Below are 56805 nucleotides of genomic sequence, written 5' to 3'. Positions count from 1 at the left end.
CTCCGCCCATTTGCCCCCTAAATTGCCCATGTTGCTGCCGCCATATTTGCGCGAATCGCTATTGAGCACTTCGCGATAGAAGCCCAACTTAGGAACCCCCACACGGTAATGGGAATGGGGTTGCGGCGTGAAATTACAAACCACCACCACAAAATCCTTGTAATCCTTATCCCAGCGCACAAATGAAACCACACTGTGGTTATTGTCGCTGCAATCAATCCACTCAAACCCTTCCTGACGGCAATCTTGGGTATAAAGGCAAGGCTCGTTGCGATAAAGCTGATTCAAATCAGCCACAAACTGCTTTAGCTTCTGATGGGGTTCGTATTGCAGCAAGTGCCACTCCAAATCACCCCAAACATTCCACTCACTCCACTGGCCAAACTCCATGCTCATGAAGAGTGTTTTCTTGCCCGGGTGCGCGAACATGTAAGCGTAAAGACAGCGCAAGTTAGCAAATTTTTGCCACTCATCACCGGGCACTTTTCCGAGCATATTGCTCTTGCCATGGACAATTTCATCGTGGGACAGAGCCAGCATGAAATTCTCGCTAAAGGCGTACCAAATGCTGAAAGTGACGTTGTTTTGGTGGAATTGGCGGAACCAGGGATCCATCGAGAAATAGTCGAGGATGTCGTGCATCCAGCCCATGTTCCACTTCAAATTGAAGCCTAACCCCCCCACATAGGTTGGCCAAGACACCATCGGCCAAGCGGTGGATTCTTCCGCGATCGAGAGTACGCCGGGATAGTAGCTGAACAACAGATGGTTGGTTTGCCGCAGAAAATCCGCCGCTTCAATGTTTTCTCGGCCCCCGTATTGGTTGGGCAACCATTCCCCATCCTTGCGGCAATAATCCAGATACAACATTGAGGCCACCGCATCAACGCGGATTCCGTCAATATGATATTTGTCAAACCAGAAAAGGGCATTGGCAACTAAGAAATTCCGCACTTCATTGCGGCCATAGTTGAAAATTAAAGTGCCCCATTCCTTGTGTTCGCCCTTGCGGGGATCGGCATGTTCATAAAGGCAAGTGCCGTCAAACCCTGCCAAACCATGGCCATCTTTCGGGAAGTGACCGGGCACCCAATCTACAATTACGCCAATGCCGTTTTTGTGGCATTGATCGACAAAATACATGAAGTCTTGGGGAGTGCCATAGCGCGAGGTAACGGCATAATAGCCAATCACTTGGTAGCCCCAAGATCCATCAAAGGGGTGCTCTGCGACGGGCAATAATTCCACATGGGTGAAGCCCATCTCTTTGACGTAGGGAATCAGGCGATCGGCCAGTTCTTTATAGGTCAAAAATCGCGTCCCGGGCTTCAGTTCCGCCACGGAAACCGGCTCGGCCGGCGTGCCGTCGTGGTGGGTTCCGGGAAAGGCAAAGTTCTCGTGCAGCCAGGAGCCGAGATGGACTTCGTAAACCGAAACCGGCTGTTCTAGGGGGACGGTGTGGCGGCGCTTGTCCATCCAATCGTTGTCGCTCCACTGGTAGTGATCCAGGTTGGCCACGATCGAGGCGGTTTTGGGGCGCACTTCCTGCTGGAATCCGTAGGGATCGCTCTTTTCGTAGATGTGTCCTTCCCAATTTTTGATCTCAAATTTGTAGGGATCCCCTTCTTTTACGCCGGGAATGAACAGATCCCAAATGCCGCCGTCCATTTTCCGCATTTGGTGCTTGCGGCCATCCCAGTAGTTGAAATTGCCCAAAACGGAAACGTTGCGTGCGTTGGGGGCCCAAACGGCGAAGTAAACGCCGCTGACTCCTTCAATTTCCGTGAGGTGGGCCCCCAATTTTTCGTAAACGCGGTGGTGATTGCCTTCGCAGAATAGGTGAATGTCAAAATCGGTGACCAGGGGCGATCGAAAAGCGTAGGGGTCATAGAGCACCCGCTCATGCTCCCCTTCTTGGATCCGCAGTTGGTAGTTGGCGATTTCGTGACGGGTGATGGTGCACTCAAAAAAGTGCGGGTGATGCACAGAAACCATCGGCACTTCAAGACGTTCTTCGGGAAAGATCGCCCAAGCGGCGCTGGCGCTGGGCAAATAGGCCCGAATTGCCCAGGTTGTTTCACCATCTTGCTGAAGCACCAGGTGGGGGCCAAGGACTTCAAAGGGATTGTGATGATGGTTGTGAACAATCCGATCGACTTGATCTTGGGCAATGGTAGGAATCATAGGGCGATCTTTTAAAACAACAGTCGAAAACAACAGTCGAAAAACAGCGGTGACGAACAAAAGGGCGCAGATGAAAACAGCAAACGGCCATTTAGCCTGGGGGGCCACCGAGAGCCATTTGGGGGCCGAAACTTGGGCGATCGCGCGCCCAGTGCCAGCGGCCACCATTCACCTTCAGGAGCGTCTGCGGAATGGCTGAGACCTGCACAGTAACTGGGTTAGGGTTACCAAAAGCGTTTAACAAGGGGCTATTAGCAGGGGGCTTTCAATGGTTGGTTTCCGAGGGGAATTCCTAGTTTTGTTCAGGGTTAATGCGCGAGGTTAAGGCTCAGGAGTAAGGTTCCAGGAAGCTGGTCAAAAACGCTTGATCTACAGAAATGTTGGATCAAAAGGGGCATTCATCGATCACGATGAATTTTTGTCAACCATTAGCAACAGAAGTTTGCATAGGGTTGCACAGACCATAGCAAATGGCTGCTGTTGTCTCAAGGGCGATCGGGGGCCTGGTAGTCGCCAGATTTGCCGCCGGTTTTGCTGATCAGCCGCACGGCCTCAATTTGCATTGACTTTTCTAGCGCCTTTGCCATGTCGTAAAGGGTCAAGGCGGCTACCGATGCGGCCGTGAGTGCTTCCATCTCTACGCCTGTTTCGGCTTTGGTTTTCACGCGGGCTTGGATGATGTAGCCCGGAAGGGCGCGATCAGGCGTGAGGGTGACTTGCACCTTGCTCAGGGGCAGGGGATGACAAAGGGGAATGAGGTTAGCCGTTTGCTTTGCGGCCATGATTCCGGCAATGCGGGCCGTCCCCAGCACGTCTCCTTTAGGGGCATTGCCAGACTCGATCGCCGCGAGGGTGGTGGGCAGCATTCGGACAAGCGCTTCGGCCAGGGCTTCCCGCGTGGTGGCCGTCTTGGCGGAAATGTCCACCATTCTGGCTTCACCGCTGCCGTCTAGGTGGGTGAGCGAGGGGGTGGCAACGGCTTGATTGCCCTCCACGACGGCCAAATCAACGGCAGTGGCTGGGTTTGGCCCTCGCTCCAAAAAATCTTGGTCGAGACTTGTCATGCTCCGGATAACCTGTGCTATGATTGTTCGGCGCTAAACGGTTAACCGCCGTTGAGCTAGGGCGTGTAGCTCAGTGGATAGAGCACGTGACTACGGATCACGGTGTCGGGGGTTCGAATCCCTCCTCGCCCGTTTCAAGAAAACAATACGCTAAAAAGCTCTGATTCTAAGAACTTTTGCAGTTTCGAGTTTCGGGGTCTTTGCGATCCTGCCTAAACCGGTTGGGCCGGCCAGTCTGAGCTTCTGACGAAGCAGGCCGAGCCTCAGCGAGCCGAGCATCTGAGTTTTGGTTGGGCTATTCCTTGACCCGATCCAGGAACCAAGCCAGCGCACAGCGGCATCCCAAGCCTAATGGATCAGAGATTATTCAAAATCCCTGATCGCAAAGGACTGGATTGGATCACATTCCCGAGCCAAGGTTAGGCGATCGGGATGCTGGAGCTATGCAAAGCGCTGAAGTTAGCCTAGTTGCGTTCGATCCACTTTTGGGCCCGCAACCGGAGGGCCACGGCATTCACCAACAGGTCTAAGCTCGCCTTCCGCTCATCGATCAAGAAGGGTTCGAGGGTGCTGTGGGGGCCGCCTTTTTCTGTGTAGGAAAATCCTTTGGTGGCGTTGATGTCGTCTTTGGGGAAATAAACCCGAAATTCCCGATCGCCCCAACTACCAATCACCTGAGAGCATTGGTTGTCTTCCAGCCCTTTGATGGGAACGGTGGCATTCACAAACTGCAACGCCAAACCGGCCACACCGCGATCGCCCAGGGCCTTTTGCAGGGCCGGCAGATATTCGGTTTCAATAAATTCGCCAAAGGGCTTGTCTTCCGGTTTGGGGGCTTTTTCTTTGGCTGGGGCAGTTTTTGGGGCCGCAGCGGGGGCCGTCGCTTGTACTTCCGCTTTCACTTCCGGATTGTCAGCCATGATGGTTCAGCAAATATGGTGCAGAAAATAGCGGGGCGATCGGGTTGCCTAGGTTCAACCACCACCGCCGGGACGTGACCCACAACGGGCGATCGGCAATGTGGGAGTTCTCGCGGGTCTCGAAACCTAAGCAACTGAAATCTAAACAAGTATTGTACGGAGCGGCGGGAAGTTCCGGCTAGCTTTGGACTTTTGGGCTGATTATTAAACTGATTGGCCACTGCCTAACAGCCCAGTTGATCGGGCGCGGTCGATCAATTGTGGAACGAGCGATCGGCCAATGCCAATGAATTAAGCAGTGCCAATGAATCAAGGCCCAGCGATCGCCTGCCATTACTAAAAGTGTCTTTTGACAAGGATCAAGCATCAACAGTCGTGGGGCAACCAGCATCAACAGTCGTGGGACAAGGGGCTTAAGCCCCTTGTCTGCCTTGCTTGTCTGCCTTGATCGATGCGGTTCGCAAGGTAGCAATTTTGGTTCTTCAGATATCCCCTCAGCCCAAACCAGTTCTTGATCTGTTTTCGCCGTCCCTGATCTGTTTTCGTCGTCCTTGAATAGGTTTGCTATCGTTGGATCACCCTTTGCTCATTCCTGAATCATGGCCTCGCCCCTGGTTAAGCGGTTTTCCCTAGCCCTCAAACGCTATTTGTGGATCCTGCCCGTGGGCCCAATTTTGGGGGCCGGCGTTGGTGCGGGACTGTCGCTGCTGCCCGTGCCGCCCCCGCGCTACAGCATTTTGGGAGTTTTGTCATACCAACGGGCGGGGGTGTCGTTTTCGGAAACGGGAGCGGCAATTGTGGAGCAAGGGCAAACCCTATCGCCAGATATCCTGACCGCGCCGGACATCATCGCGCCCGTGGCTAAGGAATTTCGGATGGATCCGGAGCTGTTGCTCAAAAGCCTGCGGGTGCGGGATCCCAACGCTGGTGATGAAAAAGACAAGAAAAAAGAAAGCGGCCCGCCAACCTTGGAAGTGCGCTTCACGGATGAGAAAGGGGAGCGGGGCGAAAAGATTACAAATTCCCTCATGAAGTTGATGGTGGAAAAAAGCCGTCAACTGAATGCTGCACGGGTGAAGGGAATTATTGACGCGATTCGGGCCCGGCTGCCGCAGGTGATTGGAGAACTGCGGGCGGCGGAGCGCAATTTGGAACGATACGATCGGGTGGAAGGGGCGGCAATTTTGGCGGCCCAAAACGGGGCCCTGATTGAGTCGATCGCCACGATCGGGAATCAGCAGCGCCAACTGCAACTGCAACTGGAAGGGGCGACCGCCCAGGTGCGCTCCCTGGAACAGCGGTTGGGTCTGTCGGTGGATGATGCCTATGTGTCTTCGGCCCTCAGTTCCGATCCAATGCTGGCCCAATTGCGGGTGCAGCTTCAGCAGGTGGAGGCGGAACGGCTGCTCCAAAGCCAACGCCTACGCCCGGAGCATCCCCAAATGCAATTGTTGATTCAGCGGCAACAGTCCCTAGAAACCCTGTTGAATCGCCGGGCCCAAGAAGTGATTGGCGGCGGCGTGGCGGGGGCAAAACCGCTGGCGGCCACCAATCGGATTCGATCGAGCAGTAGCCTGGATCCGGCGCGGCAACAGTTAGCCAACAGTTTGGTTTCCCTGAAAACCCAGCAGGAAACCCTTCAACGCCAACTCACCCTGTCCTTGAAGGCGGAACGGGAACTGCGTCAGGAATATGCAGCCGTGCCCAACAAGCAGCTAGAGCGCGATCGCCTGGCTCAGCAGGTGGCCCTGAAAAAAGCGCTCTACGATCGAATGCAGGCCAAATTAGTCGATTCGGAAGCCGCCGAAGCGGAAACCGTCAGCAGCCTGACGATCGCCCAACCGGCTGCCATCCGCTCCGAGGAAATTGCTCAAAAGCTTTCCATGCGGTTGACCCTGCCGGCCGGGTTTGCGGGCGGTTTGGTCTTGAGCGGGGCGTTGCTGTTGGTGTTGGGAATGCTCGATCGCCGTTATCAAGCCGACAGCGAAATTCGCAGCGCCCTGGCCGAGCGGGATATCAAACTGCTGGGCATTTTGCCGGAATTGTCCGCCCGTGCGCCGGGCCTGCTGCCGGTGTTGGTGGAACCCTCGCCCCCAGGAGAAGCCTATGAGCAGTTCCGCAGCAACTTACGCCGCCTGGATAGCAGCCTGAAGGTGCTGTTAATGAGCAGTGTGGACGCGGGCGAAGGAAAATCGGTGGTGGCCTATAACTTGGCGATCGCAGCGGCGCGATCGGGCAAACGCACCCTGTTGATTGAACTGGATTTGCGCGCTCCCTCCGCCGCCAAGGCCCTGCGCGTGGCTTCGGATCCGGATGCGGTTCGTGAACCGTTCCACTACTACAGCAGTTTGAACAACTGTGCGCGGATGGTTCCCGAAGTGGAAAACCTCTACATTGCCCCCAGTCCTGGCCCCCAGAATGATTGCGCGGCGATTTTGGAATCTAGCGAAATTCGACAACTCCTGCTGGATGCCCGCAGTCGTTTTGATTACGTGATTGTGGAAGCCACGACCCTCAACAATGCCAACGATGCCCTCCTGCTGGAGTCCCAAACGGACGGGTTGATCTTGGTGGCTCGCCCTGGCCACACCGACAAGACCGCCTTTACCCAACGGCTGGATGAGTTGACCGATGAGGAAACCAGCACCATTCGCTTAATTGGTGTTGCCATTGACAGTGCCGATTCGCCCTTTGAGCTGCTGGAAGAAGAACTCCTGCTGGAAGAGGATGCTGAGGCGATCGATCCGATGGCGGCGGTGGATGAATGGTCGATCGTGCGGCCGTCTGCCAATTCCGTGGCCGCGCGATCGAAACAGCGCTAGGCACAACCGGGCGATCGTCCTGATGCACCGCCCTAAAGCGCTGCCCAAACCAAAGCACCCAAGAGATCCCCGTGCTGGGTTGGTCTCTTGGGTGCTTATTTGAGCCTGTTTGAATCAACTACGCTTGAAGCGATCGTTCGATTCTAAAAACGTTCAATTCTGGAAAAAAACCTGAAAAACCTGAGCTAAACCTAGTAAGCGAGGGTTTCCAAGGTCTCACGCAGATAGCGACGCACCAGCAAATCCGTGACCGTGGGTTGATTGGGCGTGCTGGGTTGTTGTTCCAGCCAGCGTTCAAAACCGGAGCTAGAGGCGATCGCTTGCACCAAGCTTTCCCAAACGGCGGCGCGATCGGGTAAGGAAGCAGTCGAAGACGCGAGTGAAGGGGCCATGAAAACCTCCTAACGAGTGAAGCAATGCAGCAAATCCACTGCCATTGAGCAATTTTGAGAGAGCTAAACCCACCCGAAGGGCGGCGCTAAGGCTCAATTTGAGAGGGCAATTGCAATCACGCCAGGTTGAAGGTGGGCGATCGCGATATCAGAGACTAGCGAAGTTGATATCTTCCCCTGCCTGAGGTCATTGTGACCGTGCTTGGTCACAAAATCTGTCAACCATGAACCTTGCCACCGACCAATGATTGACCAGGGATTGACCAGTGATCCGCCAGGTCATTGCCCCCTGACTCTTTTACTTGTAACGCAAGATTGCAAGGGAGACAGTGCTGGCCATCACTCCCCATCCTCCAATCAGGTCGCTGACGACGGCCCAATGAGCCGGCCATCGGTTGTTTCAGCCCATTTCCCAGCATTTTTGAACTGATTGATTGAAAAAGTGGATGATTGCCCCTGCCGATTGGCAGTTGTGGTTTTCAATCCGCCAATGGAGCCTCGCGGAAGAGACGGTTTGGCGCGGAAAATTTGCGACGATTTATCCCTACCCCACGCTGAGGCGCTGGAGCATGACCGATCGCGCCCGATCGGCCAGAGAATCGTCCAGGCGGTTCAATGCATAGGATTCTCCCGTGCGCCGGGCGATCGCCGTTTGGATCATCCAATCAGCCAAAAAGGGATTTTTCGGCAACAGGGGCCCGTGGGAATAGGTGGCGATCGCATTGCAGTGAAACGCGCCTTCGGTTTGGTCTTCGCCGTTATTACCCAGGCCACGCACCACCCGGGCCAGCGGCTCCACCGATCCCAGCTTGGTGCGGCCCCCGTGGTTTTCAAAACCGATCAGGTAAGGCACATCCCCCAACATCAGCCGCAACTCCCGCGCCAGTCGTTCGGCGGTCACCTCCAGCACCAGATTGCCGATGCAGCGGGGCGCGTCGGGGCCCGGATGCACGGTCACCAAATCCAATACGCCTAACCCTTGGATGCGCTGACCTAAACCGGGTTCGTAGTAATGGCCCAGCAACTGCGGTGCGCCACAGGTGAACACGCCGGGCACGCCGGCCTCGATCGCCCCTTTCAGGGCTGCGGCCTTGGCCCCTTGCAAATCTCGCATCACAATTTCTTGCTGGCGATCCTGTGCTCCGCCGCCCACAATCAAGTCCACTTGGGCGAACTGGCTGGGGTCTGTGTCCCGATCGAGCGGTTGAACTCGCACCGGAATGCCGCGCCATTCACAGCGCCGCTGCAAACAGGTCACATTTCCCCGATCGCCATAGGTGCTCATTAGCTTGGGATAGAGCCAGCCAATCACCAGGGGTTCAGAGAGGGTGGGCAAGGCGGAAAGACTCACGGGCAGAAAACCTGGGCAAGGTTGCGGAAGAATCGGAGCCAGTCTATCGCGATTGGCGAGAGGCTGGGTTCGATCGATCCGGTTCAACGCCCGATCGCACCCAACATTCCAGCGTCGATCGCACCCGATCAAGGGGTTCCGTCCAACTGCCGGGCTGCGACTGCCGAAACAGGCGCATGGTGGGATACCAGGGCGTATCGGGGCGATCACGTAACCAACGCCAATCGGCCGCATAGGGCAGCAGCGTCCAAACCGGTTTCCCCATGGCCCCGGCCAGGTGGCAAATGGCCGTATCCACCGTCACGAGCAAATCGATTTGCGCCAAAAAGGCGGCGGTGTCAGCAAAATCCTTGATTTGGGGAGCGAGGTCAACAATGCCCTGGGCAGCCAGGCGATCGGCTTCGACCTCGGAGCGATCGACCTGGAAACTGTAGAGCTGGACACCGGGCCATTGCAGGGCGATCGCCAACGGATCCAGGGCCATACACTTGCGTGCCGCATCTTTCATGTGCGGGCCGCTTTGCCAGACGATCCCCACCGCCAAGGCTTGGGAGGTTTGGCGCGGGAGCGGGCGCTGATTCACCATTGGGGCGATCGGCCGCAGGTAAGGAATTGGGGCGGGAATTTGCTCAACGGTGGTTCTCGCCAACCGAGGCAAGCTCAACAAAGACACATGGGCACGGTAAGGAATGTGGCAATCATCGCCCGCAAAGACCTGATCAACCCCCGCCACCGTTTCCATGAGCCGCACCAGCGACTGGGGACACCAAAGCACTACCCGATCGCACCGTTGCTGGGCCCAAGCCAGATAGCGGCTAAATTGCAGCGTATCCCCCAAGCCCTGCTCCGTCAGCACCAGCAACGTGCCCCTCATGGGCTGCCCATTCCATTCGGGGCCCGCCGCTTGCACCCAAGGATTTTGATCCGAATACCGCCGCCATTCGTAGGCCCGCCAACCCTCATCCCATCGCCCCAGGGAGAGTAAGCAAAGGGCATGGTTGAGGCGCAGGTGCGGATCTTCCGGCAGATGAATCAAGGCCTGCTCCGTGATGGCCAAGGCTTCCTCAAAACGGTTGTAGCGGGCGAGAAGTTGCCCCAGTTGGGCGGCAGCATTACCCAATTCGGGATCATAGGCGAGGGCTTGCCGAAAGCATTGTTCTGCCCGTACAGGATCAGTGTCATCCCAGGCCAGTCCTTGCCAAAAGGCGATCGCGGCCTGTTGTTTGGGAGCCAGTTGCTGAATGGTTTTCGGGAGTGGGTGTTGGCGTAACCAGGCGAGCCAAGGTTCTAGGCCTGCTTGCTCTGTCCAAACTTCTCCAAGGGTGGGATAGGTTTCAGGGAGTTCAGGATCCTGGGCGAGGGCTGTTTTTAACGATCGCAGGGCCATTTCCCGATCGCCCCGATCGATCGCCAGCAATCCGGCGTAGTAATGGGCGATTCCCAATTGTGGATCCAGGCGCAAAGCCAAGGCCAGGGCCCGTTCTGCCGATTGGGTGGCTTGGGTGGCTCGATAGGTGGCGCAAAGGTTCACATACAGACCCGCCCAATGGGGATCCTGCTGAATGCCTTGCTGGTAGTGATGACGGGCGATTGACCATTGCTCAGCTCCTTGGGCCGCCAAGCCGGCCTGAAGCTGGGCGATCGCCTCGGGAGAATAGGCCAAAAGATGGCTGTGCGAGGATTGCATGGTTGCCAAGATTGAAAGCTTCCCAGATTCGGAGTCTCCCAGATTCAGAGTCTCCAAGCTTTAGAACTGCCCGGACATCAGGGCCGATCGCACCTGCTGCAAGGGTTCCGACCAGTCACCAGGCTCGGTCTGCCGAAAGAGCCGCATGGTGGGATACCAGGGGGTATCGGGGCGATCGAGCAGCCAGCGCCAATCGGCCGCAAAACAGAGCAACGTCCAAACCGGCTTGCCCATGGCTCCGGCCAGATGACAGATGGCCGTGTCCACCGTGATCAGCAGGTCGAGTTGGGCCAAATAGGCCGCCGTGTCGGCAAAGTCTTTGATCTGCGGAGCCAGGTCAATGATTCCAAATTGAGCCAGGTGGGCCACATCCGCATCGGAGCGATCGACCTGCAAGCTGTAGAGTTGCACACCGGGCAAATTGAGGGCCGCCGCTAACTCCGGGAGACTGCTGGACTTTTGGCGATGGATGGCTTCTAGGCGATCGCCCGATCGAAACCCGCTGGCCCAAACAATCCCGACCCGGCGTTGATCCGGTTTCAGCAGTGGGAGCGGCGCGATCCCCTCGGTGGCATTGGGAAACAGGTAAGGAATTGGAGCCGGGACGCGATCGACCGTGGTTTGGGTCAAGCGGGGCAGACTGGACAGGGGTAAATGGGTATTGAAGTGGAGGGTTTCGCAAACACCATCGGTGACATATCCCGCTCCTGGAGCTGATCGCATCACCCGTACCAGCGCTTTCGGGCAAAGCAGAATCACCGTTTGGCAGCGATCGGCAACCCACTGGAGGTAGCGGGCCCATTGCAGCGAGTCCCCAAAACCTTGGTCAGCCCAAATCAAAATCGTGCGATCGGGAATGGGGGTTCCGTCCCACTCCTGACCGGGCAAGTCCTGTTTGGTCATTTGTCCCGATCGCCACTGCCACTCATTTTCCACAAACCCCTCCGCCCAGCGCCCCAGGGTGAGCCAACAGAGGGCCCGGTTGTGGCGCAACGTGCCATGATCCGGCCAGCGAGCACAGGCCGGCTCCAAAACCGCCAGGGCCTCCGTCAGGCGGCGCTGTTCCGCTAGGATCAGGCTGAGTTGAATGTGGGGCGGTTGGTAGGTCACCTCGTCGGCGATCGCCCGTCGTAACCAAGTTTCCGCCGTTGCCAAATCCCCATCGAAATAATGTTTGAGGCCTTGCCAATAGCCGATCGCCGCGCGATCGAAGGAGGGTAAATTGCGCCAAGTATCAGGTAGGGGGCGCGATCGCACCCAATCCATCAACTCGGGAAACTGATCCCGATTGTTTAACCGATGGGCAGCGGCTACGTAGAGGGCTGCGGACTCAGGAATGTGATCCAAAAGATGGTGGCAGGCTTGAATGGCCTGGGTTTGATCGGCCCAATCCAACAAGGCTAACCAATTGCGCACCCCGATGGCGCTGTGCGGATCCAGTCGCAGCGCCTGGGCACAGGCCTGGCGGGCGGCGGCCATCTTGCCCAATCCCTTCAGGGCTGCCGCTAGGTTGATATAAACGCCGGGAATTGCTGGATCCAACCGCAGGGCCGCCCGATAGCCGGTCAGGGCGATCGACCAGTCCGCTGCTGCCAGGGCTTGGTTTGCTTGTTGGGCCAGGGCGATCGCCTGATCTTGGAAGCTGCCTGTCACCGCTGTGGTCTCCTGATCTTTGATGCTCTTTGATGCAATCTGTGGCGAAGCAAAATTATTTAAGGAATTAGGGTCTGTCGTCATTTCCTGGAGTCAAGCGAAAACAGTTGATTTTCCCTGCCCCAATCGTCTTAACAAGGGGCTGAAGCCCCTTGCCCCTCACGATCTCGCCACGGTGGAATCAGGATTTTGGGTGAAATGACGACAGGCCCCTAAGCCCCTAAAGTGTTTAAAGCGCAGGACGTAAAGACTTAAAGAATGCCGCGACCCGTGAGAATTTCTCGAACTTCCAGCATGGCGGAATAGGTGGGCAGGACGTAGAGGGTTTCGCCGTCGGGCAGTCGATCGAGGGCGTTTTGGATGGCGGCCTTGAGGGTGGTTTCCACCGAAAGGGTGGCGGGCCCGGCGGGGCGATCGGAGTCGCTGTAGGCCAACCGCAGGGCCATGTCATAGGCCCGATCGCCACTAACCACCAGCGTTGCCCCCGTGGCCACCAGCCCTTCCGTGTCTGCATCCCAAATCCAAGACACATCGGTTCCATCCGGCGTGCGATCGTTCAACACCAGTAACACCGTGGGTGGAAAGGGGCGATCGCGCGTCAGCTCCACCACCGTTCGCAGGGTTTCGTTGGTGCCCACCGGGTTTTTGGAGAGCAAAATCTGCACTGATTTTCCCTGCACTGTCAGGGATTCCGCCCGGCCAAAAGCCGCTTGAAAATTGCGAATGGCCGCTTGAATGGGTGCTTCCCCAATACCCAGGGCTTGGGCGGTGGTGGCGGCGGCCATCGCGTTGTATTGGTTATAGATGCCCACCAATAGTTGTGGCCAGTCGCGGCTATTCAGCAACGGGCGCGATCGAGCAAAACCGCAACTGGGACAGTGATAATCGCCCAAATGGGATAGATAAACGCCTTCGTAGGTCAAAGAGTGACCACAGTTGGGGCAATAGATGGAATCAACGGCGTGGGGAATTTCCGATAAGAATCGTTCCGGTTCACTGAGGCCAAAGTAGCGAACGCGGGCCAGATCTTCCCACTGGGCTTCCAGTTGTTGCCCAAAGTGGCAAAGGGTGGGGTCATCGGCGCTCAACACGGCGATCGTGTGGGAGAGCGGGGCGATCGCCCGTTCCCAGCGGCGAGCAATCGTGTCCACCTCGCCGTAGCGATCGAGCTGGTCACGAAACAAATTCATGGCCAACAAGATCCGCGGCCGAATTTGTGGCAGTACCTTGGGCAGGACATTTTCATCCACTTCCAAGATCGCAAAGTCCCGATCGAGCCGACCCAGCCAATTGGCATCCGCCAGCAAAGCCGCCGTCAGTCCATTTTCCAGGTTGGCCCCTGTGGCGTTGTGGGTCACCCGATAGCCCTGGTTTTCTAAAATGCTGCGCAGCAGCAGAGCCGTGGTGGTTTTGCCGTTCGTTCCGGCCACCAAAATCGCGCCCTGTTTCACTTGAGCTGCCAACAGAGCCAAGGCATTGGGCTGAATCTTGCGGGCAATGCTGCCGGGCAAAACACTCCCGGCCCCGCGCCGCAGCAACCGCACGGCCAGGGCGATCGCCCGAGCGGCCATCACTGCCGCTGCTAGTCGCAAATTGTCGATTGCGCCCGCCATGAACCCCTGTCCGCAAAACCCCCGCTATCCTACCACCCGGCGGCTGGGCCCCTGCGCGGGAAACTGCGCACCTGAGAGGATGCCTGAACAGCCCAATTAAAGCCAAATGTATTGATACGCCGCTTACCCCACTAATTCGATTCAGAAGCTTCCGAGTCCCGAGACTCAGCTTCCCCAGTCCAAATTTGTTCGGCAGGCGGCGTTAACCACCAGGCCAAGCCACCTAAGCCGGTTTCCGCCAGCACACTCACCAATCGATAGCTAGCCACGCTGGCCAACAGAGCCGCTGGATTGACGATCGACCCCAACAGGGCGATCGCCGCCGCCTCAAAAACCCCAACCCCGCCGGGCGCACCGGGCACGACCAACCCCAGCAACCAGGCCAAGCCAAACCCACTGGCCAACCGAGGCAAATCCAGAGGATTAATGGCACTAAAGGCCGCCAGAGCTGCCAAAAAACCTGCGCCCCGCCACAGCAAAAAGCCCGTTTCCCCCAACAACGGCCCGATCGGGTATTGGCTCAGTTGGGCCGGTTGGTGGTGGGGGTTGCTGTCGTTGGTTTGCAGCTTGCGGCGACCCAACCGTTGCAGCAGGGGATTCAAAATGCGGGGATGCACCGCCGCCAACACCCCGATCGCCAGGGCCAACTGCACTCCCCACCAAGCCCGATCGCTCGCCAAGACCCCCAACAACAGAGCCGCCACCGCCATCAGCAACGGCTCCAGCAACACACTGGCCGCCGCCACCGGCCAAGCCACGCCCACCCGGCCCGCCGCTCGAATTCGGCCGTAAAAATGCCAAACATTCCCCGGCAAATACTTGGCCACATTGGTCACCAGATAGGTGCGCAACACCCAGCCGCGTGGGGCCGATCGCCCAAAAGCCTTCAACAGCCAGCCCCACACCACCGCTGACCACAGATGCGCCGCCGCCGTCAGCCCCAACGACAGGGCCAGCCAGCCCCACCCTTGGGCCGTTAACCGCAAGGTGGCAACTTCCGCCGCCCGATCGAGCAGCGTTTTCAGCAAAAAAGCAAGGACTAGCCCCAAGACCAGCCAGCGGCCAAATTTCTTCAAAGGGGTTCAACCAAAACTGAGATCGTCATCAACAAGATAGCCACCAAATAGTCAACCATCAGACAAGCATTGGAGATAACAATCTGATCTCAATCCTTGAAGCATTCGATCGCGATATTCAACGAGACAATCCCTGAGGCATGGTGGGCTAGGCCATGGGGATTACGCGCTGCGGGCCAGGAGTGCCGCCAACAACGGAAGACCCATCCAACCCACTAGCTCAATCCGAATTAGCCAAGAGAGCCACTGAAATTGTGTTGGGCCCAGTTGGGGAACCTTGCCCTCCCGCAAGCTGCCAATCCAAGACACAAAGGAAATGGTTGGGTAAATGGACAAGGCCCCGACCAAGAGAAATAGGCCAACTTTGGTATAGAAAATGGGGTTGCCAAGGTAATAGTCAGCACCTTTGCCAAAATAAATGACCCGCAACGCTCCGGTAAATAAAACCAAAGAGGCGGAGATGCCATAGATCACATCAGCAATCAAAATTCGCCAAGCTTCCGCGATCGAGAGTTCTTTTTTGAGAGTCAACAGTTCCACCGCCACGGCCCCAAAGGCCAACATAAAGCTGAGGTAATGGAAATAGGCAGTAATTGCGCTGGGCCACATGGTGATTGGGGGAGTTTTTAGTGAAGGGAAAGTGAAGGGCAAATACAATGTAATGGACTTAAACCGCTTTAAACCGCCCCCTTCAAAATGTGGCTTCAAAACCGCCATTGATAGTAATTGATAATTTTGCTGGCGTTCGCCGGAAGCTGAATTGCCTGATGACGAAAAGGGGGAACAGGTGTCGAATGGGGTGGGGCTGTTCCAAAATGGGGTTTTCTGGGTGTTCCGCAGCGGTTGCGGGGCCGGAAAAACCGGAAACCGAGGCCGATCGCGCCTTGGCAACCCTCATTCGCGGCCGGTTTCGACCCCAACTTTCCCCACGTTTTAAGGTGAACAGCAGGTGAACAACATGAGCAACACCCCGATCGATTTGAGTAATAAGACTATTCTGGTGACCGGTGGCGCGGGCTTTTTGGGCAAGCAGGTGGTGCAACAGTTGGTGGCGGCGGGGGCAAATCCTGAAAAAATTAGGATTCCCCGATCGCGCGAGTGCGACTTGCGGCAATGGGCGGCCTGTGAGACGGCCGTGGCGGGTCAGCAGGTGGTGATTCACCTGGCGGCCCACGTGGGCGGCATTGGCCTGAACCGCGAAAAACCGGCCGAGCTGTTTTACGACAATTTGATGATGGGTACGCAACTGATCCATGCGGCCTATCAAGCGGGAGTGGAGAAATTTGTTTGTGTGGGAACGATTTGCGCCTATCCCAAGTTCACGCCTGTGCCGTTTAAGGAGTCTGATCTTTGGGAGGGCTATCCCGAGGAAACCAATGCGCCCTACGGGGTGGCGAAAAAGGCGCTGTTGGTGCAACTTCAGGCCTATCGGGATCAGTATGGATTCAATGGCATTTATCTATTGCCGGTGAATTTGTATGGGCCGGAGGACAATTTCGATCCGGGTAGTTCCCATGTGATTCCGGCGCTGATTCGCAAGGTGCATGAGGCGCAACAACGGGGCGATCGACAGATCCCGGTTTGGGGCGATGGCAGTCCCACGCGGGAGTTTTTGTATTCCACCGATGCGGCGGCGGGCATTGTTTTGGGGGCGCAGTTGCTGAACAGCTCGGAGCCGGTGAACTTGGGGACGGGTCGGGAAATTTCGATTCGCGATTTGATTGAGCTGATTTGCAAATTGATGGGCTACGACGGGGAGTTGGTTTGGGAAACGGACAAACCCAACGGCCAGCCACGCCGCTGTTTGGACACGACGCGGGCCAAGGAACTATTTGGGTTTGAGGCGCAAACGAGTTTTGAGGATGGGCTGCGCCAAACGATCGACTGGTATCGCGCCCATGCGGTTTAGGGGACGATCGGGGGGCAATTGCTGAACTGGCTGAGGGGTGCGGGTTTCGCGATCGAGCGGTGGGGTCGTCACCCTCGACGCTGCCCGATCGCCCCTGTCAAGATGAGAGGCAATCACGCGGCAGGATAGCGCCATGAACATCTCCCCCAGCGCCCTTTACGGTTGGTATCGCGACACGATTCGGAATCCGAAATATCGCCTCTGGATTGTGGCGGGCACGCTGGTGTATCTCCTCAGCCCGATCGATATTGCGCCGGACTTTCTGCCGATCGCGGGCCAATTGGATGATTTGGCGATCGTGACCTTGCTGATTGCAGAGTTGTCGCAAATCGCGATCGAGTGGTTTAAAAATCGCCCCACGGTGAAGTCCGCTCCGGCGGCCACGGTGGCTGACTCCACGGTGGATGTGAACGCCGTCAAGATGGACGGTCAATAATGATCAGTAATGATCGGTGGCCGTAGGTTTGCTTGATTGATGTGGCTTAGTTAATGTGGCTTGGCTAATTTGCTGGGTTAATTGAGATGGTGGTGGGTTAATCAACGGCTGCATCAGGTTGCCTTAGTCATCAAGCCAGAGGGCTGGATCTTGATGCAGGGCCAACAGGATCGATCGATGGGGCGTGCCGATCGGGCGCATCTGTTGCAAACGGGGCGACCAACATTCCCCCGCTTCCAAGTCGGCGATCGTGCCCCAAGCCAAATCCTGCCCTTCGTTGAGTTCCAACTCCGTGAGCGGCACGGTCAGCAACCCATGGAAGAAAAAATGCTGGCGGCCGCTGTCTTGCAAGGTCGATCGAAACGGACTTAACCGGGGCGGCACAAAGCCAATTTCCTCTTGCAATTCCCGCCGCAGACCCGCTTCGGGCGCTTCGCCGGCCTCCAGGTGTCCGCCAAACAGGCCCCAGTGACCGGGATAGAGAATGTGGGGAAAATCATCCCGCAGTTGCAACAGGAATCGATCGCGCGAGGGAGGATAGAGCAACGCAAGGGCCACGGCTTCCATTCCTGATCCAGTGCCTGTTTCAGTACCTGGGGATGAACTGTCCCCGTTTGGCTCAGATCCTGATGGGAATCTGGGGCTTGGGCTGGGGTCTGATGGACGCATGGATAGTTCAAGGCTCCTCGATCGCGTAAAGTTCGCCCATCTCCTGCTGCCCCACTTGAATCGGTTGATAGCGAAGCGAGGCCTTGAGTTTCACCACTTGCCCTAGCTCAAGCTCGGTTCGATCGCCCTGAGACAGCACCCAAATCCAGCCCGTTGGATCTTCAATTCGGTAAATGCGGCCGTCGAGCAGGGGTACCCGTTCGACGGCTTTGCCTTGGATGTAGACCGATCGCCCATTGAGCGACGAAGCCGGTTGTTGTTTTAACTCCCCGATCGCAACGGTTGGCGTGCAGCCCACCATTAACCAGGTGAACCCTAGAACTAACCCATGCCACCCCTTGTTTTTTTGTCCTTTTGGCCGTGGTGGAACGGGTGGAGCCAAACGCCGCAATATCTGAGACATGAGCTGCTGAGACATTGCCGGTATGGTGATTTTCAATCAGATCCTGTTGCTCGTTATGGTTGCGCAAGCGGGCCCTCAGTGACCACGATTCTTAACTTTAACTTTTGCATTGGCTGCTTCATGGGTTTTCACATGGGTTGACGAAATCGTTGAGGTGCGGAAAATCCTTTAGATTTTGACGCTGAAATGGTCAAAACGCATGATCAATTCTTTACAGTTTGAAGCGTTCTTCCTAGAATTTCTCCCCTCATGACTGCGCGCCTGCTGGACGGAAAAGCCCTTGCCGAGAAAATTCAAGATCGCCTGAAGGTGGAGATTGCGGAACTCCAGCCCGATCGGGGCCGTGCGCCGGGCCTAGCTGTGTTGATGGTCGGGGACAATCCCGCCAGCGCCGCCTATGTTCGCAACAAAGAACGGGCCTGCGAGCGTTTGGGTATGGTCTCCTTTGGTCAGCATCTGCCCGCCACGGCCACCCAAGCCGAACTAACCGCCATTATTCATCAGCTCAACGCCGATCCGAACGTGGATGGCATTTTGGTGCAACTGCCTTTGCCGGAAGGGCTGGATGGCAACGCCCTGCTGTTGGAAATTGACCCCGATAAAGATGCCGATGGGTTGCACCCGGCTAATTTGGGGCGGTTGGTGCGGGGTGAGCCTGGCCTGCGCAGTTGTACCCCGGCCGGCGTGATGGAAATTTTGCGAGATGGGGGCATTGATCCGGCTGGCAAAAAAGCCGTGGTGGTCGGCCGCAGCATTTTGGTGGGCAAACCGATCGCCCTGATGCTGTTGGAAGCCAACGCCACGGTTACGATCGCCCATTCGCGCACTCCGGACTTGGCGGCCGTTTGCCGAGAAGCCGATATTTTAGTGGCGGCGGTGGGACGGCCCCTGATGATTGGCCCTGACTACATCAAGCCTGGCGCGACGGTGATTGATGTGGGGATTAATCGGATTACCGATCAGACCGGCAAGAGCAAGCTGGTGGGAGATGTGGATTTCGATCGCCTGTTGGATGTGGCCGGCGCAATCACGCCGGTTCCGGGTGGTGTGGGGCCCATGACGGTGACCATGCTGCTAGCCAACACCGTGGAGAGCTATCGTCGCCGCCTGGCCTAGCTGTCCCGACTAATTGTCCCGATCGCGCTCAGGGAATCTTCTGCATCTGAATGCCCTGGATCGGGATGCTCTGGATCGGGGCTTTCTTCATCCAACCGGCTGGGTTGAAATTCCCTTTGTCCAGCCGGCTGGATTGAACCGGCTGAGGATCTTTAGGAATGGGTCAGAGATTCTCTCGATCGCTGCGGTGGATCCAGACGGAATGGATTGATGAGTATCAGTTCAAGGATGGTTTGCAAAGGTTCACAAAACCTCTGGAATTGGCTGGAAATTCGCTCGAAATCAGCCCTAAATTCACTCAAAGTCTGACTGAATCTGATCAGAATCCGGTCTGTCCCCTCGGGGCGATCCCCTCAGGCGGTACAATGCCCCTCAAACCAACTTCTGACGGTGGTGGTTGTGGTTCAGCGGTTGTTTTGCTAGGCCAAAAGCGCACCGTAACCAGGCCGGATTCCGCCTGTGGCGGCGATCGGGTTCGGTAAGGAAGATTTCTTGCTGTTCTGTTGTGCTTGTCCCATGACCGCTAGCGCGCCTACTGCTCCCTCGACGGGCTTTGATCTCAAAGGCTATCTTCGCGAACGTCAAGCTTTGGTTGAGGCCGCCCTCGATCGATCGATCTCGGTGGTCTATCCCGAAACCGTTTATGAGTCGATGCGCTATTCCCTGATGGCGGGGGGCAAGCGGCTGCGACCGATTCTGTGTTTGGCGGCCTGTGAGCTGGTGGGCGGGGCGATCGAATCGGCCATGCCCACAGCCTGTGCCCTGGAGATGGTTCACACCATGTCGCTGATTCATGACGATTTGCCGTCCATGGATAACGACGATTTTCGGCGCGGCAAACCCACGAACCACAAGGTTTATGGGGAACCGGTGGCGATTTTGGCCGGGGATGGGCTGTTGGCCTATGCCTTTGAATTTGTGGCAACCCAAACCCAAGGTGTGTCGGCCGATCGAGTGGTGCGGGCGATCGCCCTGCTAGGAAAATCCGTTGGGGCCGCCGGCCTGGTGGGTGGCCAAGTGGTAGACCTGGCCAGCGAAGGCAACCCGAACATTTCCCTCGACACCCTGCACTTTATCCATCGCCACAAAACCGCAGCCCTGTTGGAAGCCTGTGTGACCACCGGGGCCACGATTGCCGGAGCCGATGAAGCCACCGTGGGCAAACTGGCGCAATATGCCCAGGACATTGGTTTAGCTTTCCAGATTGTGGATGACATCCTCGATGTGACTGCCACCACGGAGGAGCTGGGCAAAACCGCCGGGAAGGACACCGCCGTGGAAAAAGCCACTTTCCCGAAACTCTATGGCTTGGATCGATCGCGCGAAATGGCCAAAGAATTGATCGATCGCGCCAAGGCCAGCTTGAACGAATTCGGCACGGCCGCTGCCCCCTTGCAAGCCCTGGCTGATTACATCGTCAGCCGCAAAAACTAGCAACCACGAGGGCGATCGGCACCGGTTTTCCCGCCCGACTTGGTAGACAAGGGGCTTAAGCCCCTTGCCCCGCCGCTGAATTCGCCCTTGCGGATCGCTTCCTCACCCACCGTCCCCAACTCGATCGCCCCCCGCTCGACCCATGGACGACTTTAGCCACATTCTCGATAACCGCATTCTCCTGGTCTCCTTGGGGTCTTGCATCCTGGCCCAGGCCATCAAGCTGGTGGTGGAACTTGCTCGCCAGCGGAAATTTGACGTGCGCACCCTGGTGACCACCGGCGGGATGCCCAGTGCCCACTCCGCCCTCGTGGCCGCCCTGGCCACGGGCATTGGCCAAACCGTGGGCTGGAGCAGCATTGAATTTGCCATGGCCACCATCTTCGCGATCATCGTCATGTACGATGCCGCCGGGGTGCGCCGAGCCGCCGGTAAACAGGCCGCCGTCTTGAACCAAATCATTGATGAGTTTTTTGAAGGCGATCACCAACTCAGTGAAGAACGCCTGAAGGAACTGCTGGGCCACACGCCGTTTCAGGTGATTGTGGGCTGCGCCTTGGGCATTGTCTGTTCCCTGTCGTTGGTTCCCAGTATTTCCTAAGTCAAGACAGATCCGGGTAGGGGCGTACGGCCGTACGCCCCTACAAGGTTGGTTCTATGTCCCATTGGATCGATCGAGCAAGGGGCCTCAGGGCGATCGCCAAAACCCGGTACAATAGCTCGGTTAATCTCTTCACGGTGTTCTGGCAACATCGCAACGACGGGCATGATCGACCGCTACACGCTGCCTGAGATGGGCAATCTCTGGACGGACGCATACAAGCTACAGACCTGGCTGCAAGTGGAAATTGCAGTCTGCGAAGCCCAAGCAGAACTGGGATACATCCCTGCCGAAGCCGTCGAAGAGATCAAAGCGAAAGCTAACTTTGACCCCCAGCGCGTTCTGGAAATTGAAGCGGAAGTGCATCACGACATGATCGCCTTCCTGACCAACGTGAATGAGTACGTGGGCGACGCGGGTCGCTACATTCACTTGGGCTTAACCAGTTCCGACGTGTTGGACACGGCGTTGGCCCTGCAATTGGTGGCCAGCATCGATACGCTGCTGAAGCGGGTGGAATCGCTGATCCAAGCCCTGCGCTACCAAGCCCAGGAACACCGCAACACGATTTGCATTGGCCGCAGCCACGGGATCCACGCGGAGCCGATGACCTTTGGCTTCAAGCTGGCTGGCTGGCTGGCGGAAATGTTGCGCAACCGCGATCGGCTCGTGCAATTGCGCGATCGGGTGGCTGTGGGCAAAATTTCCGGCGCAGTGGGAACCTATGCCAACATTGATCCGCGTGTGGAATCCTTGGCCTGTAAGCTGCTGAGCCTGGAACCGGACACGGCTTCCACTCAGGTGATTTCGCGCGATCGCCATGCGGAATATGTGCAGACCTTCGCGCTGGTGGCCGCTTCCCTGGAGCGGTTCGCCGTGGAAATCCGCAACCTGCAACGCACCGACGTGCTGGAAGTGGAGGAATTTTTCGCCAAGGGTCAAAAAGGCTCCTCGGCCATGCCCCACAAACGCAACCCGGTGCGATCGGAGCGAATTACCGGGATGGCAAGGGTGATTCGTGGCCATGCCGTGGCGGCCCTGGAAAACGTGGCCCTCTGGCATGAGCGGGATATTTCCCACAGCTCTGTAGAGCGGACAATTCTGCCCGACTCGTCCATTTTGCTGCACTTTATGGTGGTGGAAATGACCAATTTGGTGAAAAACCTGTTGGTTTATCCCGAAAACATGAAGCGCAACATGAACTGCTATGGCGGTGTGGTTTTCAGCCAAAAGGTGCTGTTGGCCTTGGTGAAAAAAGGCTTGACCCGTGAGGATGCCTACGCGGCTGTGCAGGGTTGTGCGCACCAAGCTTGGAACAATGAAAGTGGCGATTTCTATAAGCTCATCTGCCAAGATGCCACGGTGAAATCTCTCCTGTCCCAAGAGGAAATTGATGAGTGCTTTGATCCGCAACAGCACTTGCGCAATTTGGATGTGATTTACCAACGTTTGGGCATCTAACTTTCCATTTGAAAACGTTGAACCCAATCGATCGAGACCGGAGCCGGTAGGCAATGGTCTCGATTTTGGTTTGGGCAATTTTCAATGCGATCGCCCATCATGGAATCGATCGCGTTGAAGTTGGGGGGCGCAATGGATCTGGAAAGTTGGTTAACCTACGGGGCCATGGGATTAGCGGCGGCAATTGCGCCGGTTTGGTGGTTTGTGGCCACCTCGGCGGGAACCCAGTCCGCCGCGATCGTGGCGGCGGGTTTGGGCGGGGCGATCGCGCTGTTGGTGTTGCTGTGGTGGTGGATGCAGCGGCGGCGATCAGCTAGCTACGGGTCGTATTCTTTGAATTACCGTTCGAGTTCTTCTGGATCGAGCCGATCGGCCCTTCAAAACCCGATCGATTCCCTGCCCCTTAATCAGGATCAGGTGATTGATGCGGTGGGCGAGGCGGCTGAGATTGTGGTGAATGAGGCGATCGAAGAGTTGGCTGAAATTGCGAGCCAGCAAATTCAGGATTGGGTTGAGGAGAAGACCGCTGAACCGGAGCCGATCGCGGCGGAGTCGGGCAATTTTGCAGATATTTTTGAGGCGGCGGAATCAGCGGCTGATCATGGCGGGGCGATCGAGCCTGACAGCTCCAGCGACTATTCCAGCAGTGATTCTAGTTGGAGTTCCAGCGACTATTCAAGTGATAGTTTGAGTGATTATTCCAGCAGTTCCAGTGATTACTCCAGCAGCGATTATTCCAGCAGTTCCAGCGACTATTCCAGCAGTGACTCCGGTAGTGATTCCGGCTGGAGTTCCAGCGATTAATGCTGATCTGAATCGATCAACTTTCTCGAAATTTGTGATGGAAAATTGTGAAAACTGATAACAATCCAAGCCCACAAAAAATGATTTTTGGGTAGGGGCGCAACGCCTTGCGCCCTCCGCGAATGTTGATTCGTTGATGCCCGATCAAAAACCCCCACGATCGACTCGTGCGATCGCAGGGTTGATTGGTCTGACGAGAAACCGAATCTATTGCTTGGTCAGTTGGGTCAGCACTTGGTTCGATCGCGACACAAAGGACTTCATCCCCTCCGCGTCAAAACCCTTTTGCGCCATCAACGCCAAGTCGTAGATGTGGTTGCAAAGCATCTTGCCCAGTTCCGAGGCGGGCGATTGGCTGCCATCGGCCAGGGCGATCGAGCCGCCGCTCACGTTCAGCAGGTTCTCCACCAACGGGTGCGACGAGTTCACCAGCAGCACATGGGTATCGGGGAAGCTGGCGGTCTTGCCTTCAAACATGGCGGTCATGTCTTGAATGCGGCGCATTGCTTCCGGCAGCAGCACCATAGCAGGCGGTGCTGATTCTTCCGCTTTCAGGGCTTCCACGCGCACCGTGACGCTCGGTTTGCCCAGGGCTTCTTCAAACAGCTTCTTGATCCGATCGCTGCGGGTTTCGTTGGTCGCTGGATCGACAATTTCCGACTCTTTCTTGGAAGAATCCAGCAGTGCTTCATCAATTTCTGAATCCACCCGCGAGAACTTCACGTCGGAATATTCCCGCTCCAGGAAACTGACAAAATGCGTGTCGATGAATGAGTCGAGGAATAGCACTTCTAGACCCTGGCTCTTGTGCAATTCCACATAGGTGGCCTGCGAAGCCGGATCGGTGCAATAGAACACGCGGTTTTCGTGTTTTTCCTGGTTCCGTTCTAGGTATTCCTTCAGGGTGGTGTAGTAGAACCCATTGGCATCTTTGGCTTCTTGGGTGTCGGCGGGGTTCGACCAAGCATCGCCCTCTTCCGTTTGCACTTCCACCTGCACCGCATCGCTACCGCTGCCCAATTCCGCCGTGGTGCGATAGATCAAGATCTCTTCCACTTGCTTCTTAAACTTGTCATCGTTCAAGGAGCCAAACTTCACAAACGTGCCCAAATCTTGCCAGCAACGGATGTATTCAGGCTTGTCGCTGCGGTAGAGATCCTTCAGTTGGTCGCCGACTTTTTTGGCGATGTAGTTGGCAATTTGGCGAACGGTGCGATCGGCTTGCAAATAGCTGCGCGACACGTTCAAGGGAATGTCGGTGCTGTCGATCACACCGCGCAGGGGCAACAGGAACTTGGGGATAACTTCTTCGCAGTTATCGCTGACAAAGACCTGATTGCAGAATAGTTTGATGTCGCCCTTGGTGGGGTCAACGTCCGGCTTCAGTTTCGGGAAATAGAGAATCCCGTTGATCACAAAGGGATAGTCGGTGTTCAGATGAATCCACAACAGCGGTTCATCTTGGAACGGATAAAGGTAGCGATAAAACTCCAGGTAGTCTTCCTTGGTCAGGTTGCTGGGTGACTCTTTCCAAGGGGCTTTTTGGCGGTTGATTTGCTCCCCGTTCAGTTCGATCGGGTAGGGCATGAAGTCGCAGAACTTCTTCACCAAACCGCGAATCCGCGCTTCTTCTAAATACTCGGATTCTTCATCGAGCAGGGTGAGGGTAATCGTCGTGCCGCGCTCGGTGCGATCGCTCGTGTCGATTTCAAATTCCGTGGAACCGTCGCAAGTCCAGTGAACGGCCTGTGCGCCCTCTTGGTAGGACAGGGTATCGATTTCTACGGTGCTGGAGACCATGAACGCCGAATAGAAACCCAAGCCAAAGTGACCGATGATGTTCTGATCAGAATTCTTGAACTTCTCGACGAATTCTTCGGCGCTGGAGAAGGCGACTTGGTTGATATATTTCTCGATTTCCTCGGCGGTCATGCCGATACCGGTGTCGGTAATCGAGAGTTTTTTGTTGTCTTTATCAAGGGCGATCGTGATTTTCGGTTCACCCACATCGGCGCTGGTTTCGCCCATCATGGCGATCGCCCGCAGCTTAGAAATCGCATCCACGGCGTTGGAAATCAACTCCCGCAGAAAGATTTCATGCTCCGAGTAAAGCCACTTTTTGATAATCGGAAAAATATTTTCGGTGTGAACCGTGATATTGCCTTTCTTTAGCACGCTGCTCATAGGAAACGGCTGGTTGGTGTAGGGAATTGGGACGGCCCTAGGCTAGCGCGATCGCCCCGTGATCTGAAATTTCGGATTTCCCTACCCGTCCGGTTTAGGGGCTGGTTTGGGCGATCGCCTCGCGGATCAATTGCGCCGTCGCCGGAGCCAGCAACACGCCGTTGCGATAGTGACCGGTGGCGAGCCAACTGTTGGCGTTCAGCGGCTCAATCACCGGAGCTGATCGCTCCACGGGGCGCGGCCGCAAACCCGACCAGGTTTCGATGATTTCCGCCTGGGCCAGGGCTGGCACCAGGGCGATCGCCCCTTGCCGCACCGCTGCCCACTCGGCCCCGTTGGCAACCACCGACTCGGCCCCGGCGGGAAACTCCACCGTTGCCCCCACCCAATAGTCTCCGCCACCGAGGGGCACGATGTGAATGTCATTGCCGGTCAGCACGGGTTCCGGGCGATCGCTCAGGGGGCGCGGCAGCCGCAACCGCTGGGCTTGACCCAACACCGGCTGCAACTTCAGGGGCTTGGCTGCTCCCGGGGCGATCGCCTGGGCCAATGCCGCCGACCCCAACCCAGCCGCCACCACCAGCCGATCGCAAGCCAGCTCCCCTGCCGTGGTGGTCAGGCTAACAACGCGATCGCCCACCGTCTGCACGTCCGTGACCTGGGCTGGGGCGATCGTTGCCCCCCGTTTCACCGCCGCTTCTCGCAAGGCGATCGTCAAGGCCAGGGGCTGCACCTGCCAATCTTGGGGCGAAAACACCCCGAAAGCTACCCCATCCATGGCGGCTAAATTCACCGATGGGAACCGATCACCCACCGCTGAAGGTGACAGCAACTCCAGCGAGAATCCCTGAGATTTCCGCAGTTCTGCCAGCCCTTCCCATCCGGGGCGATCGGCTTCGTTAAAAACCAGTTTCAGGATGCCGTTTGGATTGTGGGGAATGGGGCGATCGAGCAGAGTTTCTAGTTCTTGAATCAGGTGTGGATAGCGTTGAATACTGTTGCAACGCAGCTTCCAAGCCCGCCCCTTGGTTTTCTTGCTGATTGCGCCCATCAATACCCCGAGGGCGGCTCCTGTTGAGGTGGGGCGATCGGAGGGCAACGGCGAGGCGATCGCCTGAGGGTCAATCAGCGTAATTTGCCAGTCGGGCTGCCCGCTCAGTTCGTAGGCAATCATTGCCCCGACAATACCCCCACCCGCGATCGCAATCCTCATCCGCTATGTCCTTGGAGTAAAACCTTTACAATGAAGTTAAAACCATCTGATGCTATGGCTTGCGTTGGACTCGGAGCACCTATGAAACTTGGATACACAATTCTCTACGTACCCAACGTCGCTGAGTCCCTAGCTTTTTTTGAAAGCGCATTTGGGTTATCACGTCGCTTTCTGCATGAATCAGGGGATTATGGCGAGCTAGAAACTGGAGAAACAACCCTTGCCTTTGCATCACACGAGCTGGGGAAAATGCATTTTCCGATGGGTTTTGTTGCTGCTAGCGAATCTAGCAAACCCCTTGGATTTGAAGTCGCACTAGTTACGCCAAGAGTCGAGGAAGCGCACGCAAAGGCTGTGGCGGCAGGTGCTACCGAGATAAAAGCACCGGAAATGAAGCCATGGGGGCAAGTTGTTTCATATGTACGCTGTCCTGATGGTGGTCTAGTTGAAATTTGCTCGCCTTTAGAAAACTGAAAAATAGCATTAAATCGCTATGTCGCGATGCGAATTTGGATTTGCGAAGCTTGACATGATCCATGTGAGGCTTGCTATTAGTTGTTCTCTAAGAGCTAATTCATAAAGAGAAGCTAAAGCCGACTTGGCAACTCTAAATCCGGTTTTAGGCTAGACCTACCCGAAGCATCATCCAGCTCATGAGTCGTCTCCCGGTCATTGCCAATCCTACCCGCAAAGCCTATCCCAGTGATTTGAGCGACGATGAGTGGGTGCTCCTCCAGCCGCTGCTGCCCGCTCCTAAAGGCTTTGGACATCCGATAGAAGTTGATTTCCGAGAAATCCTCAATGGCATCTTTTACGTCCAGCGCACTGGCTGCCAGTGGGAAATGCTGCCTCACGATTTACCCCCTTACAGTACGGTCTACCATTACTTCCAGAAATGGCAACGAAAAGGAATTTGGCAGCAAATGCATGACCAGATTCGAGAGCAACTGCGGAGCAAATTAGGTCGTTCAGAGCAATCTAGGGTCAGTATCGGTGATTCTCAGTCGGTGAAAACCACGGAAAAAAGGGGGTGGTCTACGGCTTCGATGGTGGCAAAAAGGTTAAGGGACGTAAACGCCACATTATCGTTGACTCGCAAGGGTTCCTAATGGGCGTGTTGGTGACTGAAGCGAATGCTTCTGAGCGATTGGGAGGGATTGTGGTGTTAGAGGAAGTGAAGGAGAAGCTATCTCGGCTAGAGGTTATTTGGGTTGATCAGGGGTATTCCGGGAAAAAGTTTGCGGATGCTGTGAAGCATGTGTGTGGTGAGAGTGTGCGCGTGGAGGTGATCAGCCGAGTCAGTAAAGGGTTTGAGACGTTGCCCAAGCGATGGATTGTCGAGCGGACGTTTGGCTGGCTGAACCGATTTCGGCGATTGAGCAAGGACTATGAGTTGTATTCGGAGACGAGTGAAGGGATAATCTATGGCTGCTTAATGCATTTGATGGTGAGAAGATTGGCTGCTCTAGATGCTTAATAATTGATTTATAAATCAGCTCTAAGAGATCATCAATAATCTTCAAGAAAAAGTCTAAAATGGTTCGTAATAAAGCTCAAATTTTGACGTTACTACAACAGCATCAGCAGGAACTAGAGCGGCTGGGGGTAGCCCGCTGCGGTGTTTTTGGTTCCTTTGCGCGAGATCGTGAAATTCACGATGCGAGTGATGTTGATATTTTGGTGACCTTTAAGCCGGAGCAAAAAACATTTGACAACTTTATGGCGTTATCTTTCTTCTTGGAAGATTTATTTGGAAGGGCGATTGATCTAGTGACTGTCGAATCGCTCAGTCCCTATATTGGCCCTCGCATCTTGGAAGAAGTTGAATATGTCTCGTTCTGCTCGTGAATACTTACAGCATATTATTGATGAAACAAGCTATCTAATCTTAACCTCGCAAGGTCTCAGTCAAGATGAATTCACCCAAAATGAGACATTAAAGCGAGCTTATGCACGTAGCCTTGAAATTATTGGTGAAGCAGTCAAGTATTTGCCGGATGAAGTACGTCAGCAGCATTCAGGTATTGATTGGCGAGCAATTGCGGGAATGCGCGATCGCTTGATTCACCATTACTTTGGAATTGATTATGATATTGTTTGGGATGTCGTGATCAATAAAGTGCCTCAGTTAGACGCAGAAATTCGGGAAATTCTGAATGATATTTCCTGATCGACTAACTTCTAAAAACTTTTGCTGCCAATCCCTATACTTCAAAATCTAATATCCTAAAAAACTGCCCTCCGATCACGCAAATTAGATCGAAGGGCTGATTGACAAACTATTTATAGAAACGGGCTACTAGGGAACAACGCTCAGGAATTGATCGAAAGCTTTCACAGCAGCCAAATATTCATTGCCAGCGCGTTTGTAATCAAACTGGCCAGCAAATTCATCCATTGCCACCAGGTGCTTAAACAGATCCTTGGCGGCGGCTTCGGCGGTGGCGCGATCGCTGCCCTTTAACCGGCGGCTGACGCGGCTCAACCGTTCACGCAACTCGCCCAAGGGGCCATGGACAAAGGTTTGGATTTCGCGCCAGCGCTTGTTGGCAATGTAGCCTTCGATCGCTGGTAGCTGATCGCGCAGGTCTTGCACACCGGGTACAAAAATTTCGATTTGGGCTTTTTGGGCGCTGGTGTAGGTTTCTGCCTGGGCAGCGTGGGCAAAGCCCAAACCAGCAAAGGCGATCGTCGCCGCCATCACCAGGGCCAACAGGGCCGAACGGAGTCGAATCATGGGGTTCTCGTTAAGGAAAAGTGCGGGAAAAATCGAATGATGAACAGGCTTGTGGACTGTTCGTTGGATCACTGAATTGTAACGATATGTATCGACATCCCACCCGCCTGTCAAGTCGCCATCCGCCGCAGAAAGGGAATCAACGCCTCTGATACCTTTTCCGGCCAGTCCTCTTGGGCATAGTGACCCGTTTCGTCCATTTCCACAAACTCGCAGTCGGCAATGGTTTTGGCGGCAGTTTTGGCGGCTTCCACGGGCAACCAAGGATCGCTCGCGCCCCAGGCCACCAAGGTCGGTTTTTCCCAGCGGGTCAGGCCTTCGGTAATTTCCTGCACGGTCTGTTTCAGCCGCAGGTTTTGCAACACCGCCAGCAGGGCCCGCCCCGCCCCAGAACTGGTCAGGAACGGCCGGCGATACACATCCAAGTCCGCATCGTCCACTTGGTAGGGGCCACCACCTTCGAGCAGCCGATCGACCAGCAGCGGATCTTGGGTCATCATGTCGCCCACCAGCGGAATCGCCATTTGGGAAATTTTCCAGGGCAGCTTGGCTTCGGGAAAAATTGGAGCATTGATAATCGCCAGCCGCTCGACGCGATCGGGATTCCGCAAGGCGTACTGAATTCCCAGGGAGCCAAAAAATCCCTGGGCCACGATCGAGACGCGATCGAGTTCCATTACGTCCAAAAACTGGTCAAGCAGGCCGATCATCGCGTCGGGCGTGTAGGCAAAATCCAGTCGCTCGGGGCGATCGGACGCGCCAAACCCGGGAAAGTCCGGGGCGATCGCCCGGAAGCCCTGTTCCGCCAGCGCGGGCAACACCTTCCGCCAGCTATAGCCAAAGGCCACCAACCCATGGAGCAACAACACAGGCGGGCGATCGTTGGGTGATTCGGGCACAACCTCGCGATAGACCCAGGTGTAGTCACCGGCCTTCGCCGTTTGTTCTGGAATGCGTTTTGCCATCACGTCCTCACACAGCAAGTTGGGTTCCGTCTATCAAACACCAAATCTTGCAAAATCCAGCAAAGCGATAGGCGCGATCGCTCCGCTCAATGCCTGATCATACGGTTATGGATTTCTATCCAAGACTAGACTACAAATTATTGAAAAATTGCTGGAAGAAATTGCTGAATGGTTCGACGAATAATTAATAGATGACGTTGATTAGTATGCAAGCTGGAAATGATCACTGATGAAGGCTTAGGTTGAGTAAGTAATTGCGTGTGAGCGATTGAATTTTTATTTAGTTGACAATGAAGAACGAGATAAAAGCAAGGCTTCTTAGTGGATAGTGGTGACTCTTGAAGCTTGATTTCAGTAACTTGACTAAAAGGTGCTTCAACAGTCTTAGAAATCTTGAATAGATATTGTTTGAAGATCGTGACTCGATCGCTGGTTTTGTCAAATGAGCAAGTAATTAGAATTGGGGTAGTCACTCCTTGAATCATTAAAAATAGTCCAGGGAGCAGAAACATTAAGCCGCTCATTGACCCTTCCAGGTAATCATCTTGAACAATACTGAGCATTTGGACTTGGGAATTTTGAATAAAATCATTGATTTGATTAGCAATAATTTCTTGCTTGTGACCAACAATAATTCGATGATTAACTAACTCTAGCTCAGGCGTTTTGGAGAAATACAAAACTACGCCAACACCGCTGGCTTTGCGGACTGATGCTCGCATTAAAGGCTCACGAATGGTTAGGGTATTTTGACCCAAGTAACCATCAATTATTCGTTGACAGACCATTGATTTTGGACTGGTTGCCAATCGCTGACAATTGAGCGTGGTTCGATTGCTGACGGCTAGCCCCACAATTAGCCCTACGGTAACAAAAGGAAGCCCCAACAATCCCAAGCCCAGCCAATTCCAATCGCGATCGCGCAACTGAAGATGGCTAGGTGTTTGCTCTACAACTTCGATCATGGCAAGGAGCACTGAATTCTGAAGCGATCTTTGATTTCATTCATAAGGTTATTTTTGAATATAAACTCACAGCCTATCTATTTTCAATTGAAATAAAACAAATTTTTAAATTTGATAAAATAAATGCCAATTGCGAGACTGCTGAATGAAATTTGCCAATGCTTTGATGAAGCCTAAATCAGGTGATAAAGGTTCTGGTGCGATCGTCCTGTTTGGGTTGCCAGAGCTATGGCGGTGCTTTGTAAGTGGCTCAGAAGCCGACCAACTCTCGGCCGTGCCCATTGCCATGCGGCGGGGTCTAGGGGGTATTGCTTTTGCTGTTCTCGCTTTGAAAGCATCTAGCCTGTCGGTGCAACAAGCAGCGATCGAGCAACTCTTGGGTTGTACTGAAGTGATCGCCTTGGAAGCCCTGTGGCAGCATTTCCAATTGCCCAATTTGAGCGATCGCGCTCACTATTATAATTTGCAATATTTACTGGCAAATCAGCAATGGCAGGCGGCTGATGATTTGACTATTACTCTGATTCGGGCGATCGCTGATCGATCTGATCTCTGGTTACGGAAAAGCGATCTTCAGAGCTTGCCGCAGAGTAGTTTGATAGCGATCGATCATCTCTGGCGGATCTATAGCCGCGATCGCTTTGGATTCTCGATTCAAGCTCAGTTGTGGAATGCTTGCAAAGCAGAAACCTGTAAGCCCTTCAATTATTCCCGCAATGATTTGTGTCGCTGTTTTGGGAGTGCAGTGGGCTGGAAAGTCGAAACCTATGATGGGCGGCATATACCGGAATATGACTTTGAGCGGCGAGCTAAAATTCCCTACGATCTCAGCGCCCCGATCGGTCACTTACCCAGTACCTTTGCCCTCGGTGGGGGTGAGTCTCAAGGCGAGTACGATCCGCCTGATACTGAGTCAACGATGGGATTTTATGGGTCAGGTCGCTACTACTACACCTGGAGCCAAGATTCGTTCTTTGGTCACGATTGCCTAAGAGAATTTTTCCTAATTGTCGAGTCTGTTAAGCCTTAGCGATCGCCTTGCGGAGCAATCTCGCGTCAGGAAAGTTATTCGGCTTATTTGCTCAGACTTTGCCACGTCACCATGCTCGATCGCCTCCTAAATTCTGGTTTGACTATGTTATTGCGGAAGTGCTGGAGCAGGAACTGAATTGAGCATTGGCGTTGCTAAGTTAATAGGTTTGGCAATACAGAAAAAGTACGATTGCCCGGTAAGCGGTAAACATAGAAATCCTGATCGAGGGTACAAATTATTGCTACCTCACGAGTTTCTGCTGCTGCCACTAATGAAGCATCAGCTAAATCCATGGGCAAATTTCGATACTGCGCCATCAGCGATTGCATCCTCAGTTGCTCCGCAGAATCATTAACGTGGAAGGTGACTGCTCCAGCTTCAACATAGCTCCACAGATAGGCTTGAGCTGGCCATCCGCCACCACGTCGCAGGAGGTGCATTGCTTCGGTAAAGCAAGACCAAGTGGTTACCAGTGGCGCGCGAACCTGGGTGGCACAATTGCGACAAGTTTGATGATAAGGATCGCTCTGATCAATGAGGGCAATTAGGAATGAAGCATCAGCGAGTGTCACTGAATTACTCCCAAGGTTTGCTCGCAGTTTCACGAATTTTCATGTGTTTTTCTAGCCAAACATCAGTGGTTGACTCCTCAGAGTTTTGGAAGTTGAGGGAAATTACTCCCATTTGTCCCTCAAGTAATTCAGCGACGGTTTTGGGTTCGGTTGGAAATGGTTCAATGTCAGCAGCGGACTGACCTGATTGCCCCAGGAGCGATCGCACTAACTGCCAAATCAGGGCGAGGCGATCGCGCCAGGAAAGTTGCTCGGCTTGTTTGCTCAGGCTTTGCCACGTCACCATTACTAGTCGTCTCCTGTTGTCTCATGGTTCAGAAAGTCGTTAATAATTTGGCGAATTTCTTCGGAGCTAATATTACTTTGCTCTGATTTAGAGTAAATGTCTAACAAAACTATGACTTCGGGAGAAGATATCCAATAGATCAAACGATATCCACCGCTTTTGCCTTTTTGATTGTCGCTATTTTTGATACGTACTTTGATGACTTTCGCTTCAATACCGGGAATTTGATCGCCAATAAACTCTGAGCAACGAATCTTTTCTAGGATTGGTTCGAGATCTGAACGAATTTGACGATATTTTTTGAACAGAAATTTTAATTTTCTCTGAAATTCGGGGGTAAACCGAATCTCAATGGAATTGCTGCTAGTCATCCTCAATTCCTTCCCATAGCTCAGACAGCGGTAGAGTTTTTCCGGTTTGGGCTTGTTCCCAGGATTGTCGAAAGCTATCAGCAGAAAATTCCAGGTTTTCTGGCTCGGCGATCGCTTTGGGTTCTGTCTTGCCCAACACTCGTGTCAATAGCCACAGCAATCCATTGGCGAGCCACTGCCAATGCTCGCCCAAAACTAGCGAGCGATCGCTTGTCCAACCGAGTTGAGCAAGGCGATCGGCGATCGGTTCGGGAACAATGAGGGTGAGGCCACGGGAGGGAGTAGACATAAGGAGCACTGGGGTAATTGGGAATCTAGACTGGTAAAAGCACTAGCTGCCAAATCAAGGCGAGGCGTTGGCGATCACCTTGCGGAGCAATCTCGCGCCAAGAAAGTTGTTCGGCTTGTTTGCTCAGGCTTTGCCACGTCACTATAATTAACCTCCTCCTGCTCTATAACTCAATTATGGTGGAAGTTTTAAGTTGATTACTGAATTGAATTAGGGTTTCTGTTTGCAGATAGTGTCCGAATTGGTGCAACAGAACAACACCATGCTGTGACATTTTCACCAATTTCCTCCCATACCTTGCCTACTATGGGATCTTCTAAACAGGGAGAACTTAGTAAATCGGTAAATGTTGTCTCTTTTCTCTCTTTCTCTTCCTGAACAAAATATTCGGAAACATCTTTAAGGATTTCTCCTAAGGCAGGAGTTATAAAGCACTCGCATTTATTGATCTCTTCTTTTATTGGTTTGTGCTCTGGATTCTTCAAGCACTTTTTTTCTTTTATACATTCTGATTTCATGCTGCATAGCTTTGATTTTTTGAATAGATAAGTTGCATAGCCTATCCAGAATTGATAAATTTGATCACCTGGTTTCTTGATTAAAATCTTGCCAAGTCTCGTTCCATTTTTTATGTCGGCATACCATAGAATATGATGCTCTCGTTTTTGAAAGGAATATTGGCTGTGGAAATCTACTAGCTCCTTGAAAAGCAATAATTGTTGTCTCTTGTCATCTTTTTTCTTCATGAGGATAAAATGCTCATAAATCTCATAGAAAAATAGATTTTCTATATCTCGAACTGGAATTATATAAGTGCTACATCTTACCGTACGATTACTACGATGGGCATCAATCAATGCTTTTGCGGTACTACCATATCCGTCCAGTCCGCGTCCTGACTCGATAGTAGGTGCTTGTCTATCGCTATCTGCTATACCCAAACAGAATACTGATTCCTCTATTTGAGCACACTGAAATTTTTGTCCAATAGTGTCACCGCCACCTGCATCTGGAGTACAACATATTCTTATTGATGAACTTAATCCCTTTTCTCTAAGGTAACTCTCTGCTATTTTTCGATAAACTCTTGCATCTCTTAAATTTTCACCAAGTAACTTTGTTGGCTGAATTAAAGAGGACTGGGAAAATTCTGCAATATTCAATACTACTTCAGAAGAATTCTCTGTATGGATAGAACTTGTATTTTGCTCTACTACTCTTGCATAAATTTTAAGTTTCTTTCTAATTGAATTTAGATCTTGAAGTTTGTTATATAAATCAAAATAGACTCCACGTTCTCTTGACCCTAAGGCTTTTGACTTTGCCAGTAATTTAATAATAGTTCGATCTCCTGAAATAATATGATTTCCCTCTATTGCGCCCAAAGCAATATTAGAAAAAGAGTCTATGTATGATTCAATAATCTCGTCTGATGCCAGAGATTCATGGAGATGGATAAACATCTAAATTAATCCTGATTTTTCTAAACAAGATCTGCTTCTAAAAAGCCAATAGGCCAGTCTTTTAAAAGTCCATCCTCGTCGTAAGAAGTTGTTGTGATAATTGCATTTCCTGTTTCTTCATCTTTTTCAAAAATAACTACATTAACATCGTCAAATTTTAGTAGGTGGTTGGCAATCTGATGACCAAATCGATTGATAAAGACTGGACTATGAGTTTCAAGAACAAGTTTCAAGTTTATGTTGTTAGCCTTTGCTACATATATTGAATTAATTAAAGCATCAACTAGAAGTCCCTGAAACTTAGGATGCAGATGTAACTCTGGCTGCTCAATAGCGATAGTAAAAATTCGATTTTGATCTACTTGTCCAGAATTTATAACCCTCCATAGCTGAGTAATTATCGGTAAAATTTGAGCAAAGCCAGACCCTGTATCAGCAAGATTTATTTTTTTAGAGACTTTCACATCTTGAATTTTTATACTGACATGATGATCATTGCTTTCAACATCAACAGTAAAGTGAAAATTTTTTTTAGTCCATTCTGAAAAGTTAGCTTTTTCCTTGGTGGTGAGGCTTTTTAAAATCATAGCCAGATTATCTCCATTAGGATTAACCTCATCAACCATGGATGGGTCATAACGATAGTACCGTTGCGCTGTAGCTCGAAGGGGGGCAAGGTAGAGAATCCTCTCAGAAAAGAACCTGAGATATAAGGAACAGACTCTAAGAATTGAAGGTGTCTGAGCTGCAATAGCAAAATCTCTAATGATTTGAAAACCCTCACTACTCTCATTCCAGTTAATAATCTTATTCCTCCAGCTTTTTGGCTTAGTTGAACCTCGTCTCTTATCCCAATCCAGGGCAAATTTCTTGTAAGATTCTAGAACAACACTAGGAGATCCCATTTTTTTTGTAAAACCATTAACTAGAGACTGCAAAGTTTCGTTCCTAGTGTTGCTGCGAAGATTTAAAGTCTCCTTGATTTTTTTTGTTAATAAAGAACGAAACTCTCTATCGAGAAAGTGGGACATAACTGGATGAAGATCCAGAAAATCGGTATCCTCGTTTGCGTCTTCTTCTAACTTCCTATTGAAGACCAGATCAGGAATAGGCCCTCCACTAGTGATAAGTCTCCACCTATATTGAGTATCCAGCTCTGTCAATATATCTCTATGGTTAACCAAGAACTTAGTTAAGTCCCCACAAGATTCGCATTCGATTAGAACATGTTGATCATCAAGAAAAATTTCGAGTTTTCTTACATTTTCAGTTTCCAATTGTTTATCCAAAGCAATTTCTAGGGATAAGGCTATGTCTGGAAGATCTGCTTGCCTCAACAACCTAAGTGGATGGTTAATGAAATTATAGAAGCTTGAATCAGATCTAGAAAGGTATTGAAGTGATTCTCTCTCAAAACAAAACGAAAAACAGATATCTTGGCTCGTGTCACCCCCAGTTACGACTTCCTGAAAGCTGCCAAAATCAAGCGTGTTTTTGTCATACCAAACGATGGGAATTGCTGAAGAGATTTTGTAGCTTTGCTTTAGAAGTGGCATGAATCGTAAGAATGAGCTTTTTCCTGATCCGTTGCCACCAATTAAGAGCGTTATTGGCTTGATTTCAATATGTTGGGTGTCTGATAAATTTCTAAAATTCTTCAATCTTAAACTTTTCATTCTCTGTACTCTCCGTCTGAGCGCTGGACAATGGCTATGATTTTTACCAGATATTCTGGCTCAAATGCTATTCTATGCCTATATCGCTGCTGATTGAGTGGAGCAACCGCTACAGTGCCAGGAAATACTCCTCACGATCGTAGGCGGTTAGTTATGATCGCCCATGTTCGGTATCACTGCCACAGCGATCGGGGAAGATAGACCCTCAATCCTCAGTCTTCCAGTTTGACTTCCTGGGTCATCGCCTGATCCCACGCAAAGGGCAACTCGATCGGGAACGTCTCCACAGATAAACCCGTTTCCGCTTGCGCCTTGGTACGGGCATCGGCATAGGCAACGATCGCCGCTTCTGGTAGCCAGGGTTTAAAACTTGGATTATCCGCTAGCAGCCGCTGAATTTCGAGCCGAGCATCCACAATACTGACCAACCAAGAGCGCGATCGCCGATCGCCCTGATAGTGCCATTTCAAGAGATGCAAATAGAGGCGGGTGATTTGGCTCAATAAAGCGCGACGTTCAGAGCGTCCCAAGCTTTCGAGTTCCTCAATAATATTGTCAATATCTAGGGTGCTGAGTTGCCGCGATCGCAACAGCGCCGTTTGCTGCTGAATCCAGCCATAAAAATCTGATTCATAGGATATGGGTCGATCGGTAGACATCGCTATTCGAAAAGCCTCTAACCGAGTGAGTCAGCGCCCGATCTCTTGACACTAACCAAGCATTGATGACGCTAGGTGAGTATGCGGGACTGGCTGAATCATTACAGCCTAGCCAACCTTTTTCTAGATTGACCAGGCAGGGACTCAGCAACCCGATCATCACTGGATCGCCCCAAGCGTTCACGACGATCGCCCGCTTGCAACTGACCCCTGCGATCCTAGACTGTTAAGCACGATCGCCGATGCTCGGCATCACCGCTACAGCGCTCGCAGGAGACAGAACACACCATGCTCGAAGCTTATCGCCAACAGGTCGAAGAACGCGGTCAACTGGGCATTCCCCCCTTGCCCCTCGATGCCGCCCAAACCAGCGACCTGTGTAAGCTACTGGAAACCCCACCCGCCGGGGAAGAAGAATTTTTGATGCACTTGCTGTGCGATCGCGTGCCCCCCGGTGTGGATGAGGCGGCCTATGTGAAAGCGGCATTCTTGACCGCGATCGCCAAAGGAACCACCACCAGTCCCCTGATCACCCCCCAAGGCGCAGTCGCCATCCTCGGGCAAATGGTCGGTGGCTACAACGTGCAATCCCTCGTGGACTTGCTGAAAGCGAAGGACGCGGGCATTGCCCAAGCCGCTGCCACCGCCCTCAGCAAAACCACCTTGGCTTTTGATGCGTTCAACGACGTGCTGGAACTGTCGGAGCGCAACCCCTACGCCAAACAGACGATCGATGCTTGGGCCAACGCTGCTTGGTTCATCAGCCGCCCCAAACTGGCCGAGGCGATCACCGTCACGGTGCTGAAAGTGCCCGGCGAAACCAATACCGACGACCTCTCGCCCGCCACCCACGCCACCACCCGCCCCGATATTCCGCTGCACGCCTTGGCGATGCTGGAAACCAAGATGCCGGAAGCCCTGGGCCTGTTGCCGGAGCTGAAGGCCAAGGGCCACCCGATCGCCTATGTGGGTGATGTGGTCGGTACGGGGTCTTCGCGCAAATCGGCGATCAACTCCGTGTTGTGGCACATCGGCGACGACATTCCCCACATCCCCAACAAGCGGGCCGGCGGCGTGATTTTGGGCGGCAAGATTGCGCCGATTTTCTTCAACACGGCGGAAGATTCGGGGGCCCTGCCGATCGAGTGCGACGTGGCCCAACTGAACACCGGCGACGTAATCACGATCTATCCCTACAAGGGCGAAATCACGAACGAAGCGGGCGAGGTGATCAGCACCTTTAGCCTGAAGCCCGAGACGATCGTTGATGAAGTGCGGGCCGGCGGTCGGATTCCGCTGCTGATCGGTCGCAGCCTGACGGATAAAACCCGCGAAGCCCTCGGCCTGGAACCCAGCACCCTGTTTGTGCGCCCTGCCGCCCCCGCCGACACCGGCAAAGGCTTCACCCTGGCCCAAAAGATGGTCGGCAAGGCCTGCGGTTTGCCCGGTGTGCGCCCCGGCACGTCTTGCGAACCGCGCATGACCACCGTGGGTTCCCAGGACACCACCGGCCCCATGACCCGCGACGAGCTGAAGGAGTTGGCTTGCCTCGGGTTCAGCGCTGATCTGGTGATGCAAAGCTTCTGCCACACGGCGGCCTATCCGAAGCCGGTGGATCTGGAAACCCACGCCAACTTGCCGGACTTCATCGCCCAGCGTGGCGGCGTGGCCCTGCGCCCCGGCGACGGGATCATTCACTCCTGGCTGAACCGGATGCTGCTGCCGGACACGGTGGGCACGGGCGGCGACTCCCACACCCGTTTCCCGCTGGGCATTTCCTTCCCGGCCGGTTCCGGGTTGGTGGCCTTTGCGGCGGCGTTGGGCGTGATGCCGTTGGATATGCCCGAGTCGATCCTAGTGCGGTTCAAGGGCAGCCTGCAACCGGGCGTGACCCTGCGGGATGTGGTGAACGCGATTCCCTACGTGGCAATTCAGCAAGGCAAGCTGACCGTCGCCAAGGAGAACAAGCAGAACATCTATTCCGGCAAGATCATTGAAATGGAAGGGCTGCCGGATCTGAAGCTGGAGCAGGCCTTTGAGCTGACCGATGCGACGGCCGAGCGATCGGCTGCCGGTTGCACGATCGCCCTGAGCGTGGAAACCGTGGCGGAATACCTGCGATCGAACGTCACCCTGCTGAAGAACATGATCGCCCGGGGCTACGAAGATGCCCGGACGATCGCCCGCCGGATTGCCCAGATGGAAGCCTGGTTGGCGAATCCATCGTTGATGACCGCCGATGCGGATGCGGAATACGCCGACATCATCGAAGTGGATCTCGATCAACTGGTGGAACCCCTGGTGGCCGCGCCCAACGACCCGGACAACATCAAAACCCTGTCTGATTGCGTGGGCGACCCGGTGCAAGAGGTGTTCATCGGTTCCTGCATGACCAATATCGGTCACTTCCGCGCCGCCGCCAAAGTGCTCGAAGGGGCCGGCAAAGCCAAGGCCCGCCTCTGGATCTGCCCGCCGACGCGGATGGACGAAGAAATGCTGCGTCAGGAAGGCTACTACGAGATCTTTGAGGCGGCCGGTTGTCGGTTGGAAATGCCCGGTTGTTCCCTCTGCATGGGCAACCAAGCTCGCGTGGAAGACAACACCACCGTGTTTTCGACCTCAACGCGCAACTTCAACAACCGGATGGGCAAGGGGGCGCAAGTCTACCTTGGCTCGGCGGAGTTGGCGGCGGTCTGTGCCCTGTTGGGTCGAATTCCCAGCCGTGAGGAATACCTGGAAGTGGTGAAGGGCAAGATCGATCCGCTGGCGGGCGATTTGTACCGCTACCTCAACTTCGATCAGATCGATGGTTTTGAGGATCAAGGGCGATCGGTCTCGAAGGAAGACCAAGAGAAGGTGCTGATCGGCGCAAGTCGTTAATTAGGCGCATCAATTCTGGTAGGGGCGTACCGCCGTACGCCCTCCGGCAGGGCCGATCAATTGAAACGGCGATCTTTGGGGTTTGGGATCTTGCATACCGGAGGGCGCATGGCGATGCGCCCCTATGGAGAATGGTGGTTTTTGGATTGGAAATTGTGTTGATCGGGCGTTGAAAGATGGCGTACAACCCGGCGATTCATCATAGGCGATCAATTCGATTAAAGGGATTTGATTATTCGCAGTCAGCCGTTTATTTCGTGACGCTTTGTTGTTATCAACGGGAATGTTTATTTGGAACAATCTCACAGGACAAAACCGTTCTGAACGAATTGGGAATGATCGTCAGGAATGAATGGTTACGAAGTTTTGAAATTCGGGATGAATTAAAGCCGGATGCTTGGGTGATCATGCCCAATCACTTCCATGGGTTGTTGTGGTTTGATCGCCCGATCGTGCAGATACAATCACCGAGTAATGAGAGCAAACCGGTTGATGACAGTATGCTGGGCAAAAGTCAGTTGAGGCGGCCGGCGCGATCGCTGGGATCTGTAATTGCCGGTTTCAAAGCAGTGACCACCAAACGCATCAACCAACATCGGAACGCTCCAGGCACACCGGTTTGGCAGCGAAATTATTATGAGTCGATCGTGCGGGACGATCGAATGCTGAACCATATTCGGGACTATATTGAAAATAATCCGCGATCCTGGTCAACCGATTCCCTACACCCCAATAATATTCCCAGAAATCATCCCCCGTAGGGGCGTACCGCCGTACGCCCTCCGCCAGAGGTGATCGATTCAAACGATAATTCTTGGATTTCGGGATCTTGCGTATCGGAGGGCGCATCGCCATGCGCCCCTACGAAAATTGTGGCTTTTGGATCGTTATCATGAAGTCATTAACTTGACCATAACTGATCTCTGGACAATGCCAAAAATCTTGTTTGTTTGTGCGCAAAATAAGCTGAGAAGCCCAACTGCTGAAGCAATTTTTTCGAGATTTGATCAGTTAGATTGTTTGTCGGCGGGAATTCACCAATCAGCGAACAATCCACTCGATCGGGAGCTGATTGCATGGGCAGACGTGATCTTTGTGATGGAGACGAAACATAAAACTAAAATTCAACAGCGATTTCGTTCGTCTCTCAATGGCAAAAGAATCATATCGCTAGACATCCCAGATCAATTCCAATATATGGATCCAGCACTGATTGCACTGCTTGAGAAGCGCGTTGGGCCACATATTCAGAAGTTTCTCTAAGGTTGTGAACGATCAAATGCTGCGAACTAGGATTAATTGCATTTGATCGATGGGATGGTGGAATCTGTTGAATTATTCTGAAAATTCCACTTTGTCGTATAAGTCGGCTAGGGCAATTTCTAGGGCGATCGACTCCAATTTTAAGCTGGCTTCTAACCCGATCGCATCATTTAATAACCAGCCTCGATCGTGTTTTACGTAATGGGCAACCTGTGGCCGAGTTTGCGAAATCGCCAAATATTCCCCAAAGCCAGGAATCGTGCGATAGGACATAAACTTATCGCCAATGTCGTAGTCTTCAGTTGATTTTGACAGCACCTCCGCCAACAGAATCGGATTCATCACGGTATCCTTGCGACCCGGTTTCAACTCCAACGGATCGCGCGTCACCATCACATCGGGATAGGTGTAGCGATCGACCTCGGGAATCCACAACCGTTGATCTGCTACAAAAGCTCGGTAAGGCTGACGGCGCAGCGCAAATGTCAAAATGGCGATTAAATTAGCTGAAATTTGGTTATGAGTTGGTGTGCCGCCGGCCATGGGAGTGATGATTCCTTGATCGTAATCGTGACGTTGTTCGGAGCGAGTGTCTAGTGCAAAATAGTCATCCTCCGTTTGCTTGGGCAGACTAGAAATAGGCTGAACGGGTGTAGCAACCATCGTGAATTACTCCAAAAAAATGGTAATTAACTACTGCATCTTGGGTCGGTTGGGTTGAGGCACGAAACCCAACAGAATATCTATGTGGCATTGATCGAGGTGGGTTTCGCAAGCTCTACCCAACCTACTGAAAAGTCTTTAAGTTGAGTCAATAATTCAGAATAGACATGACGATCGCCCCAAGGGGAATAAAACAACTATTGCTATTGTCGCGATTTTGATGGGAGCGGAGCAAGTCGATCGCCCCCTTTTCGCCTACAAAAAATTCAGGGGATCCACATCGATCGTCAGGCTGACACCCGGTAAGCAAGCCGATCGCACCTCCAGCAAATTGGCCGGGCGATCGCCCTCGGGGGGAATCCGGATCAGCAGTTGCCAGCGGAATCGATTGGCAATTCGCCCCACTTGCGCCCGCTCCGGCCCCAATAGATCGAAGGCGCGATCGCCCCGACCCGTTTCCAATAGCGCCGCCACCTGCTCGGCACTGCGCCCCACCGCCGCCTCATCGGGGCCACTCAGCCGCACCAGGATTAGTTGTCCCACGGGCGGATAGTTGAGCGCCGCCCGCATCTCCCGTTCCTGCTCCAAAAAGCGGGGATAGTCGTAATTGGCAACCGCCCCGATCGCCGGGTGTTCGGGGCTGTAGGTTTGCAAAATCACCCGCCCTGGTTCCTCGCCGCGGCCGGCCCGCCCCGCCACCTGCAACAGGGTTTGCACCGCCCGCTCGCCGGCCCGCACATCGGACAGATTCAGTAACCCATCGGCGGCGATCGCTCCCACCAGTGTCACCTGCGGCAGATCAATCCCCTTGGTCAGCATTTGCGTTCCCACCAGCAAATCCGCCTCGCCTCGGGCAAAGCGATCGAGCAAAATCCGGTGGGCATCCTTGGTGCGGGTCGTGTCGCTGTCGTAGCGCAAAATTCGCAGGTCGGGCCATTGCCGCTCCAGTTCCCGCACCACCCGCTGCGTGCCGCTGCCGAAATGCTTCAGGTAGGGCGACCCACAGGCGGGACAGGCGGGCGGGTGCAGTTGCCCAAAGCCGCAAAAGTGGCAGCGCAGCAGGGGTTGCGCCGTTTCCCGTTGGTGGTGAAACGACAGGGACACATCGCAATGGGGGCACATCATCACATGGCCACAACTGCGACAGGAGACGAAGGTGCTGTGGCCCCGCCGTTGCACAAATAGGATTCCTTGGCGGCCGGCGGCGATCGCCTCATCGATCGCCCCTTGGAGCGATCGGCTAAAGATCGATCGATTGCCGTCCCGCAACTCCTGGCGCATATCCACCACCTCGACCGGCGGCAGGGGGCGACCATGCACCCGATCGGGCAGGGAGACATAGACTGATTGGCTCGTCCAGGTTTCCAACGACGGCGTGGCCGACCCCAACACCAACGGGCAACCCACCAAGCGCGATCGCCACTGGGCTACCTGTCTGGCGTGGTAGCAGGGCGTTGGGGAATCTTGCTTGAAGCTGGGATCATGCTCCTCATCGAGCAACATCAGACCCAAATTCGGCAGGGGCGCAAACACAGCCGATCGCGTGCCAATCACCACTTGGGGCGTGCCGTCGAGCATTTTGCGCCAAGTGTCGTAGCGCTCCCCGTCCGAGAGGCCGCTGTGGTAAACGCAAACCTGGGAGCCGAACCGCGCCCGAAACCGATCGGTTAGCTGCGGCGTGAGACCAATTTCAGGAACCAGCACCAACGCCGACTGACCCCGCGCCAACACTGGGGCGATCGCTTGCAGATAAACTTCCGTTTTGCCGGAACCCGTCACCCCGTGCAGCAGGGCCGTTTGGCCCGATTCCAAACCGTGGATCGTTTCCAGGGCGGTGGCTTGGGCCGGGGTCAGGATTTTGGGGCGATCGCGTTGGCCCGAGTCGTGCTGGTCGCCGCGCAAAATTTCCCGCGCCTCCAAAATGAGCCAGCCCTTTTCTTCGAGCGATCGCAAGGTGCCACTGCTGGTGCGCCCGAGGGCGATCAACTCCTGAGCCAGCAGCTCCCCGCCGCGCCGCTGCAAAATTCCGATGATTTCCCGTTGGCGCGGGGTTAGCGGTTCCCCTTCGCCAATCAAGATCGCCATCTGTTGGCGCTTGGGTTTCGGGGCGCTGGGCGATTCCAAATAGCTGACCAGCCAGCCGCGCCGCACCAAGTCCCGCAAGCCCCGATCGCCCCCAGGAAATTTCTGTTGCAGAAAGCGCCAACTGTAATCGCGCCCCGACTGCGATCGCAGCCATTGCCACAACCGCAGGGCGATCGGACTCAGCAGGGTTTCCGCCACGCCCGCCGCCGCCGAAGCCGGGAGCGGGTCTGCCAGTCGCACCCGCCGTTGTGCCCGCCCCAACACCCCCGGCGGCAGGGCCACCCGCGCCACCTGGATCAGCGACGCGCAATAGTAGTCGGCGACCTGCGCCAACAGTTGCCAATAGTCGGGGGAAAACAGACCGCTGGCCACGACTCCTTCGACTTCCCGCAGCCGATCGGGATCGATTCCCTCGGGCAACTGCTCCCAACAACGCAGGGCGATCGCCCCAACCGATCGCCCACCAAAGGGCACGGTCAGCACGTCCCCGGGCCCGATCGCCTGGTCTGCCCCGATCGTGTAGGTGTAGGCCTCGGTCACGCCGGGACAGTCCACCAACACTTCCACATAGCCCGTCGCGGCCGACAACTCGGGCAAGGCCGGCGCGATCGGCGTTTCTCGTAATTCGGTTTCGAGCATTCGCCTCACCGCTCGATCGAACCCCTACCCTACTCGATCGGCGAGACCAGCAAAAGTTATGCACCTGATGCCTAGATCATTGACCGTGAAAGCAACGAACACAACACCAATGCGTCAAAACATCAGCGCAAAATAAAAATGTAAACTTTCACAAAGAATCTCCTTTCTACCAGCATCCTCTGAAAAATTGAGCTATCTTGCTCTGTGAGAACAAAATCATGGCGCTTCATGTGATAAGGCTTCAAAGTATAAAACTATCAACTTTCTAAAGGCGTGAAGAAAATGGGATCTAAAAGAAATCGTAGTACAAGAAAAAAAGAAATCTCTATTAACCCTATGAAGTCAATGGCGATGGAGGGTATTGGAGCCTTGAGTGCAGAAGATGACAAAGGGCTGATAGACAATTTTATTGATGATATTTCAGCTCTTAGCCTCGCAGAAGACTTCTCAAGCCGAAAGTATATCCTCCTCGGAAGAACAGGATCGGGAAAAAGTGCAATTATTCAGAAAATCAAGCATGAGTGCATTGAAAATAATTTCTACTATGCCTTCATCGATAAGGGAGAAGATGATCTAGATCGAATCATATTGGAATCCAAAAAAGAACTTGGAGACATCTCTCCTGAAGATGAAAGTATCATCTTTAAGCTTGCTTGGCACTACGCAATCGTGATCAATCTTCTGAAAAGTAAGTATCCTGATCCAGACATTCAGAATTTTAAGCTATTCACAGACCGGGATCAAGAAATCTACGAATTCATTAAAAAAATATCTCCTGACAAACTTTACACAATGACCATCTCAGAGCTGTTTAACAAGCTTGTTAGAACGGTGAAACTGAGCATTTCCCAAAAGGTTGTTGGGGCAACTGTGAAAGCTGATATTGATCCCAAAGATATTTTCAGCGAAAAGTCTCGAACCTCCGCTCAGAAATCGAATCAAGTTTTAAATGAAGCGAGAGTTTTTGTACGTGAAAAGCTCTCGGGTGTTCTCGGAAAGAATAAAGCTTATATCTTAATTGATGACTTAGATATTGGTTGGGATCCAGAAAGTATCTCTCAACAACGTCTAATATCTAGTTTGTTTTCAATTCTCCAAGAATACTTGCATCAGGAAAACTTTAAGCCAATTGTTGCTTTGAGAACTGATATTTTTGACGGCTTGAAAGTACATCAACGTGAAAAGCAGCGAGATCAGATGATTGAGGTCTCCTGGACAGATAATTTGCTAGAGCAAATGCTGTCACGGAGAATCATGTCAATCTTTGGCGTTAATGACGTTCAATTTTTAAGCACATTTTTTGTTGGTGAAATTGATGGAACTCCACTTATTAAGTATATGATCTCAAAAACTTTAAACCGTCCACGAGATTTGCTAGATTTTTGCAATAAAGTCATCAAAGAGGCAAATAGTAAAGGTTCAGAAGTTGTTCGAGATTGCCATGTTAGCTCTGTGTTTATAGAGTATTCAATTGATCGCGTTCGTGCTCTGAATGACGAATGGAAAAGTATATATCCTGAAATTGAGACTTTACTAGATGAAATCGCTGGTTTTGCCAGTATTTCAAAGATTGAAAGTGGATTTTTGGCTAAAGAGTTCCAGCTTTTGTTGTCAAAAGTTCAAATCAAAATTTCAGCTAAAAATTATCAGAAGCGAGTACCATTAAAATGGTTTTCGGAAAATTTTAGCAACCTTGGTGAGCCACGTCCTATTTTTGAATTACTGTATAAACTTGGAGTTATATGTATTCAGAAAAAATCTAGAATTTATCAAGAATCTACAGAAGAAATCATGCCAGACGTATTTGGATCTGATACTTACATCAAAATTCATCCTATGTTTAGCCCCTATATCCAGAACTGCATAGGACGTGAAGGTGATCGACCACTCACCGAAGAGGAGATTCGCAAGATTATTAGTTCTCAATCAGACTTGTAGACGTTACTGAAAATAATTAGCCTGCCATATCGCAGGTGCTGTGAAGCAGTTAGTAGGTGGATATCTCCAAGTCTACGGGCTACTCAGCAATGATCTTGGCATTGAGCAGCGTAAAGATTCGATCTAACTCTAAAATTCCAGCCAATTCAACTGTTTCATCAGATGTTAATAATGCTTCTCGCTGTTTTTCGTTGAGGCTTTCTAATCGTTCTTGTAAGCATTCGCTAAATTCAAATAAAAACAGCTCTCGAACTGATTTGATCTGAATACCAGAGTCAATGAAAGATGACGGTTTAATCATCAGTTGAGCATTCATAGCCTGACCTCAGAATTAACAGAACGAAGTTTTCTCTTTGATTAGTACCAATTTTAGTTTAGAACCGTGTGTGAGTATCTAGCAACATTACACGTAGTCTCTGAGATCTTCTAATGGAGCATCAAAATCATCAGCTATCCAGATTTTGCCCTTTAATAAACCTGCTTTGCGTTTTTTAGCGGGTGCTGGTGTAGCAGGCTGTTGAGCATACTTCTCTAGCAAAAATTCGATGTAATGCAAAACCTCCAGTTGCAAAGGTTGTGGAAGTTGCTCAAGCTTCTTGAGAATCGCTGATTGCATTTTTAGAGACTATCCCGTGTTGTTTCGAGTTGACTAGAAACTTTCTCCACAGTAGCGCCGAGTTGATTGCCGCCGATCGCTTCAATCGGCAACGGGGAAATCCACAATCGCCCCTCTATGGCGTGGTCACTACCGGCTCCTTATGGAAGTTTCTGGAATTTCGGGGTGATCAAGCGCTGATTGATTTGCGGGAATACGCGATCGAACCGCTCGATCGGCTCTTTGGCATCCTGGTTAGTTGCGTGGAAGCGAAATCGCAGGATTAATTAAATAACGAATTCATTAACTGTTCAGTGGGCAGTTTCAATCAGCATCTTTGGCAAAACTGGCAATCGATCAACCCTGACGCAAACCGATCGAGCTGTTAGTTCCCAACGCCTCGATCGAGCTTCCAGGGCAGCGCTGGCCGAGCGGCTCGATCGAATCGCTATCGGACTCATGATCAAAAGCAATCGATTTCCCGCCCGATCGAACGCCTGTGGTTGAAACGGGCGTAGTAAGATTGCCTAGGGTCATCGACCAGCCCGTAATGGTTTGGGGTCGATCGCTCTAGTCCAGCATTCCGCGCGATCGCGCAAACGCTTATGGTAGCCCTGCAAGATAGTGTCTTCTCGCTTTTCGCAGACGGTAAGCGCCTGGTGCGCGATCTCGAAACCCACGGCGCTTTAGCCTTCTATGCGCCCTTGGAAGGGGGCTACGAAGGTCGCTATATTCGCCGCATCCGAGCCAATGGTTACACCGCCGTGAAACTGACGGCGCGTGGCTTAGGCGACCCGAATACTTACTTGACTGGGGTGCATGGGGTTCGTCCCGCCCACTTGGGCAAGAGAGACATTCAGACGTATTTCATTCCGCCCATCATTGAAACGCAGCTTACGGGCCTGTCGCCCCGTTCCAAGGGCTTGCTGATTTGGATTCTGGAAGGGTTTGTGCTCTCGCGCCAGGAAATTGAGTTTCTTTGCGCTCTGCCGAAGCTGGATCCCCGCGTGAAGGTGGTGGTGGAAATGGGGGGCGATCGGGCCCTGCGTTGGATGCCCCTGAAAAACACGCCTGTGTAGCACCCGGGTGGGTTAGGCGATCGCCTCGGGCCCGCCATCCTCAACCAAAATCAGAAAGCATCCAAAATAACCAAAAACCAGCGGCCGTTTCTGGCTGCTGGTTTTGTGTTGTATGGGCTGATAGTTCTAGGGCTAAATGGTACTAGCTCAGGCTGTAGGCGGATTGTAGCGCCCAAACAATCAGGGCTACGATGCCGCCCAGGATGAAGGTGGCAGAGAGAGCGATCGCCACGGGGCTATCGGCTCCCTTGAATTTCATAATGCCGCGATCGAGGTCTGACATGATCTTGTGGGGGTTGCGAAAGAGTTGCGAAAGATTGAAGTAGCTCGCCCGGGGAGATCGGCCGGTGACAAAATCGAGGAGTTGCGGGCCCCGGCGAGGGGACGGGCGCTCGATCGCTCGGTCGATCGCTGCTGAATGGGGGCTAGGAGCCAAACGAAATCGTAAAAATTTCCGGTACTGATTTTAGCGAGTCCGGACAGAAAACGGCCGCCTAATTCAGCAGCGGGGTGGGACTATTCTGCTTTGATGACATGTCTATAGTCCGATTTGATGACTTGCTTGCAGTCCTCGATCGTCCCCGGTTTGAGGTGAATGGGGTGGGCGATCGATGCTCGGAGGATGCGAAGAAACTGGGGGATCGGGGGTGATCCATGAATTGGGGATCGTGGTTATCGGCTGAGGAGTTGAGGATGGTTTTGGCACAGTGGCTCCTGTGGGGATGCTTCGGGGCGATCGCCCTATTTGCAATTGGGGAGGGTGTTTTGCGGTGGGGGTTTGGTTTTGGCCACCCACCGCTATATGTGGCTGATCCCCACACGGGGTATCGACTGAAGCCCGATCGGCAAATTCGGCGCTTTGGCAACCGGATTACGGTGAATGCTTATTCCATGCGCGGCCCGGCCCTGCGAGAGGGAACCACGCGGGTGTTGCTGTTGGGGGACTCCATCGCCAATGGGGGCTGGTGGACGGATGATGGGGCCACCATGGGGGCCCTGTTGGAGCGGGGCCTGATGCAACGATTGCCGGCCCAAGTGCGCGATCGCCCGATCGAGGTTTTAAATGCCTCGGCCAATTCCTGGGGCCCGCGCAATGAATTGGGCTATCTCCAAAGTTTTGGCACGTTTTCGGCGCAGGTGGTGGTGCTGCTGCTAAATACCGATGATTTGTTTGCGATGGCTCCCTCCTCATTGCCGGTGGGCCTGGATCCCAACTATCCCGATCGGGAACCGCCCTTGGCTTGGCTGGAACTGTGGCAGCGGGTGCGCCCACCCCAAATGCCACCTCAATTACAGAATCGCCCCCCAGAACCGGGCGATCGGGTGGGAATTAATCTGGCTGCGATCGCCCAAATTCGTGACCTCGCCCAAGAAAATCAGGCGGATTTTTTGGTGGCAATGACACCCCTGGTGCGGGAGGTGGCGGGCCAAGGGCGTGACTACGAGGCCAAGGCCCGCGATCGGCTGGTGGCGTTTGCCCGCCAGGAGGGAATTGAACTGCTGGATTTTTTACCGGATTGGCGGCTGGCTAACCGATCGGGACTATTCCGCGACTCCATTCACCTCTCGGAGCTGGGCAACGGGTTGGTGAGCCAGGCGATCGCGGATCGGGTGGCCAGTTTGCTCACCCTCTCCCGATCGCGCTAGGCCGCGGGTGGGTAGTCCTGATCTTTAGCTGCGGAGAGTCGCCCCAAACTTTTCGGTAATGGCATCGCGCACCTTTTGGTGCAACGGTTCCACATCCTCATCGGTCAAGGTGCGATCGGGACTGCGATAGAGCAGGCGGAAGGCCAAACTGCGTTGCCCCTCCGGCACCCGATCGCCCCGATATTCATCAAACAGCTCCACCTGTTCCAGCAAGGGCCGACCCGCCTTGGCCATGGTGCGCTCCAGCTCGGCCACGGTCACCTTGGTTGGCGCAAAGAAGGCCAAATCGCGGCTACTGGCAGGCAGGGTGGCATAGGGCACAAACTTCGGTTGTGGCGGTGCATCGTCGATCGCCACCTTGTAGATCGTTTCCAGATCTAGCTCAAACACATAAATCTCGGCGGGCAGATCCCGAGCCTGGCATAGCTCCGGGTGCAGTTGACCAAAGGTTCCTAGGCGGTTGCCCCGCAGCCACAGGGAAGCGGTGCGCCCTGGATGGAGCCGAGCATCTGCGCGATCGGCCTGGTATTCCACCGACAGATTCAGGCGATCGAACACCGCCTCTAAAATGCCCTTCGCCTCATACCAACTCAGGGGCGTTTCCTTGCCGCCCGCCGTCCAGCGGCCGCGCCGCGCATCGCCCCCCAGGATGCCGCCGAGCTTGTCTGCCTCAAACAGTCCATCCTCCTCAGACCAGAACACACGGCCAATTTCAAAGCCATTTAGCCCACCATTGCCCTGTTCCAGGTTGTATTGATAGGCATCCACGAGGCCGGAAATTAACTCCGTGCGCAGGGCCGAATATTCCGCGTAAAGGGGATTGGCCAAGGTTACCTGGCGGCCGCCCGCTGGCTTGCATAGGGAATAGTGCATCAGTTCCGTCAGGCCTTCCGCCCGAAACAGTTCCCGAATCTGACGCAGCAGGGCAATATCTGGCGGCAAGCAGCCAAATTCGCTCTTGGGCGGCAGGGTGCTCGAAAAGCGGTTGTAGCCAAACAGGCGAGCCACTTCTTCAATCAGGTCAATTTCCCGTTCTAGGTCTCGATAGCGATAGGGCGGCACGATTACTTCCCACTCGCGGCCGCTACCTTCGGGGGTTCCGGCGGTGGTCACCCGCAGTTGGCAACCCAAGCTGCTCAGGATTTGTTCCACGGCCTCGGCGGGCACAAAGTCGCGCAGGTCGCTAGCTTCATCAATCTTTTCACCCTCGGGCGGTTGCAGGGGCCCCAGGATTTGGTGCAAGCGATCGAGCCGTAAATTCAGGGTGCGGCTGAAGGTTTCCAGGGGCGGACGCGCATCGGCCTGGTCGCGGGCCACCACTTGCCCACCCGCCAATTGCAGAATCAGATCGATCGCCCGTTGCAGGGCCAAACCAAATTCCACCTGATTGGTGCCCCGTTCATAGCGGGTGGAAGCCTCCGTGCGAATCCCGATCGAGCGAGCCGATCGGCGTACGGCGGCCGGTTCAAACAGGGCCGCTTCCAACAGCAAATTGGTCGTGCTGCTATCCACCTCCGTTTCCTCGCCACCCATCACGCCGGCCAGGGCGATCGGGCGATCGTTCCCCGTAATCAACAGCGCCTGGGGCGAGAGCGATCGCTCCTGACCATCCAGGGTTTTCAGCGTTTCGCCCGCCCGGCCATAGCGCACCCCGATCGCCAACTCCGAACCACCGCAGACCCCTTGCAGTCGATCGCGATCAAAGGCATGGAGCGGCTGACCCCACTCCAACATCACCCAGTTGGTCACATCCACCACATTGCTAATCGGCCGCACGCCCGCCGACTGTAAGCGGCGCTGCAACCAATCCGGCGACGGGCCGATCGTCACGCCCTCAATCACCGTCCCCACATAGGCCGGACAGGCCTTGGATTCGCTAACCCGCACCGTCACCCCCGATCCCAGGCGATCGGGCAACGCGGCCGTCGTTGGTGGCAGCGTCACCGCACCCCCCACCAGGGCCGCCACCTCCCGGGCAATTCCCACCATGCTCAATGCATCGGCCCGGTTTGCCGTTGAAGTCACATCCAAAATCACATCATCCAGCCCCAACAGCGGCCGCACATCCATCCCCGCCGCCAGAGACTCGCCCTCCGCAAACACGTGGATCCCTTCCGACTCCTTCGTCAGACCCAATTCACTCAGGGAACAAATCATGCCCGCCGAAGGAACCCCCCGCAACTTCGTGGGTTTCAGCTTCAAATCCACCGCTGGCAGATAGGTGCCCACCGTTGCCACGGCCACCGTTTGCCCCGTCGCCACATTCTTCGCGCCGCAAACAATTGTTAAGGGTTCCGCCTGACCCACATCCACCGTACAAACACTCAGGCGATCGGCGTTGGGATGTTGCTGGCGATCGAGCACTTTGCCCACCACCACCCCATTAGCCAACGCCCGCAAATCCTCGATGGATTCCACCTCAAACCCTGATAAGGTCAGAGTTTCGGCCAACTGCTCCGCCGTCGCGTTGAAGGGGACCAGTTCACGCAGCCAGTTCAAAGAGATACGCATGAATTCAGTCTATCGATCGAGAATTGAATACTTCAGGTGGCGTGGTACTAGCCGAAGAACGGTAGTGGTTTTGTTCCATCCCAGTCCCAAACGCATAACCAACCCACTGCCGCTAAACCTTAGTATCTAAACCTTGGTATCTAGACCTGGGCTAACCCAACCCGACGGGACACCATCCACTGGCCATCTCCCGTTGGGTATCCCCCCTTAGGCATCATCGAGCGTGCTTGAGCGACCCACCCTGAGCCACAAAAGTCACCCACAAAGCTACAAAGTGTTCGGAAAGGTCAGCCAATTGGCGCAGCAGCACAGTAGGCTAGGAACGTCAGAGGCGCATCACTGCTCCCGGATGAGCATACTGCTGGGGGAACATCCCGGAAACTAGGCGTGATTGCTGCTAAATCTAAGCAACTCGAACAATCGAACACACCATTCCCTGAGGGGTGACAACCCTTCGGAAATTGATATTCCGGGAACCGACCAACCCCATCACCCAAGACGGAGGGCAGTTTGCCAAGGGACTATCTTAGCGCTCTTGGTTGGGCCAAGGGCTGATTTTCCGAGGGGCTGTGGGATCCCGCCCGATCAAAATCAGCATCACAACCCTTTCTTCGCTTGCCATCAGTCATCACCACCCGGCGAACGGGGGCGGAATTTAGGCCAGCGAAGTGGACTGATTCTTGGCAAATCACGCCTTCGTCAATGGCATGGTGAATGGCAAGGTTGTGTGAAATTTGGATGAAGCTAATCTGTCATCCCAGATCTCAATCCCAAATCTATCTGTGTCATTGATAACTCGTATGCTCCGAAAGAATACGTAAACAGCCCTAGCCACTGAATCCCAAAAACGCTACCAATTAACGCTTTATCCGAGTCTGTGAATGGTTGGTGCTGATCCGCAAGAGCGATCCTTAAGCAATCAAAGTCACCACCACCCGACTCCTTCAAACCCGTGCAACGATGAGCGCCTTTGGTATCGTAGAGATGAAAGATGCTGCTCGGGCTTGCAACGCATCGACCCCGCAACCGGATCGACTCTGCAATCCTTGGTGATGCCGGATGAGCTATTGCCTAAACCCTGCCTGTCCCCACCCCGAAAATCCCGACGAGGCCGAACGTTGTCAAACTTGCGGCTCATCGTTGCTATTGGGCGATCGCTATCGCATCCTCCGCGCCCTTGGCCAGGGGGGGTTTGGCGCGACGTTTTTGGCAGAAGATATCTCCCTGCCCGGTAGCCCCAAGTGCGTCATTAAGCAATTACGACCCGCCACCACCGCACCCCATGTATTTGAAATGGCGCGGAATCTTTTCCAGCGGGAAGCCAAAACCCTAGGCAAAATCGGCAATCATCCCCAAATTCCCCAACTTCTGAACTTTTTTGAACGGGATAAGGAGTTTTATCTTGTTCAGGAATTTGTGGATGGCATGACCCTGAAGGGTGAAGTGAAAAAGAATGGTCCCTACAGTGAAGCGGCTGTTCGGCAATTTCTCAGCGAAGCCCTGCCCATTTTGCAATACGTCCATTCCAATAAGGTGATTCACCGAGATATCAAGCCGGATAACCTCATTCGACGGGAACAGGATAAACGGCTTGTCCTCATTGACTTTGGCGCGGTAAAAGATCAGGTGCAAACGGGCCCCGTCTCTGACCAAACGGCCTTGACGGCGGTGTCGGTGGGAACCCCCGGCTATGCCCCACCGGAACAGTTATCCCTGCGCCCTGTTTATGCCAGTGATATCTATGCCTTGGGTGCAACCTGCATTTATTTGCTAACGGGGCGATCGCCCAAGGATTTGGACTATCACCCCACTACCGGTGAAATGATGTGGCAAAAATACGTCCACATCAGCGCTCACCTGGCCAATGTGCTGAAAAAAATGCTGGAAATTGCCGTCAAAAACCGGTATCAGCGTTCCGAAGATATCCTGCGGGCCCTCGACCTGGAGCCTTATATGGACGACTTGGCGCAGAGTATGGCGCTACCGGTCAGTACCGAGCCAACCCGTCCTTCCTTGGGAGGGAACTTTGGTGGGCCGCCCGTTGCCAACAACACTTCCCGTCTAGCCCAGTCCATCCGTGCCCGTCGATCGCGCCCTGAATTAACCGGCGGTCTCAACACGGGTAGCTCCTTATCGGGGGCAGCCGGTAACAGCGGTCGGGTGAGCGGCGGCAACAAACCCAAAGCCGGCGGCCCAATGCCATGGCTCAAGGGTAATGAAGTGCAAACCTATTACGCCAAAGGCCGCCGGGATTTCGCCGCCCACAACATCAGTCGTGGAGAACTGCCGAACGTCAACCTATCCGGCTGTATTTTTCGAGAGTCAAAGCTCGATAAGACAAACTTGCAGGGATCGAATTTAACGGAAGCAAACTTCGCCAAGGCCAGCTTGCTAGAGGCTAACTTACGCGGGGCCCAGCTCATTCGCGCCTATTTCCATACGGCGAATTTAGCCAAGGCCGACTTTCGCAAAGCCGACCTCAGCTACGCCAATTTTACGAATGCCAATCTTTCAGGGGCTAACTTCTGTGGCGCGAACCTGACCGGGGCCAAGATTGACGAAGAGCAGTTGGCGGTTGCTAAAACCAACTGGATGACCATCATGCCCAGCGGTAAGCGTGGCTTTATGTAGCTTGCTCCGTATCGGTTGCCATAGGTTGCATCGATTACGCTGCCTGTTAGTCCAGTTTGATCCAGTTGCCCATGGACTACTTCAGAGCAGAGCAGAGCTGAAGAGCAGGGCTGAATGGATGTTAGGGGTGATGTCAGCGGTCTACTGGGTGTCAGTGTTCTGGATACGCATACTAATGTCCAGCCAGCGGGATTGGGTCATTGGCGCACTGGTGGAAACGTAATCCACGCCGGTTTGCGCGATCGATCGCACCGTAGCCAGCGAAACATTGCCCGAAGCCTCAATTTTGACATGAGGAGCCTTGGCGCGAATCATGGCCACCGCCTCCCGCATCATCGCCAGTGGCATGTTGTCCAACATGATGATGTCTACCCCCGCTGTGATCGCCTCTGCCACTTGCGCCAGGGATTCCGTTTCTACCTCGATCGTCAAGGGATAGGGACAGAGCGATCGAACATGTTCCACCGCCACCGTCACCCCACCAGCCGCCGCCAGGTGGTTATCCTTCAACATCACCGCATCATCCAGTCCCATGCGGTGATTGACCGCACCTCCAACCTGAGCCGCATATTTCTCCAAAATCCTTAACCCTGGAATCGTCTTCCTCGTATCCGCTAACTGCGTGGGAAGTCCAGTCAGTTGCTCCACATACTGACTAGCCAGCGTTGCCACCCCACTCAAGCGCATCACCAAATTCAACGCCACCCGCTCGCCGCTGAGGAGTGCTTCCAGTGGTCCCGACACCTGCGCCAGCAATTGCCCAGGTACACAAGCAGCACCTTCCTCTACCTCGGTATTCCAAACCACCCGATCGTCCAGTAATTGGAAAACACGCCCCGCGATCGGCAGCCCAGCAATCACGCCCT

At 53.8% G+C, this 56805-nt stretch carries 53 protein-coding genes and 1 tRNA gene (2 of these 54 cut by a window edge); 23 read left to right on the top strand and 31 right to left on the bottom strand.

What is annotated here, in order from left to right:
- Positions 1-2184 carry the 5' portion of a 1,4-alpha-glucan branching enzyme gene (glgB, locus tag AC2IAX_RS08835; RefSeq protein WP_494390216.1) on the bottom strand. 120 nt of this gene lie to the left of the window's left edge, so 2184 of the gene's 2304 nt are visible here — the first part of the coding sequence; the start codon lies at positions 2182-2184; its stop codon lies off the left edge, out of view.
- A gap of 70 nt (positions 2185-2254) precedes the next feature.
- Here glgB and AC2IAX_RS08830 point away from each other — a divergent pair, with 70 nt between their 5' ends.
- Positions 2255-2383, top strand: coding sequence for a hypothetical protein (locus AC2IAX_RS08830; RefSeq protein WP_494390215.1), 129 nt, complete (start codon positions 2255-2257; stop codon positions 2381-2383).
- 286 nt (positions 2384-2669) lie between these two features.
- On the opposite strand, the gene moaC is transcribed toward AC2IAX_RS08830, so the two are convergent.
- Positions 2670-3248, bottom strand: a complete 579-nt coding sequence (gene moaC / locus AC2IAX_RS08825) for a cyclic pyranopterin monophosphate synthase MoaC (RefSeq protein WP_494390214.1) — start codon at positions 3246-3248, stop codon at positions 2670-2672.
- A gap of 59 nt (positions 3249-3307) precedes the next feature.
- Between moaC and AC2IAX_RS08820 the strand changes: the two genes are divergently transcribed.
- A tRNA-Arg gene (locus AC2IAX_RS08820) sits at positions 3308-3380 on the top strand.
- 332 nt (positions 3381-3712) lie between these two features.
- Here the strand turns inward: AC2IAX_RS08820 and AC2IAX_RS08815 are convergent.
- On the bottom strand, positions 3713-4168 hold the full coding sequence (locus tag AC2IAX_RS08815; protein WP_494390213.1) for a DUF2996 domain-containing protein: 456 nt from the start codon (positions 4166-4168) through the stop codon (positions 3713-3715).
- Positions 4169-4767: 599 nt separating this feature from the next.
- On the opposite strand from AC2IAX_RS08815, the gene AC2IAX_RS08810 reads away from it, so the two are divergent.
- Complete coding sequence (locus AC2IAX_RS08810; protein ID WP_494390212.1) at positions 4768-6990, top strand: GumC family protein; 2223 nt, start codon at positions 4768-4770, stop codon at positions 6988-6990.
- 191 nt (positions 6991-7181) lie between these two features.
- Here AC2IAX_RS08810 and AC2IAX_RS08805 read toward each other — a convergent pair whose 3' ends face one another.
- The 7 genes from AC2IAX_RS08805 to AC2IAX_RS08775 all read right to left on the bottom strand — a co-directional run bounded on the left by AC2IAX_RS08805 (position 7182) and on the right by AC2IAX_RS08775 (position 15371).
- Entirely contained in the window at positions 7182-7382 is a 201-nt protein-coding gene (locus AC2IAX_RS08805) for a hypothetical protein (RefSeq protein ID WP_099531870.1), read from the bottom strand.
- 544 nt (positions 7383-7926) lie between these two features.
- On the bottom strand, positions 7927-8733 hold the full coding sequence (locus tag AC2IAX_RS08800) for a type 1 glutamine amidotransferase (protein ID WP_494390211.1): 807 nt from the start codon (positions 8731-8733) through the stop codon (positions 7927-7929).
- Positions 8734-8776: 43 nt separating this feature from the next.
- Positions 8777-10420 (bottom strand): glycosyltransferase family 9 protein, encoded by a 1644-nt coding sequence (locus AC2IAX_RS08795; protein ID WP_494390210.1) that lies wholly within the window; start codon positions 10418-10420, stop codon positions 8777-8779.
- Positions 10421-10480: 60 nt separating this feature from the next.
- The gene (locus tag AC2IAX_RS08790) at positions 10481-12073 is read right to left on the bottom strand and encodes a glycosyltransferase family 9 protein (protein WP_494390209.1); all 1593 of its coding nucleotides are present in this window, start codon (positions 12071-12073) and stop codon (positions 10481-10483) included.
- A gap of 251 nt (positions 12074-12324) precedes the next feature.
- On the bottom strand, positions 12325-13686 hold the full coding sequence (locus AC2IAX_RS08785) for a Mur ligase family protein (RefSeq protein ID WP_494390208.1): 1362 nt from the start codon (positions 13684-13686) through the stop codon (positions 12325-12327).
- A gap of 131 nt (positions 13687-13817) precedes the next feature.
- The gene (locus AC2IAX_RS08780) at positions 13818-14762 is read right to left on the bottom strand and encodes a lysylphosphatidylglycerol synthase transmembrane domain-containing protein (RefSeq protein WP_494390207.1); all 945 of its coding nucleotides are present in this window, start codon (positions 14760-14762) and stop codon (positions 13818-13820) included.
- Positions 14763-14924: 162 nt separating this feature from the next.
- Positions 14925-15371, bottom strand: a complete 447-nt coding sequence (locus AC2IAX_RS08775) for a DUF2214 family protein (protein WP_494390206.1) — start codon at positions 15369-15371, stop codon at positions 14925-14927.
- A 349-nt stretch (positions 15372-15720) separates the two neighbouring features.
- Here AC2IAX_RS08775 and AC2IAX_RS08770 point away from each other — a divergent pair, with 349 nt between their 5' ends.
- Both AC2IAX_RS08770 and AC2IAX_RS08765 read left to right on the top strand, forming a co-directional pair.
- Entirely contained in the window at positions 15721-16671 is a 951-nt protein-coding gene (locus AC2IAX_RS08770; RefSeq protein ID WP_494390205.1) for a GDP-L-fucose synthase family protein, read from the top strand.
- 133 nt (positions 16672-16804) lie between these two features.
- Complete coding sequence (locus AC2IAX_RS08765; protein ID WP_099531504.1) at positions 16805-17107, top strand: YkvA family protein; 303 nt, start codon at positions 16805-16807, stop codon at positions 17105-17107.
- A 123-nt stretch (positions 17108-17230) separates the two neighbouring features.
- On the opposite strand, the gene AC2IAX_RS08760 is transcribed toward AC2IAX_RS08765, so the two are convergent.
- Positions 17231-17674 (bottom strand): NUDIX hydrolase, encoded by a 444-nt coding sequence (locus tag AC2IAX_RS08760; RefSeq protein WP_494390204.1) that lies wholly within the window; start codon positions 17672-17674, stop codon positions 17231-17233.
- Between the two features lie 109 nt (positions 17675-17783).
- Positions 17784-18179 (bottom strand): hypothetical protein, encoded by a 396-nt coding sequence (locus tag AC2IAX_RS08755; RefSeq protein ID WP_494390203.1) that lies wholly within the window; start codon positions 18177-18179, stop codon positions 17784-17786.
- 249 nt (positions 18180-18428) lie between these two features.
- Here AC2IAX_RS08755 and folD point away from each other — a divergent pair, with 249 nt between their 5' ends.
- The 5 genes from folD (at position 18429) to AC2IAX_RS08730 (ending at position 23595) form a co-directional block, all read left to right on the top strand.
- Complete coding sequence (gene folD, locus AC2IAX_RS08750) at positions 18429-19295, top strand: bifunctional methylenetetrahydrofolate dehydrogenase/methenyltetrahydrofolate cyclohydrolase FolD (RefSeq protein ID WP_494390202.1); 867 nt, start codon at positions 18429-18431, stop codon at positions 19293-19295.
- Between the two features lie 516 nt (positions 19296-19811).
- Positions 19812-20729 carry a geranylgeranyl diphosphate synthase CrtE gene (gene crtE, locus AC2IAX_RS08745; RefSeq protein WP_494390201.1) on the top strand — a complete coding sequence of 306 codons (918 nt, stop codon included), beginning with the start codon at positions 19812-19814 and terminating at the stop codon, positions 20727-20729.
- 142 nt (positions 20730-20871) lie between these two features.
- Positions 20872-21330: a divergent PAP2 family protein gene (locus AC2IAX_RS08740; RefSeq protein WP_393011921.1), complete on the top strand. Its 459-nt coding sequence runs from the start codon at positions 20872-20874 to the stop codon at positions 21328-21330.
- Between the two features lie 165 nt (positions 21331-21495).
- Positions 21496-22791: an adenylosuccinate lyase gene (gene purB, locus AC2IAX_RS08735; RefSeq protein WP_190533252.1), complete on the top strand. Its 1296-nt coding sequence runs from the start codon at positions 21496-21498 to the stop codon at positions 22789-22791.
- A gap of 99 nt (positions 22792-22890) precedes the next feature.
- Positions 22891-23595, top strand: a complete 705-nt coding sequence (locus tag AC2IAX_RS08730; protein WP_494390200.1) for an MYXO-CTERM sorting domain-containing protein — start codon at positions 22891-22893, stop codon at positions 23593-23595.
- Between the two features lie 207 nt (positions 23596-23802).
- Here AC2IAX_RS08730 and htpG read toward each other — a convergent pair whose 3' ends face one another.
- Together htpG and AC2IAX_RS08720 are read right to left on the bottom strand one after the other, a co-directional pair.
- Positions 23803-25779 carry a molecular chaperone HtpG gene (gene htpG, locus AC2IAX_RS08725; protein ID WP_494390199.1) on the bottom strand — a complete coding sequence of 659 codons (1977 nt, stop codon included), beginning with the start codon at positions 25777-25779 and terminating at the stop codon, positions 23803-23805.
- Between the two features lie 94 nt (positions 25780-25873).
- Complete coding sequence (locus AC2IAX_RS08720) at positions 25874-26992, bottom strand: NAD(P)/FAD-dependent oxidoreductase (protein WP_494390198.1); 1119 nt, start codon at positions 26990-26992, stop codon at positions 25874-25876.
- Between the two features lie 81 nt (positions 26993-27073).
- On the opposite strand from AC2IAX_RS08720, the gene AC2IAX_RS08715 reads away from it, so the two are divergent.
- The 4 genes from AC2IAX_RS08715 to AC2IAX_RS08700 all read left to right on the top strand — a co-directional run bounded on the left by AC2IAX_RS08715 (position 27074) and on the right by AC2IAX_RS08700 (position 29162).
- Entirely contained in the window at positions 27074-27466 is a 393-nt protein-coding gene (locus AC2IAX_RS08715; protein ID WP_494390197.1) for a VOC family protein, read from the top strand.
- 179 nt (positions 27467-27645) lie between these two features.
- Positions 27646-28469, top strand: a protein-coding gene (locus AC2IAX_RS08710; protein ID WP_494389097.1) for an IS5 family transposase whose coding sequence is annotated in 2 segments (ribosomal slippage) — positions 27646-28024 and positions 28024-28469 — 825 coding nt in all. Because the reading frame shifts where the segments join, the coding sequence is not laid out codon by codon here.
- Between the two features lie 59 nt (positions 28470-28528).
- Positions 28529-28840 (top strand): nucleotidyltransferase family protein, encoded by a 312-nt coding sequence (locus AC2IAX_RS08705; RefSeq protein WP_494390196.1) that lies wholly within the window; start codon positions 28529-28531, stop codon positions 28838-28840.
- Positions 28821-29162 (top strand): HepT-like ribonuclease domain-containing protein, encoded by a 342-nt coding sequence (locus tag AC2IAX_RS08700; RefSeq protein WP_494390195.1) that lies wholly within the window; start codon positions 28821-28823, stop codon positions 29160-29162. The genes AC2IAX_RS08705 and AC2IAX_RS08700 overlap by 20 nt, the downstream gene beginning before the upstream one ends.
- Positions 29163-29291: 129 nt before the next feature.
- Here the strand turns inward: AC2IAX_RS08700 and psbQ are convergent, their stop codons facing one another.
- From psbQ to AC2IAX_RS08685, 3 genes are all read right to left on the bottom strand, one after another.
- On the bottom strand, positions 29292-29729 hold the full coding sequence (psbQ, locus tag AC2IAX_RS08695) for a photosystem II protein PsbQ (RefSeq protein ID WP_494390194.1): 438 nt from the start codon (positions 29727-29729) through the stop codon (positions 29292-29294).
- 110 nt (positions 29730-29839) lie between these two features.
- Complete coding sequence (locus AC2IAX_RS08690) at positions 29840-30694, bottom strand: alpha/beta fold hydrolase (protein WP_494390193.1); 855 nt, start codon at positions 30692-30694, stop codon at positions 29840-29842.
- A gap of 137 nt (positions 30695-30831) precedes the next feature.
- Positions 30832-31659, bottom strand: coding sequence for a hypothetical protein (locus tag AC2IAX_RS08685; protein ID WP_494390192.1), 828 nt, complete (start codon positions 31657-31659; stop codon positions 30832-30834).
- Between the two features lie 145 nt (positions 31660-31804).
- Between AC2IAX_RS08685 and AC2IAX_RS08680 the strand changes: the two genes are divergently transcribed.
- Positions 31805-32689, top strand: a complete 885-nt coding sequence (locus tag AC2IAX_RS08680) for a GUN4 domain-containing protein (protein WP_494390191.1) — start codon at positions 31805-31807, stop codon at positions 32687-32689.
- A 155-nt stretch (positions 32690-32844) separates the two neighbouring features.
- Here the strand turns inward: AC2IAX_RS08680 and AC2IAX_RS08675 are convergent, their stop codons facing one another.
- The 7 genes from AC2IAX_RS08675 to AC2IAX_RS08645 all read right to left on the bottom strand — a co-directional run bounded on the left by AC2IAX_RS08675 (position 32845) and on the right by AC2IAX_RS08645 (position 38008).
- Positions 32845-33264 (bottom strand): type II toxin-antitoxin system VapC family toxin, encoded by a 420-nt coding sequence (locus AC2IAX_RS08675; protein WP_494390190.1) that lies wholly within the window; start codon positions 33262-33264, stop codon positions 32845-32847.
- 4 nt (positions 33265-33268) lie between these two features.
- Complete coding sequence (locus tag AC2IAX_RS08670) at positions 33269-33550, bottom strand: hypothetical protein (RefSeq protein ID WP_494390189.1); 282 nt, start codon at positions 33548-33550, stop codon at positions 33269-33271.
- A gap of 2 nt (positions 33551-33552) precedes the next feature.
- Complete coding sequence (locus tag AC2IAX_RS08665; protein ID WP_494390188.1) at positions 33553-33921, bottom strand: type II toxin-antitoxin system RelE/ParE family toxin; 369 nt, start codon at positions 33919-33921, stop codon at positions 33553-33555.
- Complete coding sequence (locus tag AC2IAX_RS08660) at positions 33914-34210, bottom strand: hypothetical protein (RefSeq protein WP_494390187.1); 297 nt, start codon at positions 34208-34210, stop codon at positions 33914-33916. The genes AC2IAX_RS08665 and AC2IAX_RS08660 overlap by 8 nt, the downstream gene beginning before the upstream one ends.
- 197 nt (positions 34211-34407) lie before the next feature.
- Entirely contained in the window at positions 34408-35673 is a 1266-nt protein-coding gene (locus AC2IAX_RS08655; protein ID WP_494390186.1) for a hypothetical protein, read from the bottom strand.
- Between the two features lie 20 nt (positions 35674-35693).
- Positions 35694-37349 carry an AAA family ATPase gene (locus tag AC2IAX_RS08650; protein WP_494390185.1) on the bottom strand — a complete coding sequence of 552 codons (1656 nt, stop codon included), beginning with the start codon at positions 37347-37349 and terminating at the stop codon, positions 35694-35696.
- Positions 37350-37561: 212 nt separating this feature from the next.
- On the bottom strand, positions 37562-38008 hold the full coding sequence (locus AC2IAX_RS08645; protein WP_494390184.1) for a DUF29 domain-containing protein: 447 nt from the start codon (positions 38006-38008) through the stop codon (positions 37562-37564).
- 288 nt (positions 38009-38296) lie between these two features.
- Between AC2IAX_RS08645 and acnB the strand changes: the two genes are divergently transcribed.
- The 3 genes from acnB (at position 38297) to AC2IAX_RS08630 (ending at position 42151) form a co-directional block, all read left to right on the top strand.
- Positions 38297-40888, top strand: coding sequence for a bifunctional aconitate hydratase 2/2-methylisocitrate dehydratase (acnB, locus tag AC2IAX_RS08640; RefSeq protein ID WP_494390183.1), 2592 nt, complete (start codon positions 38297-38299; stop codon positions 40886-40888).
- A 335-nt stretch (positions 40889-41223) separates the two neighbouring features.
- Positions 41224-41649 (top strand): transposase, encoded by a 426-nt coding sequence (locus tag AC2IAX_RS08635; protein ID WP_494390182.1) that lies wholly within the window; start codon positions 41224-41226, stop codon positions 41647-41649.
- A gap of 169 nt (positions 41650-41818) precedes the next feature.
- Entirely contained in the window at positions 41819-42151 is a 333-nt protein-coding gene (locus AC2IAX_RS08630; RefSeq protein WP_494390332.1) for a low molecular weight protein tyrosine phosphatase family protein, read from the top strand.
- A 72-nt stretch (positions 42152-42223) separates the two neighbouring features.
- Here AC2IAX_RS08630 and AC2IAX_RS08625 read toward each other — a convergent pair whose 3' ends face one another.
- The gene (locus AC2IAX_RS08625) at positions 42224-42814 is read right to left on the bottom strand and encodes a Uma2 family endonuclease (protein WP_494390181.1); all 591 of its coding nucleotides are present in this window, start codon (positions 42812-42814) and stop codon (positions 42224-42226) included.
- A 255-nt stretch (positions 42815-43069) separates the two neighbouring features.
- A complete protein-coding gene (priA, locus tag AC2IAX_RS08620) occupies positions 43070-45538 on the bottom strand; it encodes a primosomal protein N' (protein WP_494390180.1) in 2469 nt (822 codons plus the stop codon).
- Between the two features lie 282 nt (positions 45539-45820).
- On the opposite strand from priA, the gene AC2IAX_RS08615 reads away from it, so the two are divergent.
- Entirely contained in the window at positions 45821-47476 is a 1656-nt protein-coding gene (locus AC2IAX_RS08615; protein ID WP_494390331.1) for a P-loop ATPase, Sll1717 family, read from the top strand.
- A gap of 79 nt (positions 47477-47555) precedes the next feature.
- On the opposite strand, the gene AC2IAX_RS08610 is transcribed toward AC2IAX_RS08615, so the two are convergent.
- A complete protein-coding gene (locus AC2IAX_RS08610; protein ID WP_494390179.1) occupies positions 47556-47792 on the bottom strand; it encodes a hypothetical protein in 237 nt (78 codons plus the stop codon).
- A gap of 87 nt (positions 47793-47879) precedes the next feature.
- Positions 47880-48092, bottom strand: a complete 213-nt coding sequence (vapB, locus tag AC2IAX_RS08605) for a type II toxin-antitoxin system VapB family antitoxin (RefSeq protein WP_494390178.1) — start codon at positions 48090-48092, stop codon at positions 47880-47882.
- Between the two features lie 29 nt (positions 48093-48121).
- Between vapB and AC2IAX_RS08600 the strand changes: the two genes are divergently transcribed.
- Together AC2IAX_RS08600 and AC2IAX_RS08595 are read left to right on the top strand one after the other, a co-directional pair.
- On the top strand, positions 48122-48358 hold the full coding sequence (locus AC2IAX_RS08600; protein WP_494390177.1) for a hypothetical protein: 237 nt from the start codon (positions 48122-48124) through the stop codon (positions 48356-48358).
- Between the two features lie 318 nt (positions 48359-48676).
- A complete protein-coding gene (locus AC2IAX_RS08595; protein WP_099531486.1) occupies positions 48677-49150 on the top strand; it encodes an NAD(P)H-quinone oxidoreductase subunit N in 474 nt (157 codons plus the stop codon).
- 142 nt (positions 49151-49292) lie between these two features.
- Here the strand turns inward: AC2IAX_RS08595 and AC2IAX_RS08590 are convergent, their stop codons facing one another.
- Positions 49293-49586, bottom strand: a complete 294-nt coding sequence (locus AC2IAX_RS08590; RefSeq protein WP_494390463.1) for a hypothetical protein — start codon at positions 49584-49586, stop codon at positions 49293-49295.
- A 257-nt stretch (positions 49587-49843) separates the two neighbouring features.
- On the opposite strand from AC2IAX_RS08590, the gene AC2IAX_RS08585 reads away from it, so the two are divergent.
- A complete protein-coding gene (locus tag AC2IAX_RS08585) occupies positions 49844-50797 on the top strand; it encodes an SGNH/GDSL hydrolase family protein (RefSeq protein ID WP_494390176.1) in 954 nt (317 codons plus the stop codon).
- 24 nt (positions 50798-50821) lie between these two features.
- Here AC2IAX_RS08585 and pheT read toward each other — a convergent pair whose 3' ends face one another.
- Positions 50822-53308, bottom strand: a complete 2487-nt coding sequence (gene pheT / locus AC2IAX_RS08580) for a phenylalanine--tRNA ligase subunit beta (RefSeq protein ID WP_494390175.1) — start codon at positions 53306-53308, stop codon at positions 50822-50824.
- A 1059-nt stretch (positions 53309-54367) separates the two neighbouring features.
- On the opposite strand from pheT, the gene AC2IAX_RS08575 reads away from it, so the two are divergent.
- Positions 54368-55939, top strand: coding sequence for a serine/threonine-protein kinase (locus tag AC2IAX_RS08575; RefSeq protein WP_494390174.1), 1572 nt, complete (start codon positions 54368-54370; stop codon positions 55937-55939).
- Between the two features lie 141 nt (positions 55940-56080).
- On the opposite strand, the gene nadC is transcribed toward AC2IAX_RS08575, so the two are convergent.
- Positions 56081-56805, bottom strand: partial view of a carboxylating nicotinate-nucleotide diphosphorylase gene (gene nadC, locus AC2IAX_RS08570; RefSeq protein ID WP_494390173.1) — the 3' portion only. 157 nt of this gene lie beyond the right edge of the window; only the last 725 of its 882 coding nucleotides appear in the window; its start codon lies beyond the right edge, outside the window; it ends in the stop codon at positions 56081-56083.

It is taken from the genome of Limnothrix sp. HT2024, from assembly GCF_059138625.1.
The sequence above is the reverse complement of the archived record's forward strand: the minus strand, read 5'-3'. Positions and strand labels throughout refer to the sequence as shown.

Bases quoted from the DNA above. Each gene is read 5' to 3' on its own strand.
- AC2IAX_RS08830 (WP_494390215.1), top strand. From the start codon at position 2,255: ATGAAAACAGCAAACGGCCATTTAGCCTGGGGGGCCACCGAGAGCCAT.
- moaC (WP_494390214.1), bottom strand. From the start codon at position 3,248: ATGACAAGTCTCGACCAAGATTTTTTGGAGCGAGGGCCAAACCCAGCC.
- AC2IAX_RS08815 (WP_494390213.1), bottom strand. From the start codon at position 4,168: ATGGCTGACAATCCGGAAGTGAAAGCGGAAGTACAAGCGACGGCCCCC.
- AC2IAX_RS08810 (WP_494390212.1), top strand. From the start codon at position 4,768: ATGGCCTCGCCCCTGGTTAAGCGGTTTTCCCTAGCCCTCAAACGCTAT.
- AC2IAX_RS08805 (WP_099531870.1), bottom strand. From the start codon at position 7,382: ATGGCCCCTTCACTCGCGTCTTCGACTGCTTCCTTACCCGATCGCGCC.
- AC2IAX_RS08795 (WP_494390210.1), bottom strand. From the start codon at position 10,420: ATGCAATCCTCGCACAGCCATCTTTTGGCCTATTCTCCCGAGGCGATC.
- AC2IAX_RS08785 (WP_494390208.1), bottom strand. From the start codon at position 13,686: ATGGCGGGCGCAATCGACAATTTGCGACTAGCAGCGGCAGTGATGGCC.
- AC2IAX_RS08775 (WP_494390206.1), bottom strand. From the start codon at position 15,371: ATGTGGCCCAGCGCAATTACTGCCTATTTCCATTACCTCAGCTTTATG.
- AC2IAX_RS08770 (WP_494390205.1), top strand. From the start codon at position 15,721: ATGAGCAACACCCCGATCGATTTGAGTAATAAGACTATTCTGGTGACC.
- AC2IAX_RS08765 (WP_099531504.1), top strand. From the start codon at position 16,805: ATGAACATCTCCCCCAGCGCCCTTTACGGTTGGTATCGCGACACGATT.
- AC2IAX_RS08760 (WP_494390204.1), bottom strand. From the start codon at position 17,674: ATGGAAGCCGTGGCCCTTGCGTTGCTCTATCCTCCCTCGCGCGATCGA.
- AC2IAX_RS08755 (WP_494390203.1), bottom strand. From the start codon at position 18,179: ATGTCTCAGATATTGCGGCGTTTGGCTCCACCCGTTCCACCACGGCCA.
- folD (WP_494390202.1), top strand. From the start codon at position 18,429: ATGACTGCGCGCCTGCTGGACGGAAAAGCCCTTGCCGAGAAAATTCAA.
- crtE (WP_494390201.1), top strand. From the start codon at position 19,812: ATGACCGCTAGCGCGCCTACTGCTCCCTCGACGGGCTTTGATCTCAAA.
- AC2IAX_RS08740 (WP_393011921.1), top strand. From the start codon at position 20,872: ATGGACGACTTTAGCCACATTCTCGATAACCGCATTCTCCTGGTCTCC.
- purB (WP_190533252.1), top strand. From the start codon at position 21,496: ATGATCGACCGCTACACGCTGCCTGAGATGGGCAATCTCTGGACGGAC.
- AC2IAX_RS08730 (WP_494390200.1), top strand. From the start codon at position 22,891: ATGGAATCGATCGCGTTGAAGTTGGGGGGCGCAATGGATCTGGAAAGT.
- htpG (WP_494390199.1), bottom strand. From the start codon at position 25,779: ATGAGCAGCGTGCTAAAGAAAGGCAATATCACGGTTCACACCGAAAAT.
- AC2IAX_RS08720 (WP_494390198.1), bottom strand. From the start codon at position 26,992: ATGAGGATTGCGATCGCGGGTGGGGGTATTGTCGGGGCAATGATTGCC.
- AC2IAX_RS08715 (WP_494390197.1), top strand. From the start codon at position 27,074: ATGAAACTTGGATACACAATTCTCTACGTACCCAACGTCGCTGAGTCC.
- AC2IAX_RS08705 (WP_494390196.1), top strand. From the start codon at position 28,529: ATGGTTCGTAATAAAGCTCAAATTTTGACGTTACTACAACAGCATCAG.
- AC2IAX_RS08700 (WP_494390195.1), top strand. From the start codon at position 28,821: ATGTCTCGTTCTGCTCGTGAATACTTACAGCATATTATTGATGAAACA.
- psbQ (WP_494390194.1), bottom strand. From the start codon at position 29,729: ATGATTCGACTCCGTTCGGCCCTGTTGGCCCTGGTGATGGCGGCGACG.
- AC2IAX_RS08690 (WP_494390193.1), bottom strand. From the start codon at position 30,694: ATGGCAAAACGCATTCCAGAACAAACGGCGAAGGCCGGTGACTACACC.
- AC2IAX_RS08685 (WP_494390192.1), bottom strand. From the start codon at position 31,659: ATGATCGAAGTTGTAGAGCAAACACCTAGCCATCTTCAGTTGCGCGAT.
- AC2IAX_RS08680 (WP_494390191.1), top strand. From the start codon at position 31,805: ATGAAATTTGCCAATGCTTTGATGAAGCCTAAATCAGGTGATAAAGGT.
- AC2IAX_RS08670 (WP_494390189.1), bottom strand. From the start codon at position 33,550: ATGGTGACGTGGCAAAGCCTGAGCAAACAAGCCGAGCAACTTTCCTGG.
- AC2IAX_RS08665 (WP_494390188.1), bottom strand. From the start codon at position 33,921: ATGACTAGCAGCAATTCCATTGAGATTCGGTTTACCCCCGAATTTCAG.
- AC2IAX_RS08660 (WP_494390187.1), bottom strand. From the start codon at position 34,210: ATGTCTACTCCCTCCCGTGGCCTCACCCTCATTGTTCCCGAACCGATC.
- AC2IAX_RS08655 (WP_494390186.1), bottom strand. From the start codon at position 35,673: ATGTTTATCCATCTCCATGAATCTCTGGCATCAGACGAGATTATTGAA.
- AC2IAX_RS08650 (WP_494390185.1), bottom strand. From the start codon at position 37,349: ATGAAAAGTTTAAGATTGAAGAATTTTAGAAATTTATCAGACACCCAA.
- AC2IAX_RS08645 (WP_494390184.1), bottom strand. From the start codon at position 38,008: ATGTCTACCGATCGACCCATATCCTATGAATCAGATTTTTATGGCTGG.
- acnB (WP_494390183.1), top strand. From the start codon at position 38,297: ATGCTCGAAGCTTATCGCCAACAGGTCGAAGAACGCGGTCAACTGGGC.
- AC2IAX_RS08635 (WP_494390182.1), top strand. From the start codon at position 41,224: ATGATCGTCAGGAATGAATGGTTACGAAGTTTTGAAATTCGGGATGAA.
- AC2IAX_RS08630 (WP_494390332.1), top strand. From the start codon at position 41,819: ATGCCAAAAATCTTGTTTGTTTGTGCGCAAAATAAGCTGAGAAGCCCA.
- AC2IAX_RS08625 (WP_494390181.1), bottom strand. From the start codon at position 42,814: ATGGTTGCTACACCCGTTCAGCCTATTTCTAGTCTGCCCAAGCAAACG.
- priA (WP_494390180.1), bottom strand. From the start codon at position 45,538: ATGCTCGAAACCGAATTACGAGAAACGCCGATCGCGCCGGCCTTGCCC.
- AC2IAX_RS08615 (WP_494390331.1), top strand. From the start codon at position 45,821: ATGGGATCTAAAAGAAATCGTAGTACAAGAAAAAAAGAAATCTCTATT.
- AC2IAX_RS08610 (WP_494390179.1), bottom strand. From the start codon at position 47,792: ATGAATGCTCAACTGATGATTAAACCGTCATCTTTCATTGACTCTGGT.
- vapB (WP_494390178.1), bottom strand. From the start codon at position 48,092: ATGCAATCAGCGATTCTCAAGAAGCTTGAGCAACTTCCACAACCTTTG.
- AC2IAX_RS08595 (WP_099531486.1), top strand. From the start codon at position 48,677: ATGGTAGCCCTGCAAGATAGTGTCTTCTCGCTTTTCGCAGACGGTAAG.
- AC2IAX_RS08585 (WP_494390176.1), top strand. From the start codon at position 49,844: ATGGTTTTGGCACAGTGGCTCCTGTGGGGATGCTTCGGGGCGATCGCC.
- pheT (WP_494390175.1), bottom strand. From the start codon at position 53,308: ATGCGTATCTCTTTGAACTGGCTGCGTGAACTGGTCCCCTTCAACGCG.
- AC2IAX_RS08575 (WP_494390174.1), top strand. From the start codon at position 54,368: ATGAGCTATTGCCTAAACCCTGCCTGTCCCCACCCCGAAAATCCCGAC.